The sequence below is a fragment of the Shimia sp. genome, from assembly GCF_039969785.1.
Classification (GTDB): domain Bacteria; phylum Pseudomonadota; class Alphaproteobacteria; order Rhodobacterales; family Rhodobacteraceae; genus Shimia.
On record NZ_JBDVNC010000005.1, the window covers coordinates 1 to 57,671 of the forward strand.

The 57,671-nt window shown below is 54.4% G+C and carries 47 protein-coding genes and 10 pseudogenes; 18 read left to right on the forward strand and 39 right to left on the reverse strand.

The genetic code is table 11. The features are described from left to right. Window positions 1-121 (forward strand): annotated as a pseudogene (locus ABJI08_RS02180) (IS3 family transposase); the annotation flags it as partial. 88 nt (window positions 122-209) lie between these two features. On the opposite strand, the pseudogene ABJI08_RS02185 reads toward ABJI08_RS02180, so the two are convergent. The 3 genes and pseudogenes from ABJI08_RS02185 to ABJI08_RS02195 all read right to left on the reverse strand — a co-directional run. Beyond that, a pseudogene (locus tag ABJI08_RS02185) lies at window positions 210-728 on the reverse strand (IS5 family transposase); the annotation flags it as partial. A 281-nt stretch (window positions 729-1,009) separates the two neighbouring features. After that, entirely contained in the window at window positions 1,010-3,529 is a 2,520-nt protein-coding gene (locus ABJI08_RS02190) for an ATP-binding protein (RefSeq protein WP_348400194.1), read from the reverse strand. Between the two features lie 41 nt (window positions 3,530-3,570). Continuing rightward, window positions 3,571-4,062 (reverse strand): oxidoreductase, encoded by a 492-nt coding sequence (locus ABJI08_RS02195; RefSeq protein ID WP_348400195.1) that lies wholly within the window; start codon window positions 4,060-4,062, stop codon window positions 3,571-3,573. Window positions 4,063-4,337: 275 nt separating this feature from the next. Between ABJI08_RS02195 and ABJI08_RS02200 the strand changes: the two genes are divergently transcribed. Then, a complete protein-coding gene (locus ABJI08_RS02200; RefSeq protein ID WP_348400196.1) occupies window positions 4,338-4,937 on the forward strand; it encodes a response regulator transcription factor in 600 nt (199 codons plus the stop codon). A 69-nt stretch (window positions 4,938-5,006) separates the two neighbouring features. Here the strand turns inward: ABJI08_RS02200 and ABJI08_RS02205 are convergent, their stop codons facing one another. The 17 genes from ABJI08_RS02205 to ABJI08_RS02285 all read right to left on the reverse strand — a co-directional run bounded on the left by ABJI08_RS02205 (window position 5,007) and on the right by ABJI08_RS02285 (window position 26,341). Beyond that, entirely contained in the window at window positions 5,007-5,651 is a 645-nt protein-coding gene (locus ABJI08_RS02205; RefSeq protein ID WP_348400197.1) for a sugar transferase, read from the reverse strand. A 25-nt stretch (window positions 5,652-5,676) separates the two neighbouring features. Next, complete coding sequence (locus ABJI08_RS02210; RefSeq protein WP_348400198.1) at window positions 5,677-7,734, reverse strand: hypothetical protein; 2,058 nt, start codon at window positions 7,732-7,734, stop codon at window positions 5,677-5,679. 4 nt (window positions 7,735-7,738) lie between these two features. Continuing rightward, window positions 7,739-8,575 carry a glycosyltransferase family 2 protein gene (locus tag ABJI08_RS02215; RefSeq protein ID WP_348400199.1) on the reverse strand — a complete coding sequence of 279 codons (837 nt, stop codon included), beginning with the start codon at window positions 8,573-8,575 and terminating at the stop codon, window positions 7,739-7,741. After that, window positions 8,575-9,114 (reverse strand): glycosyltransferase, encoded by a 540-nt coding sequence (locus ABJI08_RS02220; RefSeq protein WP_348400200.1) that lies wholly within the window; start codon window positions 9,112-9,114, stop codon window positions 8,575-8,577. Before ABJI08_RS02220 ends, ABJI08_RS02215 begins: the two co-directional genes overlap by 1 nt. A 32-nt stretch (window positions 9,115-9,146) precedes the next feature. Then, complete coding sequence (locus tag ABJI08_RS02225; RefSeq protein ID WP_348400201.1) at window positions 9,147-9,614, reverse strand: UDP-N-acetylglucosamine--LPS N-acetylglucosamine transferase; 468 nt, start codon at window positions 9,612-9,614, stop codon at window positions 9,147-9,149. Window positions 9,615-9,729: 115 nt separating this feature from the next. Then, window positions 9,730-10,956, reverse strand: coding sequence for a glycosyltransferase family 4 protein (locus tag ABJI08_RS02230; RefSeq protein WP_348400202.1), 1,227 nt, complete (start codon window positions 10,954-10,956; stop codon window positions 9,730-9,732). Window positions 10,957-10,958: 2 nt separating this feature from the next. Continuing rightward, a complete protein-coding gene (locus tag ABJI08_RS02235) occupies window positions 10,959-11,888 on the reverse strand; it encodes a glycosyltransferase family 2 protein (RefSeq protein ID WP_348400203.1) in 930 nt (309 codons plus the stop codon). Window positions 11,889-11,911: 23 nt separating this feature from the next. Beyond that, window positions 11,912-13,174 carry a hypothetical protein gene (locus ABJI08_RS02240; RefSeq protein WP_348400204.1) on the reverse strand — a complete coding sequence of 421 codons (1,263 nt, stop codon included), beginning with the start codon at window positions 13,172-13,174 and terminating at the stop codon, window positions 11,912-11,914. Window positions 13,175-13,222: 48 nt separating this feature from the next. After that, entirely contained in the window at window positions 13,223-14,200 is a 978-nt protein-coding gene (locus tag ABJI08_RS02245; RefSeq protein WP_348400205.1) for an acyltransferase, read from the reverse strand. Then, the gene (locus tag ABJI08_RS02250; RefSeq protein WP_348400206.1) at window positions 14,197-15,456 is read right to left on the reverse strand and encodes a Coenzyme F420 hydrogenase/dehydrogenase, beta subunit C-terminal domain; all 1,260 of its coding nucleotides are present in this window, start codon (window positions 15,454-15,456) and stop codon (window positions 14,197-14,199) included. The genes ABJI08_RS02245 and ABJI08_RS02250 overlap by 4 nt, the downstream gene beginning before the upstream one ends. Continuing rightward, on the reverse strand, window positions 15,453-16,685 hold the full coding sequence (locus ABJI08_RS02255; RefSeq protein ID WP_348400207.1) for an oligosaccharide flippase family protein: 1,233 nt from the start codon (window positions 16,683-16,685) through the stop codon (window positions 15,453-15,455). The genes ABJI08_RS02250 and ABJI08_RS02255 overlap by 4 nt, the downstream gene beginning before the upstream one ends. A gap of 4 nt (window positions 16,686-16,689) precedes the next feature. Continuing rightward, entirely contained in the window at window positions 16,690-17,937 is a 1,248-nt protein-coding gene (locus ABJI08_RS02260; protein WP_348400208.1) for a polysaccharide pyruvyl transferase family protein, read from the reverse strand. 194 nt (window positions 17,938-18,131) lie between these two features. Further along, window positions 18,132-21,125, reverse strand: coding sequence for a calcium-binding protein (locus ABJI08_RS02265; RefSeq protein WP_348400209.1), 2,994 nt, complete (start codon window positions 21,123-21,125; stop codon window positions 18,132-18,134). Between the two features lie 905 nt (window positions 21,126-22,030). Then, window positions 22,031-22,582, reverse strand: coding sequence for a DUF3833 domain-containing protein (locus tag ABJI08_RS02270; RefSeq protein ID WP_348400210.1), 552 nt, complete (start codon window positions 22,580-22,582; stop codon window positions 22,031-22,033). Next, window positions 22,579-23,805: an MFS transporter gene (locus ABJI08_RS02275; RefSeq protein WP_348400211.1), complete on the reverse strand. Its 1,227-nt coding sequence runs from the start codon at window positions 23,803-23,805 to the stop codon at window positions 22,579-22,581. The genes ABJI08_RS02270 and ABJI08_RS02275 overlap by 4 nt, the downstream gene beginning before the upstream one ends. Before the next feature lie 96 nt (window positions 23,806-23,901). Beyond that, window positions 23,902-25,059 carry a cyclopropane-fatty-acyl-phospholipid synthase family protein gene (locus tag ABJI08_RS02280; protein ID WP_348400212.1) on the reverse strand — a complete coding sequence of 386 codons (1,158 nt, stop codon included), beginning with the start codon at window positions 25,057-25,059 and terminating at the stop codon, window positions 23,902-23,904. Then, a complete protein-coding gene (locus ABJI08_RS02285) occupies window positions 24,998-26,341 on the reverse strand; it encodes an FAD-dependent oxidoreductase (protein ID WP_348400213.1) in 1,344 nt (447 codons plus the stop codon). Before ABJI08_RS02285 ends, ABJI08_RS02280 begins: the two co-directional genes overlap by 62 nt. A gap of 124 nt (window positions 26,342-26,465) precedes the next feature. Here ABJI08_RS02285 and ABJI08_RS02290 point away from each other — a divergent pair, with 124 nt between their 5' ends. Then, window positions 26,466-27,239, forward strand: coding sequence for a DUF1365 domain-containing protein (locus ABJI08_RS02290; protein ID WP_348400214.1), 774 nt, complete (start codon window positions 26,466-26,468; stop codon window positions 27,237-27,239). Next, on the forward strand, window positions 27,236-27,961 hold the full coding sequence (locus ABJI08_RS02295) for an SDR family NAD(P)-dependent oxidoreductase (protein WP_348400527.1): 726 nt from the start codon (window positions 27,236-27,238) through the stop codon (window positions 27,959-27,961). The genes ABJI08_RS02290 and ABJI08_RS02295 overlap by 4 nt, the downstream gene beginning before the upstream one ends. Before the next feature lie 265 nt (window positions 27,962-28,226). Here the strand turns inward: ABJI08_RS02295 and ABJI08_RS02300 are convergent, their stop codons facing one another. The 13 genes and pseudogenes from ABJI08_RS02300 to ABJI08_RS02360 all read right to left on the reverse strand — a co-directional run bounded on the left by ABJI08_RS02300 (window position 28,227) and on the right by ABJI08_RS02360 (window position 39,129). Continuing rightward, window positions 28,227-28,742: a fasciclin domain-containing protein gene (locus ABJI08_RS02300; RefSeq protein WP_348400215.1), complete on the reverse strand. Its 516-nt coding sequence runs from the start codon at window positions 28,740-28,742 to the stop codon at window positions 28,227-28,229. A gap of 182 nt (window positions 28,743-28,924) precedes the next feature. Then, window positions 28,925-29,560 (reverse strand): ChrR family anti-sigma-E factor, encoded by a 636-nt coding sequence (locus ABJI08_RS02305; protein WP_348400216.1) that lies wholly within the window; start codon window positions 29,558-29,560, stop codon window positions 28,925-28,927. Continuing rightward, entirely contained in the window at window positions 29,557-30,075 is a 519-nt protein-coding gene (locus tag ABJI08_RS02310) for a sigma-70 family RNA polymerase sigma factor (RefSeq protein ID WP_348400528.1), read from the reverse strand. Before ABJI08_RS02310 ends, ABJI08_RS02305 begins: the two co-directional genes overlap by 4 nt. Window positions 30,076-30,748: 673 nt before the next feature. Further along, window positions 30,749-31,085: pseudogene (locus ABJI08_RS02315) on the reverse strand (transposase); the annotation flags it as partial. 71 nt (window positions 31,086-31,156) lie between these two features. Beyond that, window positions 31,157-31,420, reverse strand: a pseudogene (locus tag ABJI08_RS02320) (DDE-type integrase/transposase/recombinase); the annotation flags it as partial. A gap of 122 nt (window positions 31,421-31,542) precedes the next feature. After that, window positions 31,543-31,656, reverse strand: a pseudogene (locus ABJI08_RS02325) (IS6 family transposase); the annotation flags it as partial. A 61-nt stretch (window positions 31,657-31,717) separates the two neighbouring features. Further along, window positions 31,718-31,801, reverse strand: a pseudogene (locus ABJI08_RS02330) (sulfopyruvate decarboxylase subunit alpha); the annotation flags it as partial. A gap of 26 nt (window positions 31,802-31,827) precedes the next feature. Continuing rightward, complete coding sequence (locus tag ABJI08_RS02335) at window positions 31,828-32,238, reverse strand: universal stress protein (protein WP_348400217.1); 411 nt, start codon at window positions 32,236-32,238, stop codon at window positions 31,828-31,830. 27 nt (window positions 32,239-32,265) lie between these two features. Continuing rightward, a pseudogene (locus tag ABJI08_RS02340) lies at window positions 32,266-32,595 on the reverse strand (galactitol-1-phosphate 5-dehydrogenase); the annotation flags it as partial. A gap of 55 nt (window positions 32,596-32,650) precedes the next feature. After that, on the reverse strand, window positions 32,651-33,697 hold the full coding sequence (locus ABJI08_RS02345; protein WP_348400218.1) for a DUF475 domain-containing protein: 1,047 nt from the start codon (window positions 33,695-33,697) through the stop codon (window positions 32,651-32,653). Between the two features lie 3 nt (window positions 33,698-33,700). Continuing rightward, window positions 33,701-36,175, reverse strand: coding sequence for a TRAP transporter large permease subunit (locus ABJI08_RS02350; RefSeq protein ID WP_348400219.1), 2,475 nt, complete (start codon window positions 36,173-36,175; stop codon window positions 33,701-33,703). A gap of 112 nt (window positions 36,176-36,287) precedes the next feature. Then, the gene (locus ABJI08_RS02355; protein ID WP_348400220.1) at window positions 36,288-37,382 is read right to left on the reverse strand and encodes a TRAP transporter substrate-binding protein; all 1,095 of its coding nucleotides are present in this window, start codon (window positions 37,380-37,382) and stop codon (window positions 36,288-36,290) included. Window positions 37,383-37,527: 145 nt separating this feature from the next. Beyond that, window positions 37,528-39,129 carry a choline dehydrogenase gene (locus ABJI08_RS02360; RefSeq protein WP_348400221.1) on the reverse strand — a complete coding sequence of 534 codons (1,602 nt, stop codon included), beginning with the start codon at window positions 39,127-39,129 and terminating at the stop codon, window positions 37,528-37,530. 107 nt (window positions 39,130-39,236) lie between these two features. Here ABJI08_RS02360 and ABJI08_RS02365 point away from each other — a divergent pair. Continuing rightward, a pseudogene (locus tag ABJI08_RS02365) lies at window positions 39,237-39,407 on the forward strand (helix-turn-helix domain-containing protein); the annotation flags it as partial. 165 nt (window positions 39,408-39,572) lie between these two features. Next, window positions 39,573-40,001: an IclR family transcriptional regulator C-terminal domain-containing protein gene (locus ABJI08_RS02370; RefSeq protein ID WP_348400529.1), complete on the forward strand. Its 429-nt coding sequence runs from the start codon at window positions 39,573-39,575 to the stop codon at window positions 39,999-40,001. A gap of 98 nt (window positions 40,002-40,099) precedes the next feature. Here ABJI08_RS02370 and ABJI08_RS02375 read toward each other — a convergent pair. Continuing rightward, window positions 40,100-40,402: pseudogene (locus tag ABJI08_RS02375) on the reverse strand (DDE-type integrase/transposase/recombinase); the annotation flags it as partial. A gap of 102 nt (window positions 40,403-40,504) precedes the next feature. After that, window positions 40,505-42,157 carry a sulfatase-like hydrolase/transferase gene (locus tag ABJI08_RS02380; RefSeq protein WP_348400222.1) on the reverse strand — a complete coding sequence of 551 codons (1,653 nt, stop codon included), beginning with the start codon at window positions 42,155-42,157 and terminating at the stop codon, window positions 40,505-40,507. Between the two features lie 166 nt (window positions 42,158-42,323). Here ABJI08_RS02380 and ABJI08_RS02385 point away from each other — a divergent pair, with 166 nt between their 5' ends. The 6 genes and pseudogenes from ABJI08_RS02385 to ABJI08_RS02410 all read left to right on the forward strand — a co-directional run bounded on the left by ABJI08_RS02385 (window position 42,324) and on the right by ABJI08_RS02410 (window position 47,151). Continuing rightward, window positions 42,324-42,800 (forward strand): MarR family winged helix-turn-helix transcriptional regulator, encoded by a 477-nt coding sequence (locus ABJI08_RS02385; RefSeq protein WP_348400223.1) that lies wholly within the window; start codon window positions 42,324-42,326, stop codon window positions 42,798-42,800. Window positions 42,801-42,876: 76 nt separating this feature from the next. Next, a complete protein-coding gene (locus tag ABJI08_RS02390; protein WP_348400224.1) occupies window positions 42,877-43,824 on the forward strand; it encodes a tripartite tricarboxylate transporter substrate binding protein in 948 nt (315 codons plus the stop codon). Window positions 43,825-43,877: 53 nt separating this feature from the next. Continuing rightward, on the forward strand, window positions 43,878-44,300 hold the full coding sequence (locus ABJI08_RS02395; RefSeq protein WP_348400225.1) for a tripartite tricarboxylate transporter TctB family protein: 423 nt from the start codon (window positions 43,878-43,880) through the stop codon (window positions 44,298-44,300). After that, complete coding sequence (locus ABJI08_RS02400) at window positions 44,300-45,799, forward strand: tripartite tricarboxylate transporter permease (RefSeq protein WP_348400226.1); 1,500 nt, start codon at window positions 44,300-44,302, stop codon at window positions 45,797-45,799. Before ABJI08_RS02395 ends, ABJI08_RS02400 begins: the two co-directional genes overlap by 1 nt. A gap of 249 nt (window positions 45,800-46,048) precedes the next feature. Further along, complete coding sequence (locus ABJI08_RS02405; RefSeq protein ID WP_348400227.1) at window positions 46,049-46,408, forward strand: SDR family oxidoreductase; 360 nt, start codon at window positions 46,049-46,051, stop codon at window positions 46,406-46,408. Between the two features lie 53 nt (window positions 46,409-46,461). Beyond that, window positions 46,462-47,151 (forward strand): annotated as a pseudogene (locus tag ABJI08_RS02410) (IS6 family transposase). Window positions 47,152-47,361: 210 nt separating this feature from the next. On the opposite strand, the gene nagA reads toward ABJI08_RS02410, so the two are convergent. The 4 genes from nagA to ABJI08_RS02430 are packed head-to-tail and all read right to left on the reverse strand — an operon-like array spanning window position 47,362 to window position 51,193. Further along, complete coding sequence (gene nagA / locus ABJI08_RS02415; RefSeq protein WP_348400228.1) at window positions 47,362-48,504, reverse strand: N-acetylglucosamine-6-phosphate deacetylase; 1,143 nt, start codon at window positions 48,502-48,504, stop codon at window positions 47,362-47,364. Continuing rightward, the gene (locus ABJI08_RS02420; protein WP_348400229.1) at window positions 48,501-49,532 is read right to left on the reverse strand and encodes an SIS domain-containing protein; all 1,032 of its coding nucleotides are present in this window, start codon (window positions 49,530-49,532) and stop codon (window positions 48,501-48,503) included. Before ABJI08_RS02420 ends, nagA begins: the two co-directional genes overlap by 4 nt. A gap of 9 nt (window positions 49,533-49,541) precedes the next feature. Continuing rightward, on the reverse strand, window positions 49,542-50,300 hold the full coding sequence (locus tag ABJI08_RS02425) for a GntR family transcriptional regulator (protein ID WP_348400230.1): 759 nt from the start codon (window positions 50,298-50,300) through the stop codon (window positions 49,542-49,544). Further along, a complete protein-coding gene (locus ABJI08_RS02430; RefSeq protein WP_348400231.1) occupies window positions 50,297-51,193 on the reverse strand; it encodes a BadF/BadG/BcrA/BcrD ATPase family protein in 897 nt (298 codons plus the stop codon). Before ABJI08_RS02430 ends, ABJI08_RS02425 begins: the two co-directional genes overlap by 4 nt. A gap of 158 nt (window positions 51,194-51,351) precedes the next feature. Between ABJI08_RS02430 and ABJI08_RS02435 the strand changes: the two genes are divergently transcribed. The 6 genes from ABJI08_RS02435 (at window position 51,352) to ABJI08_RS02460 (ending at window position 57,439) form a co-directional block, all read left to right on the forward strand. Next, window positions 51,352-52,257 (forward strand): N-acetylmuramic acid 6-phosphate etherase, encoded by a 906-nt coding sequence (locus tag ABJI08_RS02435; RefSeq protein ID WP_348400232.1) that lies wholly within the window; start codon window positions 51,352-51,354, stop codon window positions 52,255-52,257. A gap of 10 nt (window positions 52,258-52,267) precedes the next feature. Beyond that, a complete protein-coding gene (locus tag ABJI08_RS02440; RefSeq protein WP_348400233.1) occupies window positions 52,268-53,524 on the forward strand; it encodes an ABC transporter substrate-binding protein in 1,257 nt (418 codons plus the stop codon). A 127-nt stretch (window positions 53,525-53,651) separates the two neighbouring features. Continuing rightward, entirely contained in the window at window positions 53,652-54,569 is a 918-nt protein-coding gene (locus ABJI08_RS02445) for a sugar ABC transporter permease (RefSeq protein ID WP_348400234.1), read from the forward strand. A 10-nt stretch (window positions 54,570-54,579) separates the two neighbouring features. Next, window positions 54,580-55,419: a carbohydrate ABC transporter permease gene (locus ABJI08_RS02450; protein ID WP_348400235.1), complete on the forward strand. Its 840-nt coding sequence runs from the start codon at window positions 54,580-54,582 to the stop codon at window positions 55,417-55,419. After that, on the forward strand, window positions 55,416-56,441 hold the full coding sequence (locus ABJI08_RS02455) for a Gfo/Idh/MocA family oxidoreductase (RefSeq protein WP_348400236.1): 1,026 nt from the start codon (window positions 55,416-55,418) through the stop codon (window positions 56,439-56,441). Before ABJI08_RS02450 ends, ABJI08_RS02455 begins: the two co-directional genes overlap by 4 nt. Continuing rightward, a complete protein-coding gene (locus ABJI08_RS02460) occupies window positions 56,438-57,439 on the forward strand; it encodes an ABC transporter ATP-binding protein (protein WP_348400237.1) in 1,002 nt (333 codons plus the stop codon). The genes ABJI08_RS02455 and ABJI08_RS02460 overlap by 4 nt, the downstream gene beginning before the upstream one ends. The last annotated feature ends 232 nt before the right edge of the window (window positions 57,440-57,671 follow it).

A 57,671-nucleotide genomic window follows, 5' to 3' on the forward strand; every position in this document is an offset into this window, starting at 1 on the left:
CAACCAAACACCCGCTGAAGCGCGTCGAGCGCTCGAGCAATTTGAGGGCTCCGCGCACGACGCGCTTGCCCAAAACGAAACCGACGATTATGAAATCAATACCCGCAAACTCTCGTTATGAATGAGGGTGCCTCGGGGGGCTGCTCACCCGGAGGGGCTTTGTTGCACAAATCTGTTGAAGGTCGATCTTCACCTTTTCCCGGACAGACTTATCCTATGGGCTGTGTGACAGGCATGCCGAGAGTGGTGTAACGATTGAGTACTGCTACGCGGATTTGGATTTCCTCGAACTGCCGATCGAAATCGCGAGCCCTGAGCGACTGTCCGAGCAGTTTCATTCAACACCTCTTGGTCTCGACGCGGCTTCTGCGGTGATACCCACTCCATCGCCGCTACAGGGCGTGGCCCAGGTATCGCGATGCGTTGACTGTTTCGTTCCGGGCGACGGCTCCAGCGCTGGTGGGTTTTCACGGCTTGGCGTTCTTGCGCGGCGGGATGACAGCATAGGCACCACGGGTGGCAATCGCATAGTGGCATTTGCGCGTTTCATAGACACCAACAGTGATCACTGATCCAATATCCTGATCGGGTGGGATTTGGTCGAGCAGTTCCGGCAGCATCGGTGCATCACCAACATTGCTGGTGGTGACCTCGACCGCCCGAACCTCAAGCTTTTCTTCGTCGACCCCGATATATATCTTGCGCCAAATCCGGCGTTTGGACCCACCCATTGCCCGACAGTCGAAACGTAGTTTCGATATGAGGCTCCGGCAACGGCTTCTGGTTTCAACTTTAAGGCTTTGGAAGCCGCTTGGGGAGCATTTGAAAACTCGCTGAATTAATCTCGGCTTAACTTCACCCGTAAGAAAGTAATTTCAGGCAAATTCGAGCTGGTCGCTTCCAAGCTATCAACGCTGCCCCTTGCACTGCGCACAAACAACCGCCTCTGTGAAATCAGCTGTGCGGCGCATTTTGAAACACTCTTTCCGCGACCAGATTTTCTCTTGCATTATCGCCGGAACAGCGGCTTGCTTTCGTCGTCCCAAACGCTGGACAACTCGGCCATGAACTTATCAGAAATACTCTTTTTTGAGCGCACATCATTCTCCAAAACTTGCAGCAAACGATGGAGTTTTTTGCACCCAAGCACCGATGCCGATCCTGCAATTCTGTGTACTTGATCTGCGGATATTTTGGAGGTCTCGTCAGAGTGTGCACGCTGCATACTTTCAACTTCATCCGCGAATTCACCAACCAAAGCGCGAATTTTGGTTTCGCCCACTTTTTGAAAAAGGACACCGAGAACATCATTTGACTCTTCTGGCCCGTCCGACGTCGGCCGACCAGTACGGTTTAAAGCCAAAACTATCGCTGCGTTCAGCGATTTAACACTAAGGGGCTTAACGATCGTTTCTGAAATACCCGCAGCCGCAAACCGCTTGCGATCATCGGGCAATGCATGTGCAGTTAATGCAATTATTGGTACGTCATGATTCGGTCCGTTTCCGTTGCGAATAAGTACCGTCGCTTCGACGCCATCCAGTTCCGGCATACTTATGTCCATAAAGATAAGGTCAAACGCGCTTGCTTCGGCCAAACTAACCCCTTGCGTCCCGTCCTCTGCGACCACGACATCATGCCCCGCATTCGCCAACATATCCGTGGCCACCAACCTGTTTATCTCGTTGTCTTCGACAAGCAGTATTCGAAGAGCCTCTTCGACGTCGGCGGGCCCCGCGTTTTCTTCGATTGTCTCAACGCCTACGACATCAGGCATTCCGACCGGTAACTTGAACAAAAAGATACTGCCGACCTCCAGCTCGCTTTCCAGCTCAAGGCGTCCACCCATCGCTTCAACCAGACGACGTGAAATACCGAGCCCAAGTCCGCTGCCCTCCGCCATACGCCCATAGCTTGTGTCCAAAGTTCGAAAATCCTCAAAGACGACCTCCTGATCTTCCTGCGCAATTCCAATTCCCGTATCCGTAATACGAAACTCGACCGTTTGCCCATCCGAAAGCTGATCGCATTCCACCGAAATATCGCCATTTCGGGTGAACTTGTTCGCGTTCGCCACAAGGTTCAGCACCACTTGCAACAGCTTGACCTTGTCCACCCAAATTTTTTTGGGCGCATGTTTAGCGTTATAGGAAATCCGGTTGCCATTGGCTTCGAACGCCGGATGCTGGCTTTCGACTAACTCTTTCAGAAAGGCACCCGGAGCCAATGGCTCTTTGTTCAGTTCCAGCCGTCCCGCATCTGCCTTGGACATGTTCAAAACGCCATTCACGTGATGCAAAAGCAAGTTGGCCGACGTCTCCATCGCCGACAGGTATTTTTTCTTTTTTGCGTCTAGTTCCGTGCCCTGCAACAACTCCATCGTCCCCAACAGACCGTTTAGCGGCGTACGCATCTCGTGACTCATAACAGCAATCAAATCCGCCTTGGCCTTTTCACCTGCGACCGCCTTATCTCGCGTCTCGATCAACTCTTGTTCAACTTCAACCCGTTCTGAGATATCGCGGATATAGGATACAAACACATCATCTCCGACGGCTCTCGCCGCTGAAATCGTCAATTCCACAGGAAAGACCTGGCCGCACTTTCGCATCGCCTCCAGACGCAAAAGCCCCTTACCGACCACATGATGCTCGCGTGTTTCGCGATAGCGAGCCATTCCATTTTCATGCGCATCGCGCAGATGATCAGGTATGATCAGCTCGCTCATAACAGCGCCGATGGCTTCTTCCCGCGTAAAGCCGAATATACGCTCGGCCGCGCCGTTATAGTCGATGATCCGACCGTCCTGACCGATAGTCAAAATGCCGTCAATCGACGTGGAAATCACCTCTTGCAATCGATTTCGGGATTCTGCAGCACCAGCTTCAGTCACGGCAAAACTGCGTACAAGCGCCAGTAAAAAATAGACAACCACGAAAAATATCAAGACAAGGATCAGCGTCAGAAGGGCTATCTGTGACAACAGCGAACCCACCGAACGTCTGTGCTGATCGGAATTTGCGGCAAACGTACGAACCCCAGCCACAGCAAAGCGGCGTGCCTCAGGTGCAATCCGGACCAACTCTTCGGCCATTTGAGGCAACGCCAGCGAAATCGACGCATCGCTTCCATCTATTACGTGTTCGAAGGCGGCAATAAACTTGGAAAGCGTATTCAACGCCTCTTGAGCCTGCGGGTCTTTACGAACATTAGCAAACTGCCGACCATTCGAAAGTGTGCTTATCCGGCTATAAAGAATGTCATAGCGCCGACGCACGTCGCTGATACTACCGGTGCCTTCGATTGCGGCCGAAACGGAAATCTGAAACACGCGCAGGTCCACTTCGGACTGCGCCAGCGTCCATTGTGTTGAATCGCTTTTTGTCGACGTCTGTTCGTTAATCTGGTCGCGTAAGTTGCCAGACACAACAAAGATCGTCAAAGCGATCACCCCGATTGAAATCGCGGCCGCCAACAGGCCGGCACGGTGCAGAGCGCGTAATGGAAACCTTGGGATTGTGTGTTTCAATAGCCTTATCACGCATGAAGAGTGTCGGGTCATGTGAAGTGCTATTCTTTCACAACGATCCGATCAAGCTGCCAAATGCTGCGAGAGTAAACAATTTCTGTACGATAATCGGCGTCAGAGTCGTATGGATACACAATCCACAAAGGCCCTTTATCGCGCAAGGACATCGGTTTGCCATTGCGCAAAAAAGAGACCACAGGCCCCTCCGCCATGGCTTCATCAACTGGAAAGTTAACCGAATAGTCATTCACGGCCGTCGCTTCCAAGAAACCGTATTCCAGCTGCAACGCGCTTACGAGAGCGGCCAAAGGCACCCCTTCAAATGTCTGAACTCCATCAGTCCACGGTGTCGTGGTCTCGAACGTTACGGTACCCATTGCTTGCAATTCATCCAGCGAAAACTGGATGTTGCCGTCCTCCTGGGCAATCGGAAGATTACCCGACACGGTCAAAACTGCGTTTTCTGTTGCTACCGCTAAACTGCTCACACAAGTGAGCACTGATACCAGAACGGCTCGATTGACGTATCCCATAGCCTAACCTTCTTTCGTGATTGTCGTTTGAGGGATATTGCCACACACCCATTTTGACGTCCTAGTCGCATAGGTGGATTGGCGCTATACTTTCGTATAGCTCGCCAACCTTGTTTTCCTGTCATTCTCCGGAATATCGCAAGAATGCGTAACCGTTTCAAAATATTGTCCGAGCAAAGTTGTTTATATTTGAACGAGGCATAATATGCCTATTGTTGATGTACCGGGTCTGTCGCATGTTGCGCCGCCGCCCCCCCTCCTAAGGTGAGTTAAGTATGCGAGTTTTGATTGCCGACGACCACGATTTAGTGCGCGAGGCCATTGCCGCCCTTCTGGTTCAAGAAGGCATTGAAGACGTCCAGACCGTTTGCGATCTTGATCAGGCTTTGGTCTTGGTCACCGAACAAGGCAGCTTTGATTTGGTCCTCCTAGATTTCAAGATGCCTGGAATGGATGGGCTAAAAGGGTTGAAAAAAATGCAAAATGCCAACGAAGGGCGACCGGTTGCGCTGCTTTCTGGCAATATGTCCCGTGCCGCTGTTCAAGAGGCTATTGATCAGGGTGCTTCTGGGTTTGTTCCAAAAACACTCGCCTCGCACTCTCTGGGGAACGCGGTCAAATTCATGATCGCAGGCGAAACCTTTGCTCCCTACAATTTCATGCAACAAGATGACACCCCGATCGGTAATCTCTCTATGCGTGAAACCGAAGTGCTGCGCGGACTTTGCGATGGCCTTGCCAACAAGGAAATCGCCAATAACCTCGACTTGCAGGAAGCCACAATCAAGCTGCACGTTAAAACTCTCTGTCGCAAGCTTGAAGCCAAAAACCGAACCCATGCGGCAATGATTGCAAGAGACAGAAACCTGCTTTAACTCGAAGTACTTTTCAGGATTATCGGGCGCGCGATCCAAACCCGCGCCCGATTTTTTTTGACATAGAACTCAATACGCGCCCCGGCCACTTACCACGGCACCCAGCGTTCTCAGCAGGATCGACACGTCCGTCGCAACCGAAACCCGACGCACATACTCGACATCCATCGAGATCATTTCGTCAAACCCGACATCCGCACGTCCAGAAACCTGCCATAGCCCGGTGATCCCGGGTAATACTGCATGCCGCTGATGGGCGTGATCCGGGTACTTCGCCACCTCACAAACCAAAGCGGGCCGAGGGCCGACAATCGACATGTCTCCCAACAAAACATTGATCAGCTGTGGCAGCTCGTCCAACGACCAACGTCGCAAAAATCGCCCAACCGGCGTGATCCTCGGATCGTGTTTAACTTTAACGCAAAGTCCCTCACGTTCATTAAGTTGCTCTACCTGTGCCCGCCGCGCTTCGGCGTCTGAGCTCATTGATCTGAGCTTATACATGGAGAAAGTGTGTCCTCCTCGCCCGACGCGCTCTTGCACAAAGAACACAGACCCCTTTGAGGTTAACGCTACCGCCGCAGCAGCGGCCCCCAAGACCGGCAACACAGCGGGCAGCATTACTACACAGATCGCTAAATCCAACACCCGTTTGGGCCGCAAAAGCCGAAACTTAGGCTTTACGACGCATGTGTTAACTGTGGTCATTGCCATTCCAAAATCCTCCCCAAGGCAAAAGTCATGTCCGAACCGCTAACCACGGATCGCCAGGCAGCGCGTTGCGCAGGCTTGCGGTGCTTCCGTTGCGTGGCAGATCATGAAGTGGCTCAACCAACCTCTGAACCGAGGCGCGCGAATCTGTGGGGTCCAACACCAACACACCCACATCCGCATTTGTCAGAATGAACTGGGCCGAAAGGCTGTCTTGCATGTCGCCGATTGAAACAATCACAACGTCGAACATGTGAGCGGCGTGTTGCAGCGCAGCGCGCACCATTGGTGCAGAAACCGTTCGATCCTCAACATGCGCCAAAGCGCCACTATCGACTTCCCACATTTCCGACTGCTCATTAAGCGTGGGCGCCTCCACGCAGGCTCCGGTGAGCATTTCACGCCAGCCAGCTTCCGCCTCCGGGTCAGGCCCTTGCGTAATATCGGCATCAATAAACAATGTTCGCATACGCGCCCGCGCAAAGCTTTCGGCTAGGGTAAGGGCGCTTGCATAGCTGTCTGAAATCCCGGCGTTCGTCACCGCAATTACAGGTGCGTTTCCAACCAAACGCGGTTTTCTAAGGCTTTGCATTTGCAGCTCGTTGCGCAACAGATCAGCCGCGTGGGGATCTGCTTCGTCCAGATCCGTTACTTGTCGCACAGGCAGTTGCGCCTCAAGCGGTGTCAGGCTTTCGGCAAAGCGCACTCGGCGCTCGCGAAATGCCATGCCAAACATCAGCGCCATGGCAGCAACCAGTCCCGCGAGCAAACCCATTGCAGCTCGCATCTTTCGAGTATCTTCGGTCGGCTCGAGAGGAAGTGAAGGGGGCGACATGACCACCGCATACCCCGGCAAAGCCCGCCCGAACTCCAACCGGATTACCTCAAGTGCGCGGCGTGTCTCTTCCAATAAGCGCACAGCAGAAGCGATTTCGGTTTCGACCCCATCCATGTCGATGCGCCGCCTATTCAAATCGCGTGCCTCTTTACGCGCGATGTCCAGTTGCCCGGACACTTTGTCATAAAGAGATTTGATCTCGCGTGCGGTTGTGTCATCGCCACTTTCGGTGACATCCGTGAGCGCACCGGTCTGACCCAAAACACGTATCTGTTCACGCCGGTTCGCCATCGCGGTTTCGATCACCGCGATTTCATTCTGCTTGGCCTTCACTTTCCGATCGTAGCGCGGGTTCATCTGGGTGACGTACCCTGACTGCAACCCCGCAAGTTCGCTCATTAATTTGGCGCGTTCAAAATTGAGGTCAGCCATCGCGCGATCCAACAGCGTTGCGCGCATGATTTCCTGATCGGACGTATCGGCAGAAGAAGAAATGCCGTCTGTTTGCAATGTCGCCAGAGTCGCTGCCACCTCTGATTTACGCGAGGACAGGCTGTCGATCTGAGCAATTTTTTCGATATGTGCCTTGGCCAAAGCATTCAGCCCAAATTCACCACCAACTTCCAGTTGATCCTTGCGCAAAACTTCCAGCCGTTCGGTCAGTTGTTTCTCGCGCGCATAGAGTTCTTCCAGGCGAACAGCGGTACGCACTTCCTCGGCCTCGGATTTCAACTGCAAGTAGGACCCGATCACGGCTTCAAGCTTTTGCGCTGCAAACGCCGCATCCTTACTCATCGTCTTTAAGACGATCAGACTGTCTGAACGACGTATTTCAATCGACTTCGACAGGTCAATTGCCTTCAACCCATCACCCAGATCGGGCCGCAGGTCCGTTAACGTCTCGGCCGAACGTTCCATCACAGGATGCGAGGCAACATAGGTGGTTTCGGCTTTCACAAAGCTATCGAAAATCTTGAGAACCGAAGCTTCTCCAGTCGCATAAAGAATGTTGGATTCCTGCGGATACACGCGCAAAATCGCACGAGATTCAAAGAGTTGAATACCAGAGAAGTACCCGACGGTTGCCAGTACGGGCACCAGAACTGCCCCTGCTGAGACTCCGATTTTCCATCGGCCACGCAAAGCCCGACCTAGGGCTGCAACAGGATTTGGCTGCACTTCTTCCGCTTCAGGAATAGGCTGTGGCTGAAGGTTCTCTTCAACATTTACGGACGCGACAGCAACCATGGCTCTATCCGCCAACCCGAGAGGTCATGTCGCGTTCCCAATGGCCCGCAGCAAATACACTACTGCGCATCGATAGCCGCACCCATGCGTTGACACAGGCATAAACACCAATAGAAAGAGCGTGTTTGGGTTGACGTATGAGCCGTCCGAGAACAGCGACAGAGCTGCCGCGTTCGGGGCTTTGCAGGCCCATTTTTGAGACCTCACGCGCGCCGCGCAGGCTGCGCCGACGGACCTGGATCAGGCTATTCAGGGCTTTTGGCGCGCGGGCGACAAACCGAGAATCGGACACGAAAGCGATCCGGTCCTTGCCGACATGACGCCGAACATATTCGTCATCCGCAGTAATCAGAGGCAAAGGAAACAACTGAATTGCTATCTCTGGTGCCAGAGCAAAAACGCCACCGAATTTGCCGCAGTCAAAATAAGGGTTGGTGCGCCAGCCTTTATAGTAGGCGCGTACAACAGAAGACGCGCCAGCCGCGCAGACATCCATCTGGCCACAAGCCGCCTGTTTTTGACCATCCTCCATGGCCGCGACCAAAGCCACGAGGGACTCGGATGTAATCACCAGATCCGCATCGAGACAAATCACCGGCTTGTTGCGATCTGCCAGCATGAAACCAAGGTTCAGTGCATGACACTTGCCGGCGACTTCGGTTTCAAGAACATGGGCAGTTGGCATGACCGAACGCGCGCGACTTGCGGTAGCATCGGTGCAAGCGTTCGCAATCACAATGACACGAAATTCTCCTGGATTTGCACTGCAAGCCAGATGCATTAATGTTTGGCCAATTACAGCGGCCTCATTGTGGGCAGGGATCAAAATTGTCGCCAACATCACGCCACCGAATTTTTCAGTGACAGAGTAGGCGTCTCTGCGGCCTGTTCGTCCCAGACAAAGTCTCGGATCTCATCAATTAACGGGCCTAACATGTCTGCCCCGACGTCGACATCCATCGCCATAGGTGCGAATTCACAGGCCAGCGCCTGATCCAGCGCGCAGTGCAGATCGGTTTCGTCTTCAACAATTGTTACATTTGACAACCGCGCCATCTCGCGGGCGGTATCTTTTTGATGATCATTGCGATGTTCGTTCAGATCCGCGCGGCGAGGCATCAGCAGGATTGGCTTGCCGATTTCCGCAGCGGATAGAATTGTGCCCATGCCGGCATGCGCAACAATCAGGCTGGCCGCGGCGAACCGTGCTTCGAATTCGACCATGCCCAAATGGGAAACGGTTTCGATTGTTGAAAAATGCTGAGAACTGTCTCCGGTTTGAGCAAGAACCGGTACACCTCTGTGCCCTTTTGCCCAACCATCCAGCGCCAATAGCAGACGATCAAAGGGCAGTTGCGTTCCGACTGTCGCAAAAATCATAACTCTATCCTCGGATTTCTATTGGGGGGATTTCAGATCACTGCGCCGCGGTATTCAGCGCCAGTTTTCGCGGCAACTCGGGGCCATTGCGACAAGACCCTGTCCGCGACCCCCAACGACAATCGCGCCGAAACCGAAAGCCCGCGTGCATTCGCTATTGAGTCAACAAACATTGTGCGGGCACCAACCAAACGCGCTAGCTTGATCGCAAGAAACCCTCCTGCGGCACCGGTCGAGATAACCACGTCCGGACGCACCCTCGCAACGATCCAAGCCATCCGCGCCACGCAGATCAGAAGACGCAATGGCGTATCTTTGTTGGCGTCGGGATAGACATGCAAACACGCATCCCCCACCCGCGCTGAGGTTGTTTTTTCTGTTGTGGCATAATGCACGTCGGCATACCCAAACGCCGGTGCCAAACGCTGCATCTGTACCCAATGCCCACCGCCAGAAGACACCGCCAAGACAACAGGTTTGCTTCTCTTAGGTCCGAACATGACGATGTCTCCGTTTGCTTTTTGATCTTTCAAGCAAATGGATAACTCGAATTAACTTATTGATGTTAATGTATAAAGGTCGCTTACTCAGGCGCGAAGGTACAGCCGGGCTAACCTAAAGTGGTAGTGGTTCGCCCTTCTGGCCAGACAACACAGACTGATAGAGATCAACGAGCCTGTCGGCCTTGCCGCTCCACTGACCTTCGCGCGCCACCTTGTCCCGCGCACCGGCCCCCAATCGACACCGTGTCTCGGGATCAAGCGCCATCTGGGCCAAGCCCTGCGCGATGTCTTTAGCAAAGGTTTCCGGCGTTGTAACTGGCACACGAAAACCGGAATTCGCGTCGATAATCCACGCCGGACCACCCCGTTCGGCGGTAATAACCGGCAGGCCGTTACGCATCGCTTCATATAGCACACCGCCGGCAGCTTCGCGGAACGAAGGAAAGCAAAACAGATCATGGCTGGCATAAAGCTGCTCGACCTCTTCACGGGAAACGCGCCCCATAAATGTCACCCGATCCACTATACCTAGACGCTCAGCCTCAGCGCGGCAGACCTCGATCTCTTCTCCATCACCCGCACTGGTCAACGTCACTTCCGGCAAATCTTTGAGCAGAGCTATGGCGCGGACAGTATCTCGCAATCCTTTTGTACGCACGCCTCGACCGACATGAAGGACACGCATGACTCTCGGCGTTTGCGGGCGGGCGACCTTAGGCGCCACGTCATCAATACCCAGTTCCAACACCGGTTCAAACCGACGCAATGGCACATCGCGTAAAACATCCCGCACATATGGAGCCACCCCCAGAATACAGGCTGCGCCCGAGTAGCTGGCCCGTAACCATGGATCATATCGGAAACGCATTTGATCCAATGCCCTCAATCGCGTGAACAACGGCGCACTCGCGGCCTCATCGCGAAAGGCGTCGGGCGTGTTCAACGCCCCCCCTAGCGGTCCAATGATGTACGGCACGTCAAAATGGCGCAATGGCGAAGCATAGCGGGCGGCTTGTGGCATCAACTGATGCGCAATATCAAACTGCGCGCCGTTACGCAGCGCTTGCCCCATCCATTTGCGCACGTGCTTTGCAAAGATAGGCCAAGCCGGTTTGAGCATGGCGTTCAGGCGCTCGTGTTTTTGCGGCCAGGCAGGTTCAGGCCAAGAAATTACTCGTGCATTGGGCAATTGGAATTCCAACCTTGACCTTCCTGCGCGTTGAAACGCCAAGACCGTCAGCTCGACACGCTCAGACAGGTTTTGAGCCCATTTGAAGGCCACAAACGCCTCGCCCACGTCAGAGGAATCAATGTTGGGGGCGATTAACAGAACTTTCATGATCAGAACACTTTTTGACCTGCTGGCCACGCCTTTGGCAAATCCGCCGACACACGGACGAAATGCTTCGCGCGTTCCCTTGATCCGGGACGTTTGAACAGGCTCAACCCTGCCCAGAAAAGTGCGCGTGACATGTTGTGTGCTGCTAACACAGTAAAACAGGCCATTCCCGCTGGTAATCCACCGTGTTTCAGATGCAGTCGTGTGGTGCCCTGCGTCATGAGCACATCACGGCGATGGTTCAATTTACGTACCGAACCATTGCCAAAATGTGTTACCGCTTGAATCGGCGAGAACACTAGTTCCCAACCTGTCTGTTTAAAGCGGCGGCACCAATCGGTTTCCTCGCCATAAAAGAAAAACGCTTCGTCCAACAACCCGACCTCTTCCATCGCCGTGCGTCGCACGAACATAGCGGCACCAGAAATCACGTCGACGTTACGCTCAGTTTGTCGGTCCCATCCGGTCATGCGATAGCGGTCCCAGTGGGCAAACTTGGTCAAACCAAGCGTTTGCATCGTTAGATTGCCCAAGCTGGGAAAGGCGCTGCACGACGCCTGCACACTACCATCCGTGTTTAGAACTCTTGGGCCCATCACACCAACCCACGGATGTTGATCCAGCCATGCCACCGAGTCCGTCAACACATCGCCGTGCAGAAGCGTATCGGTATTGAGTAGCATCACATGTCGCCCCGTCGCGCGCCGCAACGCCACATTATTGCCGCTCGCAAACCCTAAGTTTTCTCCCGCTTCAATCAACATCACCCAAGGGAATTCCTGCTGGACCATCGCCACCGATCCATCGCACGAGCCATTGTCCACAACCAAAACCTCGGCCCGAAGATCTCCAATTCCGGCCTCTACGGTGCGCAAGCAATCACGCAGTAAATCTTCGGTGTTCCAATTCACGATCACAATCGACAGGTCCATTCCTAGCCCCTAACATTCAACGTTCAAAAAAGCCGCGCAGGTTGCACCAGTAAAGGCGCAACAGCACGTTGCAGCGATGCCCGACGTTTTGCCGGGGCTGCATCCAAAATCCAAGTTCCCGATCCGATCAGGAAAAAGAACAATACAAACAGAGCGTTCCACAGATGTACGGTCGCGGCAGCGACACCTATCCCAAACAAGGTGAACGCCCATGCATGACGCGCGCGGCGCCATTCAACCGGCAAGTTTTTGCGCTGCCCTGTCGCCCAAACCACGCCCAACAAAAGGGCGACCTGCAAAAAGAGCGCCGGCAATCCGTACCGCACAGCCGTCACGAGCCAGAAGTTATCCATGCTGTCAGACATCCAGACCGGACGGATCCAATCACCAAGGCCAATTCCGAACAGGGGATGGCGCGCCACTTCGGCGCTGCCGTATTCAAAAATAATGATCCTGTTATAGGCAGACTGTTTGGAAAAGGTGAAATATTCGACAAATACGTGGAAGGGCGTGCGGTTCGACAGCAGATCGATGCCAAGGTAGACAATCGCGAAGAGGGAAAACAATGCGGCCCACCGGCCCTGAACTTTGCCTAATGCCCGCTCCCATGCGGCGACGAAGCCCTGCATCATCAAAACAACATAGGGCCCTCCCGACGCCGACATGAACGTTGCCAGAACCACACCGCCAACTTTGACCATGCCGCCCAGTTTCATCAAGCGGCGCTCGGCCACAACAAAATAGGCCATAGAAAACGCCGACGCGCTAAACACACCGTATAGGATCGGATGGTCGAATGGTCCAAAGGTGCGCTCGATACCCATGCGCGGTTCGATAAACGCAGCCCTTGGCCCGCCAAACACGGAAGATATCCCATCATGCAAGATGTGGATGCCGCTTAATGCTTCAGGGATCGTGAAGACCAGAGTTGCGAGGACCAATCCGACATAAGCCCGCGCCACCCCCGCAAAATCTTCATAAGAGCGGATATAGAGCCGCCCCATCAAATAGGCACCCGCACATTCGACAATGTAGATACCGCCGGACTCAATACCTTGCGCGAGACCGCCCCATTTGATTAGCGCCATCAAGGCCCAGCCGCAATGCGACAGCAACAGCAAATCAAACACATGCACCCGGCCTCGACGGCCGCTGACCAGCTGAAACAGCATCGGCAGAAACATCAGGATCAACACCACCCGATAGGCTGACAACCGCAAACCGCCAAGGTTCAGCGACACCGCTGTTGGTAACATCATCGCCAGCAGAAAAATCATGATCGGCATCGGAGCGCCAAATATTGTCCGAGAATTTTGTGCCGCGACAGCCATCGTTCAGACCTTCGCCCGACGGCGTGTTAGGCTCGGCCGTTCAACCAGCTGCCAGCTGAGCAAAGCAACGGGATAGGTCCCAATTACGCTCAGCACAGCTAGCGCAATGGGCCCAATCCCCGGCTGCAGCGCCACGATAGATTGCGCCACTGGCCACCCATAAATGTACATTCCAAACGACACGTCCCGTGACAATGCAACCTTTGGGGCCATGAGAGCCAGCATCACCAGACCCAGCGCAACAGGGCCCAACGCAAATGACCATTGCAAAACAACGCCCAACATGGCCGACCCTATACTCACGCTCCAGCACAGCGATATCCAATCACGCCAAATATAGGCCACCATGCCCCACGAAAAGGCTGCAAACAAAGGCGCGAAAGTTGCCAACCGCCCCGGTAGACTGTGATGCACTGCCGCCAGAACCGTGGCACCAAGGGCCAACGCGAGAACCATCCAAGTTTGGCGCGCCCCCCCAAGCATGACAAACGCTGCGCAAGTCACGTATGACACGACCTCGTGAAACAGGCTCCAAAGTGGCCCATTGACCACCTCGGCGACTGGGTTTGCAGCAAAGGCTCCCGCCAAACGATGTTCGATCGAAACCAAGGTTACGGCGCGCAGAAACCAATTCACGTTTTGCTCAATCGATGGTGTCGCCCCGGATGCCACCGCCAAAGCAAGTGTCACCAAAAGTGCCGCGCCCAACCCCGGGAAAATACGGCGCGCTCGTGCCACCCAAAATGCTTTTCCGATGCCGCGTTGCGCGCTGGCTGTGATCAGCAACCCAGATACAAAAAAGAAGCCGCCTACAGCCCATCCACCTAATGAGCGACCGGTCAACTCCTGCAATGGCTCCATGGTTCCGGCACCCAAAGCCAGCGGCCACGCATGACTTACGATCACGCATATCGCCAGTCCCAAACGCAGTGCGTCCAGATTGTGCGTTTGTCGCGTAACGAATGCTTGGCCCAAAGTCATTGTGTGCGACCCGAAATCCGTACAGGTTGCCACAAGCGGTCTCGCAGAATGCGCTTCCAAGTTCCCAAGACGGACAGGGCTTTTTGCTTCATGGGCAAGGCCCACCACTGGGCAAGCAGCTTTTGGCCACGGTCCTGCGGCGCACCAAGACCAAACATGCGCATGGCCATACGGCGCCCCCAGACCGCGCCATTGGTGGCGCTCAGATTGGGTTGCGCCCGTGCGATCACATCTCTTGGACGGGTCTCGACATAAATGGATTGCGACCGTCGTGCGGCTTCGACAAAGGCCTGTCCGCGTGCGGTGCGCGCCACAACCAACGAGCGTCCCGCATCTTCATTGCCGCTCGGCGGCGCATGCCATGGATCCCCGACCGAGATATCCGCAAAGGCGCCAGAGTGATCCGCACAGACCCGGCACCGCCAACGACGATGAGATTGCAAAATTCCACCCCAGCCCGCGCCATAAGGAATGCCATTGCTTTTGGTCTCTTGCCCATCTGACCCGACCCAAGTCGCCTGCATCAATCCCGGCCAGCCATTTCCGCGATACCGCAGATCTCTGATAGTTGCACCCTTTGGCACCCCAAGACTTTTTAGCAACGCGTCGGTGGCCACAAGATTGGGCGCCCCCGCACAGAAAATCGCAATGGTCAGTGATATCTTTTCGGCCAGCTCAGGGTCATGGCGCATTGCCTTGCTGACCGAGGCAACATCACAGGGTTTGCCAACGAAAACGACCTTTTCATCCCCAGCTTTGATCCGCGCCAATGCGTCACAAGGACTGGCTTGTGCATATCGTGACCCCGCCCCGCGCATCAGCCCCGCGCGATCGTGGCTGATCACTGTTTCATTCAAACGCAGGTCGTCTTGGCGCGCGGCCACATGTACCACGCCCCCTGCAAATCCGGTTTCAAGGGCAAAAAGGCCCAACCCAGTCACTGCCCCACCCGACGAGCCACGATAGCGAATCTCAGGATCTTCGGCCCAACCTTCCCAAGCCGCGCGTACTGGCCCCCAGGCCTCATCAATCTCGTCTCCGAGACGCAGTTGTGTCCAATTACTGCCCTGCCCGGCACAGACGGCGGTTGCATCCCGCGATGCCTGACACCCTGCTTCGGATCGAGTTACAAGGGGTCGCCGCCCATGCGTAGCATCCTCAACCATCTTAATAAATTCCGGAAATGCACCGGCACATGCGCCACAGCCCGTACATTGGTTGCGCGCCACTACCGATGTGATTGGATCGCCGTTCATACCATTACTCCTTTAACGAGAGGGCGCGCCAAACCCACCAAATGCACTGCTCTGAATGTGGCACCTGCCTCACCCAAAGCGGCCGCTAATGCGATGCTTTCCAAAGGGAACCCGGCCAACGCAAACCCGCCTGCCAAAGCCACAGCCGCGGCACGCACTATATTCGCCCGCGCCGGATCGCCCGTGCGCCCGGTGGCCACGGCCAATTGTGAATACGGTGTTCGTAGAATGCGGCTTGCGGCCGCCACCGCCAGCGCCACGGTGACCCAAAGCCCCGGACGCAATTCGTTGCCGTAAACCAAGTCAATCAATGTTGGTGCGAGCAGCGTAAACCCTAGGATCATGCCGCCTGCTAAGACAACATGACTCAGTAAGATACGCGGCCAAACAACATCAAAACGCCTGCTCTCAAGTTCTGCGCGCAAAGTCGGCAAGACCACGGACCCGGCTGCGCGACCTACAATCTGTGCTGGCAACATCGCCAATTGCAGCACGACGCCGTACAGCGCCAGTGTCGCCCAGTCATAAGCCTGCGCGACGATCAGCCGATCCGCATAAAACGTTAGGAACAACAGCCCTGCATTCAACATCAAAGGCGCGCCAAATCTCCAGCTGCGCATCATAGTTTTAGTGCAGAACAGCACTTCGTACTGACGCGCCGCCACCAAATGACTAAGCATCATTCGCGTGCCGGCTTGCACAATCAACACCGCTGCCATGGCGCGGTGGTCAGCCCAAACTGCGACCGCGGGTCCCAAAGCGGCGAGCATTGCCACGGTCGCGCCGACCTCTACGACAGCCATCTGGCGATACTGAAATTGCCGCTCAGCGCGGCGATAATCCAAATGTCCAAATCCATTTAAAACAGGAATCACCGCCAATGCGGCAAAGGTCGCTGCAGTGGGTCCATCATCAAACATCCACGCCAACGCTGGGGCCAGCGCAAGCATCACGACCGAGGCAACCCCAGCGCGCAAAATTGCGACACCCTGCAATGCGCCCTGCATAGGTTTGGTGTCGCCATCCGGCGCTTGCACAATTAGACGTTCGACGCCTACATCACTTGCCATTTCAACCAAACGTACCGCCAGAGCCAGCATCATCGCGCGCCCCAGTTCGTCCGCGCCAATGGCCCAAGCGAAGACAACTGATCGACCCAATGCCGCTGCTTCGGCCAACACCGGTACACTCCACGCCAGTATCCGCCCATTTCGAAACGCGATGTGCATCCGTTTAAACCCCTGCCTGGCGGGCAATACAGTCCATCTCACCTGAAGCGCGCGCTCGAATGCTGGTCAGCCGTGTCGCCAGATCGACTTTCATGTCATCGCGCGCCTTGAAAGACTCCACCGCGCGATTGGCCAGCGTCGCGGCATCCAGATCGCGCAGATCAGCCACATCACCGCCGATTCCACATTCGTCAAACACACCTTTCGCCTTGTCTGTATACCCAAGCCCCAGCGTCGGAACGCCTGATGAAAAGGCCCCGATTGTGGCGTGCATACGAGCACCTGCGAACCAATCCAGCCGCGCCAATATCCACTTCAGCTGCATCGCATCCATCTGACCTTCTACGGCCAAAACACGACCCTGCGCCAAGGGGCCCAAACGCCCGATCAACTTGTGCGCCGCGGCCAAATCGCTTTCGACTTCGGTTTTAGGTTTGTGCACGTGTGGCACCAACAACAACCGGAGATTAGGTTCAGATTGCAGCAAAGACCGAGCCATCGCTTCGATCTGGTGATCGTGCGGGTCAGCCAACTGGAAATGCCGTTGCGCCTCTGCCGGCGCGTTGCATAGCAGGCCAGACACGTTCAATCCGGCCACCGGAAAGTCACGCTCTGCGGACAACCAATGCTGTATTTCGCCCGACACGGCGACCGGCGCGCGCTCAGGCAATGCCACAGCTACATCGACGCCCAAACGATGCTTTTCCGGATCAAAGTCCTCGCCCAGCTTTTCTTGAAGAAACGTCAGACTTTGGGCATCGCGCACCCAAACCGCCGCCGCCTGTTTCAGGATATCCACGGCGATGCCAAGGCTTTCGGGGGCGTGAAACGGACCCAGTTTTTGCGGCAACAAGATAAGGGGCACGCCAGCCGCCAAAGCCATGCGTTTGGTCATCACCATCGCTTCGAACCGCTTGGGGCCATAAATATCGGTAAAGCTATCGCCACCTGAAATGTCGAGTACAGACTTCGACCGAGCAATTGCCCGCGCCGAAGCGCTAAAGCCGCCACCGACACGTACCATCGACAGTGCGGTGCGCAAACTGTCTCCGCGCCAGAAGCGGCGGTGATGGGTCAGCCCCACCAGATTGACCGTACAATAGCTCCAGTCGGCCTGCCGTTGACCACGGCCGTGATCGGCGATTGTTACTGCGTCCGCCCCACGTTGCGTCAACCCCGCAACAACCGAGTGGCACAGTGCGCTCACACCTTGGTTTCCAGTGTCGGGGGCCGCATTTATTAAAGTAATCATGATGAAACCTCTTAAGTCTCCTGATTACTAGGGCATTATTGCGCCTCTGCATCGCACGCATCAGCCACACAATGGCCCATTTCGAATAACCCCACCTATACTTTAGGAGAGTTCGTTCAACCTAATAAGGTTCACCACCAATGGCCAAAAGCCGCTCGGTGGTGAAAACAGAATTTCATTGAAGATACTCTACATCAAAGGAAGGTGACGTTAATCGCGTCAATTTCTTCAACCGTCAGCCCATTCATAAAAATGCAGTCTTGCAATCCGTAGCTCAATTCAACGCTTCCACGGATTTCTACCCAAGACAGGTCCTCTTCTGCGACCCCGATCAGATGTAACGTGTCCTCTACCGTATCAAAGTCCAGCAAAAGGTCATGACCATCGCCAACTTTGAATTCAAAAATATCCGCACCGGCATCCCCGGCCAGAAAATCAGAACCGGCGCCACCAGACAGGACATCTGCACCCTCGCCACCGCTCAACGTGTCTGCGCCAGCACCGCCGGAAAGGTGATCATCACCGATCCGCCCCAAAAGCTTGTCTTTACCATGATCACCCGACAGAACATCTGCGCCAGCACCACCATCCACGTGGTCATCCCCACCGCCACTGGTCATAGTATCGTCGCCAACATTGCCAGTGATCCGATTGTTGCCGTCATTGCCGGCACCAGCAAAATCTTGTGTACCAAAGAACACCAAATCTTCAACATGTTCGGACAGTGCGAAATCGGCCTTGGCATGCACGACGTCGTGGCCCTCACCCGCGAATTCAACAATCGTGTCGAATGCGTCACTGACCTTGTAAGTGTCATTCCCTAGGCCGCCATAGGCGATGTCCGCCCCCGCATTGCCCGACAAAAGATCGTTGCCAACGCCACCATACATGACGTCATCGCCTAAACCGGGGCAAAGAATGTCATTTCCATTTCCACCAAAGACAGTGTCGTTTCCGCTGCCTCCATGGAGTTTGTCATTGCCATCGTCGCCATAGAGCAAGTCGGCACCATCTCCACCATGCAACTTGTCATGATTAGCACCGCCATAAATCGTGTCGTCGCCTGCACCGGCAATGATGTTGTCATTGCCAGCCATGCCCGTCAAAAGATTGCCCAACTCATTGCCCACGATCATGTTGCGCAATTCGTTGCCCGCGCCATTAATCGCGGTCGAACCTTTGTCCAGCCAGAGGTTTTCCAACCCAGCTCCAAGAACGAAGTCCACTTTCGATTTCACCGTGTCGGTCCCATCTCCGCCTTCTTCGGACACCACGTCTTCAGCGTTATCAACAAAGTACGTGTCGTTGCCTGCGCCCCCGAACAAATGATCCGCACCACGTCCTCCGTCAAGAATGTCGTTTCCATCATCACCGTGAACAAGGTCGTCGCCGTCCTGCGCACGAATAAAATCACGGCCGGCCCCGCCGAAAATATCGTCATCTCCTGCACCAGCGTAAATCTTGTCATTGCCACCATAGCCAAGGATAACTTCGTTCGCCCCATCGGTCCCATCGACCTGCGTTCCATCCGCGTCCGTGAAACCAACAATGTGATCATTCCCGGCTGTTCCCTGAACCGGTGATGTCTCGATGGTCAGAGTACCGGTGTCTGAAGTGCCGCTTTCGTTCACGATAGAATAGGTCAATTCTGCCGTAACATCGCGCGTCGGGCTGCCTGGCAGGATATGAACCTGCCCATTGCCCAAATAGGTTACAACTTCCCCATTGCTCAGGGCAAATTCTTGTCCAACCGACACCGCGATGCCGTTTATATGTGACAGGCTCAGGCTGTCTCCTGCGCCCACATCATCATTGGCCAACAGATCGAGCGTCACGCCTGCGCCCTTGGCTGCGAGTTTCACCAAATCGTCCTCGGCAAGCGCCACCGACAGGACTGGCGCACGTAGCAGCACGCTGGACGAAGTATCGATGCCGAGGAACGGGTCGACGCCACGGGTGTCCAGTGCACCGTCATTGCTTGAAACGCGTGGCGCATCCGCGAGCAATTCCAACGCCAAAGACCCATTTTCAACTTCAGTTATCTTATAGAACCCACCCGTTTTCAGCGTGGTCACATCCAAGTCATGATCAGCGTTGTTCGCGCCGATATAGACGTTGCCATCCGCATCTACCATTGTGGCACCAAAGGCGCTTACTGGAATGCCTGATTGCATGTCCCCTTCTACCAAAGTGCCTGTCACAGCCCGGGTGGTCACGATGGGGTCTCCGCCAAGCGCGACTTCACTGATGTCGATCGACACAAAGGTGCCATCTTGCCCTGCAACGCCGCTGTGCGCCAAACCGAAAAAGGTCTGAGATGGCCCATGATACGCCAGATCAGCAAGCCCGCTTGTCGAAAAATCAAGCGACGGCAGCGACAAGACCGAATAGGTCAATGCACCATTGGCATCAACTTCAGACAGGTCATATACCACCGCCTGCCCCAAATTACCGCTAAATGTCCAGAGATTGCCCTGATCATCCACGTCCCCGATATACGAGCCCATAATACCTGAAGACACTGCATAAGTCGCCCCACGCGCATCCATCGCAATCACGTCATTCTTTAAGATCTCGCTTCCGTTTGCGTCAAAGCCATTCGAGCGTGCGATGCCGTAAATCAGGTCATCTTCTTGAGAATATCCAATCGCGTTCACATTAACCGCTCTAGGAACTTCGGCCTCTGTGTAGCTATTGGTTTCCAGATCAAAAACCACAAGCTGCCCGTTCAAAACCTGATAAACATGACTTTGACCGGGGGCAAAGGCATCGACGGTCACCTCATTCCCGCCAAATGTCATCGCTTTTTCATAAGAAGGCACCACACCCGACGTATCAATGGAACCCTGATCTCCGCCCAAAACACTGGTTATCCTAAACTCAAGGTTTTGGGCCTCGCCTGCGCCAGCCAGCTCGAACGTGTAAGTCTCAAACACCCCACCCACATGAGTAAAACTGCCCACGCTTTCGCCGCCAAAGATCACTTCAACTCTTACGCTTTCCACATCCGCCGCAAGGTTTGACGCAAGATTAAATTCAAGTTCATAGGGCACTCCGAGGACAGTTTCGACAGTCGTGCTCAACACTGGCACGCCATCATCGTCCACACCTCCGACCCAGTTTTCGGAAACGGCATATTGCTCGAACGTCAAACGATCATCGACGTCTTCAAGTAGATTTTCTGGCATTCTATGAGCCCCCAAAAATGTGATGCAGAGCATCAGGTCAAATACAGGACTTCGTTCCAACCCGTTGCTACGACTCGTTCCTGACGCACCTGCTCAATGTCCGAATTTCATCTTTTTGACGAAGCATTTCACGCGCTCAAAAGACTACTCTCAACCTCATTGGGCTATCACTCACATCAATTCGAATAGTGCTTCGCCGGAAATTTAGAGAAATTGAGTGAATTTACCGGCATGCAAATCATCTGCTCTAACAAGCGATGTTACGGGACAATCCGCCCTAGCCATTCAGGGTTTGTCTGCCGTTCGATATGAAAAACATAGCGACCTGTGTTGTCAGACCAGTTTAAACTAGTCTCAACAAGGCCGGTGATCTGCGCGCTAGGCGCCACAAACCGGCCAGCACCTCACTTCAGTGATCTGGAGCGCGAGGAAGAATTGTGCTGTTCACCTTTGGTCGTCTCGAATATCTGGTCGCGGCGTGACCGCCAATTCGAACAATGTCGCGTCCGATCAATTTTGTTTTTGCGGATTCATTTTACAAACGGGCGGCCAATTCTGTTCAACAGAAACGGATGCCTTCATGGCTTACATCAATGCGTCGTTTATGCAGCAACATCGCCTTAAACCCGACGTAAAAGAAAGCTATGACTTACAATATCAATGCCCGTCGAAAAGTTTTGGAGCTCGCTTTGAAATAGAGAAAAGGGCGAAGCTTTGCCATAGCAGCCCCACTAAACCGCCCTGCCCAGTTTCAAGCCGGAACCCGCTGAAAATGTCTTTGCATTGCTATTTTGACAACGCGCGAAAGTATCATGCAACCGCAACCCATGACAGCACCAAGCCTTGTGCACAGTCCTGTTTTGTCCAGACAAGTCATCGTGGAGGAACGCGATATGTAACGAGAATCACTGAGAAATCGGTCGCATGGTCGCGATCAACTCTGCGACCTTAATACCAAACTTGCGCATTTCAGAACGGTTCATGATCACGCCATTACTGGTGAGATAAAGCCAGTCTGTTACCGTCAATGTGTGCCCTCCGGATTCTTCGGGCAGCTTGATTTTGTACTCCATTTTGATTGTCGAGCCCGAAACCGATCCGCGGGCTAAGCCAATGATGTCATCGGCGGTCGCGGTAAATGTATTGGCCTCGCCAAGCGTCAAATACCATTTTCGGCTTTGTTGCTTGCCATTCGAATACGTGAACTCCTCGCTAAGCGTCCCGGTGTTACCATCCCAGCGACCGAACATCTTCGCTACGAAACTGTTGGTCATTTTGCCGTTTGGTCCAAAAATCAATCCCTCGGACAGAATTTCGCCAGACAAATGGGTTTTGAGCGAAAACGCTGGACCGCTGTTGATATAGTCAGACGGCGTCTGTGCGCGAAAGCTGAACAAGATTGTTTTGGCAAGCAGAAGCAAAAGAATAAGCAACGGCAGAACGAATAGAAGTTTCATAAGGCCTGGTCCTCTGTGGGGAGTCTAAAGACAAGTGCCAGCGCGACAAGTTTCAGTGCGCAGGGAATGATCGCGTAAGTGATATTCAACATGCGCAGCGCCGCGTCACTGTTGGGAACACCTGGTCTGAAACCGCTGTATTCAAGCAGCGGCAGAACAATGAAAGCTGCCATTGCAAGCCCCAACTTTCCGGAGAACGACCATATGCCGAAGGCAACGGAGCTTTTAAGTCCGGCTAGGGTCAGGGACACAGAGAACATTGCCGGAAGGATGACCATATCAGCGCCCAATGCCGCGCCAGAGGCAAGGCAAATAATGGAGAAACCGACTATGTCGCCTTGCGTCAAAAACGCGGCGCCGATGAAACCCAGAACAGCCAACGGCATCGCGATCATCAAAGTGGCTCTTGGCCCAGCTCCCCGGGCCACTTTCGTCCACAAAGGCACACTCAGGCCGGCGCTGAGAAAAAAGAAAACCAATAGAGGTCCTGCTTTTCCAGCCAATTGAAGACGGTCTTCGACAAAAAACAGAAAGAGTGTGGACGTAATTGCGACTGGCAGACTGTTAACCAAGCCCAAGATCAAGAGCCGTAACGAACCTGCTTGGCTGAGGCCCGCAAATGAAAATCGCGCACCCAATATGGGTTCGCGCCGCCAGATGGGCAGAGCTACCACAGCGGTCAGCACGGCAATGGCACTCAGAAACAATCCAAACACAGGGTATCCATACGCCGCAGCTCCCAAACTGACAAAAATCGCTGGTGCTATGGCAGCAATTATTACGCCCGCCAACATGCCAGCTTCGCGAAACGCGGCCAGAGTCATCAACGCTTGAGGGGCCGGACTTTTGGCAAGAGTTGCACTCCGGCCATAAAGCAGGATCATTCCGAGGCTATAGGCAGAAAACAGCAATACCAAAACCATCACTAGGTTTGTCAATAAGTTGGGCCCTGGACGTATGTGAAACAGCAGGGGAAACCCGATAGACAACCCAAGCGCCGCCGCCGTAGCAAAGAACACCTGAGCTCTTGGCCAGCGATCGATCGCCCAACCAATAAGAGGGTCCTGCACCAGATCGACCAGGCGGATCAAAAACAGGATCGTGCCTAATGTGCCCAAACCAACCCCAAGGCTCACCGAGGCAAATCGCGGCAAATGGATGTAAAGCGGAATACCAGCAGCGGACAACATCAAGGCATAGAGGCTGATACGTGGGTAAAGCATCACACGCCTAATTGACCAGCATCAAGCCACGCCACGTTGACGCCGGTATCCAGTAGATATTGGGGAATTAACGCTGTGTATGGACACGACAAAACGCTACGCATGCGCTAACTCGACTTGAACAACGTTGGTGTGTCCGATTGCAAACGAAGCTGTACAAATCCCAAGATAGTATTCCCAATTGCGGAAAAAACTCTCGTTGTAACCCATCTGGCTGATCCGCGGCTTTTGCGCCCCAAGGCGATCCGCCCAAATTCGGCAGGTCTTCGCATAATCTTGTCCAAACGCAAAATTGTCGAGCACCTGAAGGCCTGCGTCTTTTGCTTGCTTATTAATGACATTGTCTGACAGCAGCATCCCCCCGGGGAATACATACTGTCGGATGTAATCAGACGAGTTTCGGTACGTTTCAAAAAAGCTGTCTTTGACGGTGATAGCCTGCAAGAGAACACGCCCCCCTTCAGCCAAGTTCCGTTTAAGCGTTGCAAAATAATCGGGCCAGTACCGTGTACCGACGGCTTCAATCATCTCAATCGAAACGATATTGTCATATTCCCCGTTGAGGTGGCGATAGTCCCGCAACTGTATGTCCGCGCGACCATCAAGACGGCATTCCGCATAGCTTTGCTGATTTCTTGAAATGGTAACACCGGTCACGTGGTGCCCGTCTTCGCTTGCTTGTTCAGCAAAGCCTCCCCACCCACAGCCGATTTCCAAAGTGCGATCCCCATCGCTCAACCGGGACAGAACGCGCGCGTTTTTTCGAGATTGAGCACGCATCAGATCATCATCGGACCCCTCAAACAATCCCGATGAATATGTCATTCCCTCATCCAACCACAGCGCATAAAACTCGTTGCCCACATCATAATGCGAGCGAATGTTCCGGCGCGAACCACGCAGCGAGTTGGCCCGCATCACTGTGTCGACCAAGCGGAATTTAGCCCGTCTCCAAGGATTGGCTTGATCATACGCCCCCAAATATTTTCGATTTTTCATTGCCACGGACATCAACCCTTCAATTGACGGCGTGTCCCACAAACCCTGAACATAAGTTTCCCCAAGCCCAACTTGCCCATGCGCAGCCATCGCCGACACTGCCGCCCAATCGCGGATAACCATTTCAGCTTCGGGACCTGAATGGCCGAATTGATAACGTTGGCCCTCAGGCGTGCGCAGTGTCAGTTGCCCTTCACGCAGACGTTCGCAAGTTGACAGGAAATTCATCTTCAGGGCTTTGTTTGTAAGGCGCATTTTCCATACCTTTAAATTTATGGCGATCATTAAGTGCACGTACGATGCGCATAGCGCTTGCGATGCCATCTTCATGGAAACCATGCCGGTTCCAAGCGCCCGCAAACCATGTGAGATTTTGCCCCTGCATCTGGCGAATATCCTGCTGAGCTTTCAGCGCCGCCTTGTCAAAAACGGGATGCGAGTACGAGACTTCGTCATAAATCGCGTCTTTTGGAATTTCCGTTGAAGGGTTCAGTGTTACAAAAAGAGGGTCGTTTTCCGGAATGCTCTGAAGCTTGTTCATCCAGTATGTCACGCCGATGTCGCCGTCTTGCGATCGATAGGCCCAACTCGACCAACAAGCACGGCGCTTGGGCATCTGCCCCGCATCGCAATGCAAAACGGCTCTATTGGGCTGGTATCGAATACTGCCGAGCGCGTCTCTCTCGCCTTTTGTCGCGCCATTTCCCAAAATGCGCAAAGCTTGATCGGAATGGCAGGCCAAAACAATTTCGTCAAAAACCATAGGGTCAGCTTGAGCGGTATTGACGCGCACCCCGAATGAGTCGCGATGAACACTCTGCACAGGCGTGCTAATGTGAAGTGTGCAATCACGTGCAAGCAGAGCTTGTTCCAGCCTGCGAATGTATTCGATGCTGCCACCTTTGACCGTCCACCACTGGTGTTCACCAGTCCCGGCCAAAAGCGCGTGATTGCGGAAGAATTGTACAAGAGACTTTGCAGGAAACTGATCGACGTCTGCCACACGGGTCGACCAGATCGCGCCGCACATCGGCATCAAGTAATTGTCTCGAAACCATTTTCCAAGGCCCAACTCATCCACTAACTCACTAATGGTCTTGTTGTCGTCCTTCGCAGCCGCCTCCGCCCGTTTCCCAAATCGGATAATGTCCCAGATCATTTTGAAAAACTGTGGTCGCATAAGGTTGGTCTTTTGAGCAGCAATCGCGCTCAGATTGGAAAGGCCGTATTCTAGCTTTCCCCCGTCGATGCTGGCCCCAAAACTCATCTCACTCTTTATAACAGGCACGTCGAGATCGCTGAAAAGTCGTGTGAGATACGGATAGGTGACATAATTGAAAACGATAAACCCCGTATCAACGGGTTGATTGCCATTTTTACCAGCCAAAACCGTCCGCGCATGCCCACCCAACCGCGGGTTTGCTTCAAACAGAGTAACATCGTGATGAGCCGCCAAATAGTACGCTGCAGACAGCCCCGAAATGCCACCCCCGACAATGGCGACCTTCCTGCGCGGGCCATGAGTTTGATCGAACATGCTGTCCTCATCTTGCAAACGTTTCGAAATTGTTACGCGGCCATTGTCTCAACGGATCAAAATTGCCGCGGAAATCTTTTTGGCGGAATTTGATCCAGAAACCTCGCGCGCGCGTAATTAATGTATGAAGCTAGAGCATATTCAGGCCCGGACACTTCACGTCCGTCGCGGCGCGTTGAAAAATGCGTTCAGCTATAGCGTGGATTATGTTTTGACCGATTTTGGGGTTGAGACTCCCCTGCTATTATCGCGCAACCATTTCAACCTTTGGTCATTGCGGGACAATCGCCATGGTGGCGTACGTGGGTCCGGTCGCGGCCTGAGATGGTTCAAGGAAATTCTGGCAGATTGTGGTTTTGAAGTCGATACTGCTCAGTTGTATTTGCTAACCCAACCCAGCTTTTTGTGGTTCCACTTTAACCCTGTCAGCTTTTGGATCGCCGTGGTGGATGGCACACCGCGCGCATTTGTTGCGGAGGTCGACAGCACCTTTGGTCAACGCCATTGCTATTTTTGTGCGCATGATGATTTTGGCCCGATCCGAAAGAGCGACACAATGGTCGCTAAAAAATTGATGCATGTATCGCCATTTCAAAAAGTGGCGGGACACTATCGGTTCAATTTCGACTTCAACGAGACAGCAATCGACATTCGTATTTCCTATGAAAATAAGAGTAGTGGCGTATTAGCCACCTTGTCAGGAACACGTCTTACGGCGACAAATACATCTTTGCTGTGGGCGGCCTTCAGGCGTCCGTTGGGAGCTGTAAGAGTGCTTGCCCTGATCCATTGGCAAGCAGCGAAGCTTTACTTAAAGCGGGCGCCCTTTCTAAAAGCACAGCCTGCACCGGAGCAATTTGTAACCACATCGCACAGCGATCAAGACCTCGCGAAATGACAAAATTCTCGGGCAAAACCTACTGGCTTATTGGCGCTAGCGAAGGACTAGGACGGGCCTTGGCAAAACGTTTAAGCGATGAAGGTGCCCAACTGATCATTTCGGCACGCAATGTAGAAAGACTTGAAAGTCTGCGCAAAGAAATTACCGATGCTCGTGTTCTCCCTTTGGATGTCACAGATACTGAAGCCGTTCGACAGGCCGCAAGCAAGATCCACCGATTACATGGTGTGATCTATAACGTTGGCACCTACGAACCCTTGACCACAACAGACTGGGACAGCGACACGGCGCTCACGATGTGTGACGTGAATTTCGCAGGAGCGTTACGGGTCCTTGGCGAAGTTGTTCCCAAATTTATCAAAGCAGGCGAAGGGGACATTACTTTGGTCGGATCATTGGCTGGATACCGCGGACTGCCTAACGCAATTGGATATGGCGCGAGTAAAGCCGCACTGCGAAGCCTTGCCGAAACCATGCGGTTTGATCTAAAGCGAACCGGAGTTGTGGTCCGTTTGGTCAATCCCGGCTTTATTCAGACGAGATTGACGGAAAAAAACAGCTTTCATATGCCGATGCTCATGACGCCAGAGGCTGCCGCAGAAAAGCTGCTGAAAGCCATGAAGAAGCGATCGTTTCGAACAGATTTCCCTGCACCGTTTTCATGGGTCATTCGCAGTTTGGTCTATCTGCCCGATTTTTTCCTATACCGGGGTCGTTGACGCCTGTGACTTTCTCGGTTGAAAGTGTCGCCAGGTCAGTTCAGCAATAAACTTAGGGCTGCCTTGGTTTTCAAAACACGTGACCGGGACAGCGTTTGGCGCACACTTGAACCTTTTTTATCCGAGACCACCGATATGTCGGACACCTTTCATTTGGAAAAGGTCTACAAAGAAAACCGACACGCAAACAAAGAGGCCAATGTATTCCACAAAGAAACACACCGGCCAGATTTTTTCTACCAACAATATTGAAGGCTACTTGCCATTAATGACACGCCGGGCGCGTGCCAGGCAAAAGTACTTTGTCGACAACATGGATCACACCGTTATCGGCTTGAATGTCCGCGATGATCACATTGGCTATTTCACCAGTGCCGTCCGCAATTTTGACGCCCTCGGCGTTCGCCGTGATGCAAAGACGTTCGCTCGCCAAGACGGGTTTGAAGGAGTTTGACCCCGCTGGAATCATGTCTGCTGTCAATTTGCGGTCGTCCACGTGGTACAGCAGAACGTCGGTAAGCTGCGCCTTGTTTTCTGGCTTAAGCAACGTCTCAACGGTTCCCACAGGCAACGCGGCGAAGGCATCATTTACCGGAGCATAAACCGTAAAAGGTCCGGGCCCGGCAAGCGTTTCTGCCAGACCCGCAGCGGTAACAGCCGCCACAAGAGTCGAGAACCGATCGTCACTAATGGCGATATCTACGATATTGTTAGCATGAGCAGTTGCTGCCGACACGCTCAGTGCCGCAGCGAAGAATGCAGTTTTAAAGTTCGGCTTCATGGTGGTTCTCCTTGAAAGTGGACGTCGTAAGCCCGGTCTGATTTTCAATTCGTAAAAGGGGTACGCCAGCAGGACGGCAAAGGATCAATTCATCACACATTCGTGACTCAACCCATTGAAACAAAAAAGAAACGGCCGATTAATCGACAGTTTCTTGCGTTTTCTTTAAGCTTTAAGCGACGCTAAATTCGAAACATTGGCTGCAACAGCCTTGGAATAAATGCGCTAAATCGCAACCGCGCATCAGTAGCCGCCAAACAGATGCAAGCTTCACCGAAATCCGCCACTGGAGTATGCTCCACCTCCTCATCCGCAATTTCTAGGTCGCCAACCCCAAACCGGCCAGTCTCGTCACTAAAGCTGCCTTGCAAGACCAAAGTCAGCTCCAAACCGTTGTGACTGTGATCAGGCACGGCCTGTCCCGCCGGAATGTATAGCAGGCGAACCGATCCATTGGCGTCGGCTGACAGGATGTCTTGACGAACTCCCATTCCCAGTTTTTTCCAGCGGGGTTCACGCCCCTTCATCACTTCCAAAACTGGTCCCGGGTAAATTCCGCGACGCTCATACACAGGCTCCGGCGAGAATGATGCATCGAGCTGCGCAAAGATGTCGCCTTTAAGGTTTGACGAGACCGCGACAGAGTAGCTTTCGTCCAAAACAGCGCCGCCAACCGCTTGATGAGCTTCAAGTGCGACGCGGCATTTTGAGCAAAGCGAAATATGACTTGCCACAGCGACAGCGAAAGCATGTGGAAGGTTGCCCGCGGCATAGGCGGCCAACATGGCGTCGGGTATATGATGTGTAACGGAACTCATTGTTGGAGATCCTTCAATTCGTGTCTTAATCGTTCCAGACCTAGCCGTATCCGCGATTTAATAGTTCCAAGTGGAAGGCCGGTTTGCACGCTTATTTCCCGATGGGTCAACTCTCCCAAATAGGCCTTTTCGATCATCTCGCGCTGATCAGGTTTGAGGGCAGCCAGTGCTTCTCGCAATTGTCCGGCCTCTTGTTGAACACCAAGGATTTGACTGGCATCAGGTTCTGCTCCGGGCTCTTCCTTCAACTCTTCCGGCATTGGTCGGTTTTCTTTTCGAATGATGTCTATCTGACGGTTGCGCGCGATTTGATAAATCCAAGCCGATACCTGAGCACGATGTGGATCGAACAACGCCGCTTTACGCCAAATTGTCAGCATCACGTCCTGAACGATTTCTTCGGCTTGAGGCGCAGATGTTCCAGATCGCATAATGAAGCCTTTAAGCCTCGGTGCAAAGTGATCGAAAAGAGCCGCAAACGCAGTTCGATCACGATTGTCTCTTACAGCGATCATCCACTGCGTCGGTTGCGATAATTCAGTATTGCGTTGAAGCACAGAATTTCCTTCATGACCAACCGCCAAGGAGGCATGTCGGGAGTGGCGCGGGATATGGAGTTTCTGTGTCAACATAACCTGAATACGGAGTTCTGTGAAACGTGGATCATTTTTCCCGAGTTTTGCCCCTGAAAAAGGCCAAAGGTATGGGGCGCTGATCCAAGAATTTGTAATTCATCGCTTCGTCAATCCGCTTGACTATTTATACAAAGCCCCATGCCGACTTCGACATTAGTCACATATTTGGGTTAGGCTCTTTGTGACAGTAATTACTGCGTTTGATCTAGGTCGCACGCTACAAGATAGCTTTGCCCGTTTCACGCCAGACTTTTCGACAATGCCTAGCCGCTTTGCTGGCCCACGGGCAAGGAGGTGGCATCACCTCAGATTGCCCAGCAAAACAGGGGACAAACCAAATCCCAAAGCGCAGAACCAAACGGCCTTTGCGCAAAATGGGCGGACTGCAGACCATCTCTGCGGATTCGAAGTTGGAGAGTATCAACGGTGGGTGCCGACATTGATTAAGCCAAGAACCTCGACCTCTTTCCGCGCCGCCGCAAGGCCGCAGGGAGCCCGTTGAGGTTATTCATGCACGCCGCAGCGAGTGTAAAACGCGGACGGGATGCTGCTCACGATGCGCGTGGATGAACGCGTACCTCACTTTGCATCCCTGGCGAAGTCCCTTCTCGCGCATTGCTACGCAATACCCTGCCGGGCAGCGCGACAGTGGCCTCGTTTAGGATGTCGCGCTCCTCTGTGACCCGGGCCAGTTCTTTCTTGAGCCGTCTGACCCCAGCCTCTTGGTCGGTCTCCCTTTGCGGCTTCGAGAACTTGGCCATCCAAGTGTACAGAGATTTGGTGCTGATCCCGAGCCGTTCGGCCACCTCCTTGACTGGGTAACCGCGCTCAGTGACCTGCGCCACAGCGTCGATCTTGAAATCATCTGAATAGCGAATTTGCCCCGGCATTTACGTCGTCCTTTGCTTCCAAAATTACCAAGCAATGCGTCTGCAAGTCTTGGGGAACCTCAAACATAGCTTTCCAGTACCTCGCCTTCGTGATCAACAGCGCGCCAAAGGTAATGTCGCTCACCGTTGATCTTCACGAGAACCTCATCGAAGTGCCATCGCCAGTTCGAGTAACACCGCATCCGACTGACCCGTTTTCTTCGGATGTCTGCCGCAAACATTGGGCCAAATCTTTTCCACCAAAACCGGATAGTCTCGTGGCTTACGTCGATGCAGCGTTCATGCAGCAGGTCTTCAACATTCCGAAGGGATAGCCGAAACCGAACATACATCATCACTGCGAAGCGGATGATTTGCGGGCTGGTTTTGAATTATCGGAAAGGGGAGCGTTTTGTCATGATCAAACGCTACAAAACCACCCTACCCGCCTCAAGCCGGTTTCTTCTGACAAGACCTGCAGAAGATCTTCTACGTTTCGTAGCGAGAGTCGAAATCGGACGTAAAGCATCACCGCTAGGCGAATGACTTCGGGACTGGTTTTGAAATAGCGAAAAGGGGAGCGTTTTGTCATAAAGTGAAGCTACAAAGCCGCCCTGCCCTTCACATCCGAGTTTCCTCTGACACCGCCATTCGGCCAGCTGCTTGCAGGGCGCGGTTGTTACAAAAGAGACATCATTGGCAACAAGATCATCAGCGATCTTCTTGTCGATGTTCATGGTAGGGTGTTCCTTTGTTAAGGCTATTATGTGTCACGGTGTACGTGCACGGCACAAGGAGCGTGACGCACCACGCGTGCAGCGGTCGACCCGATCAGGTAGTCTGTGAGACCGGGTTTGTGTGATCCGATCACGATACAGTCGAAATCATGGGTGACTGCGTATTCGATGATTGCCCGGTGGGCCTGCCCACGCGTGATCTGCGCGTTGACGTCATCAAGCCCCGCCACCTTTTCCTTAAGGATCTCGCTGGCGCGCTCATAGCCCCGGCGCACGGTGTCTTCACCGATATAGGTGCTGACCGATCCCATAGGCACTTCGTAAACATGCAAAGCGGTGATCTGACCACCGCGCGCGCGCAATGCCCGTGCGATTTCCAGCGTGTGCTGGGAAATCCCATGATCAAGGGCCATGGGAACGAGTATCTTGTCATACATAGTTGAATTCCTTTTTGGGTTGTTCGGTTAAGACCACGGGTCGAGTATGATTTTCGGTGCAGCGACCGTGCCGTTGTGCAGATCGCGGAATGCCTGCACTCCATCTGACAATGCGCGCTCTTCGATCCAGTCGAGAGGACCTGGGCGGCTTTCAAACAGGGCATTTGCCGTGTTTCGACAGTCTTGCGCAGTGAAGGTATGGGCCCCGATGAAGGTGATCTCCTGAAGCGTCATGCGGCGGACATCAAGGCCATCAGCGTCGTCCCCCAATCCTACATGCGCGATCACCCTGCCCGGCGTGGCGGCTGCTGGCGCCAAGGCGCGCGTCGACGCATAACCAACGGCATCTACGACAATGGTGGCAAGGTTATTCACGAGTTATATCTGGATGGCCCTGTTAGCTTGCTAGGAACTATGCTTCACGCTTGTTGTGAGAAATGGAAGCGTAGAAAGCCAAGGCAATCAGTGCCATGCCAATTCCGCCTGTTATCAGCTCGTGCACGTGCACAAGGGATTGCAGGAACATCACGATGGACAGAGCAAAAATCGAATAGAATGCGCCGTGTTCCAAATAGCAAAACTCTGCCAAAGTCCCGCGTTCGACCAGCATTATCGTCATCGAGCGCACATACATCGCGCCAATGCCCAAACCGATGGCGATGAGCAGGATATTGGTCGTCAGTGCAAATGCACCGATCACCCCATCAAACGAAAAGCTGGCATCAAGCACTTCGAGATACAAAAACGCCCCCAACCCGCCCTTGGCACCGATTGCGGCGGTCGAGCCAGCCATGTTGTCCAGATAGGTCCCAAGACCATCAATCATTGTAAACACGAGGAGTCCCATGACGGCCGCGGTCAAGAACGGCGCTACTTCGTGTCTAGGCAATGACCGTGAGATCAGCAACACTATCACAAGCACCAGCGCAATCTCGAAGCCGCGGATTGACCCCCAAAGGCGCAACCGTTTCTCGAGCACTTCAATCCAGTCAACCGATTTGTCTTCGTCGATGAAGAACTTCAGAGCAACCATCATGAGGAAAGTTCCGCCGAAGGCCGAGATCGGACCATGAGCGTGACCGATAATTCGCGAATACTCGTCTGGATCTGAAAGGGCCAAGTGCATTGCCGCGAACGGGTTGATCCACGCAAAAACGGCAACAATGGCAAGCGGGAAGATGATCCTCATCCCGAAAACCGCGATGAGAATCCCCCAAGTTAGGAAGCGTTTCCGCCAGACCGGGGTCATCTCTTCCAGCTTGTTGGCATTGACGATCGCGTTGTCGAAGGACAGCGCAATTTCAAGCGCGGCCAGCACTGTTCCGACCATGAGGAAAGACAAAACGCCTGCCAAATCGCCCTTGGTTGCCCAGCCCAGCCAGCCAGTCAGGCCGAGTCCAAGGGCCGTCGTTATCAAAGGCCATTTCAGGTAGGAAAGAGAACTACGTTGTGTGCTCATGGTCTAGTTTCCTGACATTACGGCCGGTAGCCAAAGCACCAGCTGAGGGAAGAGGAACAGAAGGATCAGGCCCAGCAGTTGGACCAGCATGAACTGCATCATGCCAAGGTAGATATCTTTGAGATCCCAGTTGGGCACGACGCCTTTGAGAAAGTAGGCCGACAGTGCGACGGGTGGCGACAACCATGCAGTTTGTAGGTTCACCGCGACCAGGATGCCGAACCAGACCATGAGGTCGTAGCGCTCCAGCCCATACACATCCAAGGCTTCCACGGTTGGAAGAAGGATTGGAACAACAATCAGCACGATCGGAACCCATTCCAGCGGCCATCCAAGCAGGAAGATTAGCGCCATCACGATAATCAAAATCAAGTATGGCGACATATCTAGTCCCAAAAGCAGCTCGGTCATCATCTTGGGCGTTCCAAGTGCACTGAATTCCGCACCAAAAAAGTTCGACGCAGCCACGAGAAACATGATCAGAACTGTGATTTCCAAGGCCTTGATCAGGCTGTCAAAAAAGCTTGGGATGGTGAACTTGCGATATCCGATTGAGAGCAGGATCGCACCAAACGCCCCCATTGCTGCGGCTTCTGCAGGCGTTGCAAGGCCGAGCAGGATTGACCCCAAGGCAAAGGAAATCAGGATCGTGGGAGGCATCAGCCCGGCGAAGAACTCGTCCCACAGGTCCGAGAAATAAAAGCCACCTTCGGCTTCTGAGTGGTAAATCGGACGCGCCAAGAAAGCCAAGAGTGCGATGAATGCTGCCATTACAGTCGACCAGATTGGCAACCCGCTACCGCCTCCAGTATTTGCGAAAATCATGTAAACATGGAACAGCACCGCTACGGGCAGGGCGATACGAAGAACATTAAGTTTCCGATAAGCCAGATAAGCTACAGCTAATGTAATGGCCAAGACGATCAGGCCACCAAATGGAATCACGCTGCCAAAGGCCCCGCCCATACTCAGGCCAAACACGCGGCAAACCGTCAGGACACCCAGGCAGACCAAGGCGACTTCAGCCCCGTAGAAATTCGATGTATCTGGCTGGTCCTCTTCTGCTAGGATCGGCCCCAAATCTGGGTTTAGCCAGCACCGCCCAAGGGTGTAGAGCAAATAGAGTGTCGCGAGGAGCGCACCGGGAATGAAAGCCCCCCGAAATAGGTCCAGCGTGGAAACTTCCAGGACGGGCCCCATTACGATCAACATGATCGAAGGCGGGATCAGAATGCCCAATGTGCCGCCTGCGGTGATCGTTCCCGCCGCCAACTGCACGTTGTAGCCAGACCGACTCATAGTTGCGCCAGCCATAATACCAAGAAGGGTCACGGATGCGCCCACAATCCCAGTTGCCGCGGCAAAGATCGTCGAAACGATCAACACCGCAATAAACAGTGCTCCACGAACGCGCGCCATGATCATCTGAATAGAAGCGAACAAGCGCTCCATCAAACCTGCGGCTTCCATCACGATCCCCATCAGGACGAACAGCGGAACTGCCATCAACTGGTCGTTCAGCATTGTGGAGTTCGTGTTCAGGGTCATCAACAGGGTGGTCAGTTTGAAATTGGCCCCCCAGATGCCGAAAACGAAGGCCAAAAAGATCAGGGTGAACGAGATTGGGAACCCTATGAAGATCACGAAAAGCATCGCGCCAAGCATGATCAAGCCAATCGTAGGTTTGGACAGGCTAGGCCGGGCCTTCATCAAATCAGTGAACCATTCGCCGCCTAACACAAGGTCAGGCGTGAAGATCGCAAGAACAAGCCAAATCAGCGCGGTCACGTAGATCGGTAAAGCCCTCACAAACCAACGCTCGCGCTCTTTTCCCATTTTGTGAAAAGCCCGGAAAATCTCGGGAATGCCTTGCAGCAACAACAAAAAGCCACCCACAGGCATCGCCAAACGCGCAGGCCACAAAACCGGCCCCCAGGCGCTGTCGATAGCCATGGTTTCGCCTCTCGAAAACGCAAGCCACCAGAACTGGGTGGCAACCACGGTGAAGAAAATCATCGATGGTATGAAGAACAAGAGGTAGAGCGTCGCATCCACCGTTGCTTGCGTCTTGTCTGTCCAGTTGCGGTAGAGGAAATCTGCGCGGATATGTACACCGCGCATCAGGCCATAGCCCGCAGCCGCCATGAACAACACGCCAGCAATCATACGGCTGGTGTCATAGACCCACAACGTGGGGCCGAGGCCAAGAGAACGCGCGAGGTCTTCGAACCCCGCATTGGACAAGATCGAAAATGAATTTCGCGAGAGGACCTCAAACACTACCACCGCAATCAACGGCACCATCAAAAGCGCGATGATTTGGCCTGCGCGGTAGTTCAGCACATCAATCGCTGCTGTGATCGGGCGCTGCCACGCAGTCATATCTTCGGGCGTTTCACCGGGTTTCTCGGCACGTCGTTCCGCGATCAGCTCATCAGCGATCTCGAGCTCATCTGGGTTCACCTCATCAGCGACCATCCCCGTTCTCCCTATTGTCAGCACCCTTTGTGGGCCTTCATTTTTGGAAAAGGCCGATGCCCTTGCCGAAAATGAAGCGCGGGGCCGCTTGGGCCCCGCACAATGGCTGGATTTACTTCAGCGTGTCAGCGTGGGCTTTGCCCAAACTTGCGTTCGAGGCCTGTGCGCCAGCCCAGAACGGAACAGCGATGTCCGCAAAGTCCTTCTGGGATTGCCACACTTCTGCGAAGAACTCGTTCTCATCCGCAGCTGCCTGCAGCGCATTCTTTGCAGCCGCCATATACTCGGTGAAGTAGTCAGCGGGCGTGTCTTCAAGGATAACACCGTGATTGTCGGTCAGATCCTTCAACGCCTTACCGTTTTCGTAGATGCGGTAGGACATCGACTTGGACAGTGACGCGTTCGCCGCAACTTCCAGAGCTTTCTTCTCAAGATCCGTCAGGTCGTTATAGAAATCGAGGTTTACATACATGTCGGCGTTCACGACGACTTGGTGCAAACCTTGCAGGTAGTAGTGCTTGAGTACTTTCTGGAAGCCAAAGACAGAGTCAGGCTTCGGGCAGCACCATTCAGCCGCGTCGATCGTGCCCTTTTCCAGTGCCGGCAGGATGTCGCCGCCGCCCATCGCAACGGCTGGAACGCCGATGTCAGCATAAGCTGCGCCAACCATGCCGGGAGGTGCGCGGAAACGCATCTGGCGGAAGTCATCCATGGACTCGATGGGCTTAGGGAACCAGCCGAGGGCCTCGGGGCCCACGGGCTGAAGCATGAAGCCTTTTACGTTCACACCCATTTCCACCCACAGACGGTCATAAAGCTCCTTACCACCACCGTACTGGAACCAGCTCAGGAACGCGATGTTGTCCATGCCGACACCAGCGCCCGCAACAGGTGCGCCAAAGAGGTTGGCTGCAACGTGCTTACCACCCCAGTAGTGAGTCCAGGCAAAACCGCCTTCGACAAGACCTGCATCAACCGCATCCATGATGTCGCGCGGCCCAACGACGGCACCAGCAGGCAGAACTTCGATGGTAAGCGATCCGTTGGTCAGCGCGGCTACGTCTTTGCCAAACTCGTTCAGCATAAAGACCTCGTCAGCTGTGCTTGGCAGAACTGACTGAATGCGCAGAACTTTCTCTGCCATCGCGGTCGATACCGTAAGCACCAGTGCTGCAGCGCCGGCCGCTACATATTTTAGTTTGAACATTATCGTTCCTCCCTAGTTTTATTGCCCTCACGGTTCGTTTTCTTTGCTGCCAAAGGCGAAGGCATAAACCTGGCAGTGATCGATTGTTGGCCAATCGGACAATTGAATCCGGTCGGCATGAAATTGGGTACTTTCTTCGAAAAGCTCATTGACGTGCGTCTTCGAGAACGAGGGCGCTTGCTTTTTCTCCAATCATGATGGCTGGCGCGTTGGTGTTACCGCTGACGATCCGCGGCATGATCGATGCATCGGCAACGCGAAGTCCCTGAACCCCTTTGACCCGCAATGCAGGATCCAGAACCGCCATCGGGTCGGTCCCCATTTTGCAGGTACCGGTCGGATGATAGATCGTGACTGACGTGCGACGTGCCCAATCGAGAGTCGCGTATTCATCGTCAATCGCCACTCCGGCACCCGGAGCGTACTCTTCGGTGATGTGCGATTTCAGTGGCTCAGTTTGCGCAATTTTGCGGGCGATCTGAATGCCCTTCACAATCGTTCTGCAATCAGTTTCGGTCGCTAGATAGTTCGGGTGGATTTCGGGGTGGTCATCCATGTTTGCCGAAGTCAGAGACAAGCGCCCCGTACTTTCGGGACGAAGCTGCAATACCGAGGCAGTAAAGGCCGAGAACTTGTGCGGCCCGTCTGCCGGTTTGTCCGCGCTCCATGGTTGAATGTGAAACTGGATATCCGGTGTGGCAAGGTGATCTCTAGTTTTAAGAAATCCGGTGCCGAGACTCGCCGCCATGGTCATAGGACCGCGTTGGGTAAGTAAGTATTGAACGCCGATCATTGCCTGCTTGAAGATGTTGCTTGTCTCGGTGTTGATCGTACTGAGATCCGTTTTGAACACTGGCCTTGCCTGCAAATGGTCCTGAAGGTTTTTTCCCACACCCTTCAGATCAACCTTCACGTCAATTCCATGCGTTTTAAGCTCATCAGCATCGCCAATGCCGGAAAGCATTAGAAGCTGCGGTGATCCAATTGCGCCCGCACATAGGATCACCTCATTTCGCGCTTTAAGCTCTTTCATCTGACCTTTGTGACTGGCCCGCACGCCCACGGCGCGGCCGTCTTCGATAACAACCTTTTTTGTCTGGATGTCTGTGATGACGTGCAGGTTCTTTCGCCCCCGACAAGGAGCCAGATAGGCCGCCGCCGAGGAACACCGTCGTCCACCCTTCATTGTCAGTTGAAAATGCCCGACGCCTTCCTGCTCCGCGCCGTTATAGTCTGAATTGCGGCGGTAGCCGGCCTCGATAGCGGCATCGATCCACGTATCAACGACGTTTCGCTTTAAACGAGAATGCTGGACGGTAAGAGGCCCGCTTTTGCCTCGCAGGCCTGAGGCGTCATCACCTTCCCAGCTTTCTGAGCGTTTAAAGTAGGGCAGGACTTCGTCCCACCCCCAACCTGTACAGCCCATTTGCGCCCAGCCGTCATAATCCTCAGGCTGCCCTCGCACATATAGAAGTCCGTTTATCGAGCTTGATCCGCCCAACACTCTGCCACGCGGCCAAGGGATTGAGCGACCTGCAATTCCTGGATCGGCCTGTGTTTTGTAACGCCAGTCACTACGCGGATTGTCCATCGTGCGAAAATAACCAACCGGGATATGGATCCAAGGACTGCTGTCTTTCGGCCCGGCCTCAAGCAGTGCGACCGAATACTTTCCGCTTTCGGACAGACGGTTGGCAAGCGCACATCCAGCAGAGCCTGCCCCAACAACGATGAAGTCAAACTTCATTTTACCCTCAAATATCAAAAATTGAGACTATAGGTCTCGTTTTTCACAAAAAATGACGCTACTATGATTCGCGGCAAATACATCAATAATTTTTCAGGGGCTTTGTTATGGCGTCGTCCGATCGAATTCCGACAAACCTTAGAACGCTACTCATTCTTGAGGTTCTGGGTAGAAGCGATCAACCACTGACGGCCACAGAAATAAACGAAGTGCTAGGCCTTCCCAAGCAAACGGTCCATCGCCTTTGCGTCACTCTTGAAGACAGCGGATTTATCTCACGGACCGGGAGTTCGAAACGATACCAAGTTACCAGGAGGCTACGCGAACTCGGGTCAGGCCTCCTGCACAACTCACGTGACCACATAGGCAGACGCCAAATACTGAAAGATCTCGCAAGTCGAGTAGGCGAAACCGTCAACTTTGTGATTCCGGAAGATGATGGCATGCGATATCTTGATAGGGTTGAGACAGATTGGGCCTTTCGCATTCAATTACCTATCGGAACCAACGTCCCATTTCATTGCACAGCCAGCGGCAAGTGTTTTATTGCCAGCTTGCCACCGATACAGAGGCAAAATCTGGTTCAGAGCTTAAGCTTCGAACGAATGACCGACCAAACGCACCTCTCAGCAGAAACGTTGCTAAATGAATTGGCGGAAGTTCGAAAACTTAAGTTCTCATTGGACCGAGAAGAGTTCCTCGACGGTATGATTGCCTTGGCCGTACCGGTCACAGATGCAAATGGACGGTTTGTAGCTGCGATTGCAATGCACGGCCCAACCCAAAGATTGTCCATAGATCTTTTGGTCTCTCAAGTTGACTTGTTACAAACAGCCGCGAAAAAGCTCAGCAAAGCGCTTTTTTCCGGCTAATGCAGCCAATGTGGCGAATAGCCCGCGATGGCACAGAGCCCGGGTACATAAATTCGTGTTTTGCAAAGCTCGTCCTAAATGTCATTTGAACAATCCCCTACAGCTCGCCAAAGGTAATGCTGTTCATCGTTGATCTTCACGAAAATCTCGTCGAGGTGCCACCGCCATTTCGAGTAACACCGCATCCGAGTAACACGCTTCCTGCGAATTTCTGCGGCAAACATTGGGCCAAATCTGTTCCACCAAAACCGCACAGTTTCGTGACTTACATCAATGCCCCGCTTATGCAGAAGATCTTCTACATTTCGTAGCGAGAGTGGAAATCGGACGTAAAGCATCACCGCCAAACGGATGACTTCCGGACTGGTTTTGAAATAGCGAAAAGGAGAGAGTTTTGTCATCAAGCGAAGCTACGAAACCACCCTACCCTTCACAACCAGGTTTCCTCTGACATTGCCCTTTCTTGGCCTGGATAGACCTGCAGGTTCACCAAACAGGCGCCCTTAGGGGTTTGGTCGTCCAACTGGGGTGAGGCTTTCGAACGGAATGCCGGTGTCGGCTTCATACTCAACCGCATCCCAATACCCGATCAGGATGCCCGAGACAGACGCCTTGTTCATGCGGTCCAAGACCTGCGGTGTTGCAGTCACGCGCGTGTGGTGCTGCGTGGCCCACCTGAGGAGCGCTTCTTCCATTCGGGTGCGAACGGCGGTGGGTTCAGGGGCGCTGGAACCGCCGAGATCGTGAAGTTCGTCGGCATCGCATTCGAGGTCAAAAAGGATAGGTTGGAAGCCTTCGCACCGGATGTATTTCCAACGGCCGTCATAGATCATGATGGTGCGGGCATCTTCTTGATCCACGCTCAGGGTCTCGGCCATTTCAAGGCTAGAATAGTCGTGCTCACTGATCACATAGTGGCGTGAGAACCCTTTCGTTCCATGCAAGATCGGTGTCAGATCGCGCCCTTCGACGACATGGGGTCTAGGGGGGCAACCAAGGGCCGTCATGAACGTTGGCGCAAGGTCGATCATTTCGACCAGCGCATCTGAGACGGTCCCATGGGTCGCATGTGCCGCGTCGCACGGGTCCGCGATAATCAGGGGCACTTTGACGGCGGGTTCGTGATAGAAGTCTTTGTCGCCCATCCAGTGATCGCCCATGTAGTCCCCGTGATCGGAACAAAAGGCGATGACTGTGTTTTCGCTTAGCCCCTTTTCATCCATCCAGGCGAACAAACGGCCCAGATTGTCATCAAGCTGTTTGATCAACCCCATATAGGCGGGGATGACGTGGTCTCGGACCTCATCGCGGGCAAAACATTTGCTGACGCGCGATTTCTGATAGGCGGCCAACAACGGGTGCGCGTTGTCCTGTTCACGAGCGGATCGGATCGGATCCACGATGTGCTCCGCTCCATACATGTCGTGATAAGGTGCCGGGACAATGTAAGGCCAATGCGGCTTGATGTAGCTGAGGTGGCATAGCCAAGGCTGACCCTCCGCCATGGCGTCTTCCATAAAGGCCATTGCGCGGTCGGTCATATACGCGGTTTCTGAATGCTCTTCCGGCACGTTCGCCGCCAGCCGCGAATTCTTGAGCAGCCACGCAGACATCAAATCGCCGTTCTCATCCACGCCGGAATTGGCGAAGTCTGCCCACGGGTTATCGGATGAAAAGCCGAGTTCGACGAGGTAGTCATCGTAAGCCGACCACCGTTGCCGCACACTGTCCGGGTGAAGCCCATCGTCGCGCTCATAGGGATCGAACCCGCATTCCGACACCCGCACGCCGATCGCGCTTTTCGGGTCAACGCCAAGCCATGCCATGCCTTCAATATCGGCGGTCATATGGGTTTTGCCGACGAGTGCGGCACGCACGCCGACCTCGCGCAAGTGATCCCCCAGCGTGGGTTCACCGACGCGCAGGGGCATTCCGTTCCACGTTGATCCATGGCTGCGCACATAGCGGCCCGTATAGGCAGACATACGCGACGGACCACAAACAGGCGACTGAACATAGGCGTTGGTAAAGCGCACGCCGCGCTTGGCCAGCGCATCAATATGCGGCGTTTGTAGGTGCGGGTGGCCGTAACAGCTCAGGTAATCGAACCGGAGCTGATCTGCCATAATCCAAAGAACGTTTGGCGTGTCAGTCATAAATCCACCCACCTTGTTTGATGTGAAAAGCATGCCTCAAGGCGTATCTTTGCCGTGCCGAAAAGAAAACCACGGCTTCCCCATTTGAAACCATTTTATATGATTTGTCATGAAAATTGTTGCGCACTCCCCCCAAATGTACTTAACTTTAGGTCAGGGGGACGGAATGTCGGCTTCAACGCGCTTGTTACAAAACATGGATTTGGCAGCGACGCCGGAAGGCGTCAGCGTCCTGGCGGTCGCATTATTTCGCGTCGCACGCAGCTTGAAAGCCAAAATCAGCCACACTGTGAATAACCAGCCGGACGCGTTGGGACTGGTTGCCTGGCGAATTCTAATGGGGCTGACCCTCGTGAAATCGGCCAATCAACGTGAGATTGTAAATTTCGTTAGCACGGAACAAGCTCAGGTCAGTCGCGTCCTCAAGGATTTGGATGCACGTGGATTTATCGCATCGCACCCAAGTCCGACGGACGGGCGCGCGCGCGCGTTTTCGATCACGGATCAAGGGCGAGCCTGTCGCGCGCGGCATTTGCCCGCAATGTCGGCTTTGGCCAAGCAGATCGACAATGCTTTATCGGAAGCCGAACGGGTGCAGTTTCTTGACATGTGCGCCCGCATCGAAGCGGCACAGGAAGGGTAATTCCAACCATAAGAAGTCAAAACAGTTTCAGACTTTCGAAACTGACAAAATCATATGTTTATCGGGAGGTAAAAACATGAAACTAAAAACAAAAATCGCTGGGGCCCTATCGGGTCTTGTCATAGCACTGTCGGGTGCCGCACAGGCGCAAGACTGGGAACCAAGTGGCACCCTAACGCTTGAAATCGGCTTTGGTGCGGGCGGTTCGACGGATGCCATGGGCCGCGTAATTGCCGACGTGATGAAAGATCAGACCGGCTGGAACATCATTGCCGAGAACCGCACAGGTGGCGGCGGTGTGGCGATGTTCACAGGTATTTCGCAGCGCCCTGCGAACGGCAACATCATTGGGATGGGTGTGAACATGCCCATTCTGATCAACTTGAACCGCCGCGGCGATGAACTGCCGTTTGATCTGGATAGTTTCGACTACATCGGAACAGTGGCCCGCGCCCAGCTCGCCCTGATCGCTCGCGCAGATGCGCCCTTTGATACCATCGAAGAAATGGTTGCCTATTCGTTGGAAAATGACGGGTTGGCCATCGGCTTTGGTGCGCCGCCGCAAAAACTGCTTATGGAAGTTGTGAACCGCGACGCGGGGGCTGCTTTCCGGTTCGTCACAACCGAAGGCGAAGCTGAAACTCACCGGTTGTTGCTGGGCGGGCAGATCCTCGCCGGCTTCTCGGCGGGAACGCACGTGCAATACCTTGAAAGCGGCGAATTCAAGATGATCGCAAGCGCAAACGACGCGCGCCATACCTATGCGCCCGATACGCCAACGTTCCGCGAAAGCGGGTTTGACGCCTACGTTGATCCGATCTTCTATTTCGCAACAACCGCTGGCACGGACCCTGTCGCACTGGAGGCACTCCGCACTGCTTTGGCAAACGCAATCGAGTCCGAGGAAGTGATGGAAATCGTGCGCAACGCTGCCACGACGGAAACCATGAACCTTGGCGGTGACGGCACCAAACAGATGATGGTCGACGGACTTGCCAACGTCGGTGTCCTTTTCTCCAAATAAACCAAGAGGCCTGCCGGTGATCACATCGCCAGGCCTTCCATAAGGGGGACAACATGCAAAACGCCGACCGCATCACTGGCGGATTCTTCTTGGTATTCGGGATCGTCCTGTATCTCGCAGTTATCCCCAACAACGTTAGCGATATGGAAGGCGGGTGGATTTTGCCAACCACCATTCCAAACGCGTCTGCACTTATTATGGCTTTGTGTGGTGGCGTATTGGTCGTGAAGCCCACAGTTCAAGACATCCATTCCCCAACGGAATTCATGCGGGCGGGGTTCTTCTTCGCCCTACTCTGCCTTGGTCTGTGGGCGATGTCATATGTTGGATTTGTCTACGCTGGACCCGCAATAGCACTTGTGTTGATGGGCCTCATCGGAGAGCGCCGCCCAGTCTGGATCGTGACAAGCGTCGTCCTTCTGCCTGCCGCGATCTGGTTTCTTGTCGCCGTCATTCTTGAGAGGTCGCTTCCCTGATGGTCGAATTCTCAACCATACTCGCGGGTTTCGGTGACGTTTTCACTTTGTGGAACCTGGCATTTGTCTTGTTCGGTGTCGTCGTCGGGCAATTCGTCGGTGCGGTCCCCGGTATTGGGCCCGTCATGGCGATGGCAATTGCAATTCCGTTTACGTTCGGGCTCGATACATTGCCTGCTATTGCGTTCCTTGTGGGGGTTAGCAAAGGCGGGCTTGTGGGCGGGGCGGTGCCTGCCGTTCTAATGAACACGCCCGGCACACCTGATGCCGCAGCGACGGCTATGGACGGCTATCCTTTGGCGCGGCAAGGCAAGCCGCTGAAAGCCACCAAAATGGCGCTCTTTTCTTCAGTCACGGGCGATACATTCAGCGATATCGTTTTGATCACCGTCTCCGCGCCCCTGGCCATTCTGGCGCTACGCATGGGGCCGGTCGAAGTCTTTGGGTTGATGATTTTCGCCTTTGCGATCCTGTCCGGCTTGATCGGAAATTCGCTGATGAAGGGCGTCATCGCGGCGGCCTTCGGTTTGCTGTGTTCCATGGTTGGTGCCGATCCGGAGAACAACACACCGCGCTTGTTGTTCGGGTATTGGCAGAACTACGACGGGTTGCCCTTGGCATCTGTCGCCATTGGAATGCTTGCGATTTCCGAAATCCTGCGCCGTCTGTCGCAAATCACGGGCAAAATGCAAAGCGCTGTGGAAGTGATCGACACAGGAAACCCCGATGACAGACGTGTCACTTGGGCGGAATATTGGAGCTGTCGTTATACCATGGCGCGAGGCGCGGTGATCGGAACGATCCTTGGTGCGCTGCCGGGTATCGGATCAACGGCAGCGGCGTTCATGTCTTACGCATCGGCAAAGGGCGCCTCTAAGGAACCCGAAACCTTTGGCAAAGGCAATCTGCACGGCATCGCAGCGGCGGAATCCGCGAACTCGGCTGTTGTGGGGGCCAACCTGATCCCGCTGCTAACGCTTGGTATTCCAGGAAGCGTTGGGGCGGCGCTGATCATCAGCGCTTTGATGATCCACGGCGTGCAACCGGGGCCGTTGTTGTTCGAAAACCAAGGACGGCTGATTTATGGGCTGTTTGGCGCGATGATCATGGCCAACTTGATGAACCTTTGGATCGGTCAACTTGGCTTGCGCTTTTGGATCAAGGTCGTGTCAGCACCGGAATCGATCATCTTTTCGTCCGCCTTACTGCTTTGCATCGTTGGCGTGTCCATGGCCACAGGTGGCATCTTCGGGGTCGCAATCATGTTGATTTTCGCGGGCCTCGGATACCTGATGACAAGCTTTGGTTACTCCGTCGTTATCTTCATCATCGCGTTCTTCCTTGGGCCACGGTTCGAGATGTCGCTGTCACAAAGTCTCGCCCTGATGAATGGTGACTGGACCCGCATCACGAACTACCCCGTTGCCCTTGTCCTGATGGCGCTGGCAGGTTGTTCTGTGTTTTGGTTTTCAACAAGCGCGCGTAGGAGCCAAACCTAAGCGAAAGGCATCGCCTATGAGCTGCCTCCCGAGGCTCCCTCATTCATAACGAGAGTTTGCGGGTTTTGATTTCATAATCGTCGGTTTCGTTTTGGGCAAGCGCGTCGTGCGCGGAGCCCTCAAATTGCTCGAGCGCTCGACGCGCTTCAGCGGGTGTTTGGTTATAGTCGACTATGGCTGCGTACACCTCCATGTCTCGCGCTGCGACTGCGCGTTCTTCTGGAGGCAGCTCAGACCAGGCGTCGAATGATGGCAGACGCGGGAACGGAACCACGTCAGCAGGCAGAATGCCCAATTCCTGTAGATTCGAGAGGCGCTGGTCACGCAGGCTGTCCCAACCTTGCGACGGTGCAGAGAATTACGCCGTTTCAGGGTTATGCGCAAACCGGTGTGATCCTAAACACGCTCGCCCCAGGCTTAATCGATACAGACCGTATCGCAGGTCGCAAATCTTTGGACGCGCATGCCTGGGCAAGCTATGTGGCCAGGGCAAACTGGATGGGCCACGCTGGTCACGTCGACGAAATGGTTGGAGCAGCCTTATTTTTATCTGCGCAAGTGAGCAGCTTTATGACAGGCGAAGTTCTAACGCTTTCGGGTGGTTATTAGGGCATTGACACATTGACTCGACGACCGGCTTTGCGACCGATAGTTGTGGTTGAATGAGCAAGATATCCTACGCCCGCCACCGCTTTCCACCTACAATAATCCAACGGGCGGTCTGGCAGTATTTTCGGTTTCCGCTGAGTTTTCGAGACATTGAGGAAATGCTGGCCGAACGTGGGATTGAAGTCAGTTATGAGACGATCCGTCGATGGGTTTTGAAATTCGGCCCGGTTATTGCTGCCAACGTCAGATCCCGCTGCGTTCAACCTTCAGGAACCTGACATCTTGATAAGGTTTTTGTTCGCATCGGTGGCAAACGGATAAATTTGTGGCGAGCCGTTGACGACGAAGGTGAAGTTCTTGAAGTCTTGGCCCAACCTCGTCGAAACAAGTGTGCAGCCCTTAAACTTATGCGGAAACTCCTGAAAAAGCGGGGGTACATTCCGGAAAAGATTGTCACAGACAAGTTGGGTTCATATTCTGCGGCGCTTCCGGAGCTTGGCCTGGAACATCTTCATGTTACAGGCGATCGACTGAACAATCGGGCAGAAGTTTCACATCAACCGACTCGGCAACGCAGAATGGGTCGGTCCAAATCACCGGGGTCGATGCAACGGATTTTTTTGTATATCCATGATGCCGTCTACAACCATTCCAATTTGCAACGTCATCTGATCTCCCGCCCAACTCTCCCTCACTTACGCGCCAAGGCGCTTGCTGAGTGGTGTGAGATTGTTGCCGCTTGAATCTGGGTTGTTTCAACCCCCATAAACTGAAAGAGTTACTGTGACAAAGCCAGTAGAAATACGTGATCGCAGGGAATTCAGGCTAAGTTACCTCAGCGATCGAAAGTTTAAAGCACATGCGGTGTGTTCTGTTTCCCAAGAGGATGCAGCTACGAGCAAATCGGCCCTAGGACGCAACGATTCAGTTTCTATTTTTGTACTAAGCCCGGATTACTTGCACAACCGTGTGACTGTGGACAGATCGCCAGGCAGGTGATTTACCGAGAGTGCCGGATCAAGAAGTGGGTTCTCATTGTCATAGCCCCTCAGAAGCGACAGGGGCGTCGCTGTGGCGCGACGGATGGCTTGCGCTGTGTCTTCCCCAACAGCATCCACCATAGTTGATATTGCTTGCGTCATCGCAAGGTCAGCACCGGCCAATGTGCCGTTCTCCAAGGTCAGGCGCTGGTCTTTCCTGATCACCTGTCGCCCGTTAAGAACGAACCCGTCGATTTGTGACCCAGCCGTCGCCATCGCGTCCGTGACAAGCATGATCCTGTTGTTGTTTTGCGCTGCAGCCAGAGCGAGCCGGATTGTCGCGGGATGCACATGCACACCATCGGCAATCAACCCCGCGTACACGTCATCTCGTGCTAGGGTTGCGCCCACCAGTCCCGGTTCACGGTTGCCCAGTTGGCTCATCGCATTAAAGAGATGCGTCACACAACGTGCCCCCGCTTCAAAGGCCGCCATACACGTTTCAAAATCCGCATCGGTATGCCCTAGCGAGACAATAACGCCCGCGTCAGACAACGCGCGGATCTGCGCGAGCGTCGTGTTTTCCGGTGCGACGGTCATCATGACGTTTGGCAGTCGCTCGGCAGCGCTCAGGACCGCTGCCAGATCATCATCGCTCATCTGTCGGATCAGTCTGGGGTCATGGGCGCCCTTGCGTGCAACTGACAGATGCGGCCCTTCAAGATGGATGCCAGCGACACCCGGAACCTTTTCAGCAATGGCCTCTTCAACGGCGTTGATCGCCGCTTTAGTGCGTTCCGGTGTATCGGTGATCAGGGTGGGAAGAACCACCGCGGATCCAATGGAGGCATGCGCCGCCGCAATGGTACGCAGTGCGTCGACGGATTGATCGTCATTGAACATTACGCCGCCGCCGCCGTTGATCTGTAAATCGACGTAGCCCGGCGCGATAATTCCACCCGTCAAGGTCTTTACAGGGCAATCAACGGGCAGGTTTCGACGCGCGATGATGCTGCGCGCCCCATCGGCATGCAGCACCAAAGCATCGTCATCCCCATGAAAACCGACGCCATCGTATATGCGTGCACCGATGTAGGCCTCCGCAATGGTGCTCATACCGTTTCAGTCACTTTTTTCAGATGTCGCGGGGCGTCTGGATTGATCCCGCGGGATTCCGCGACCCGTTCGACCATTGAATAGAAACTGGCGATTAAACTGATTGGGTCGGTCAGCGCGTGACCGGTTCGAACAACCTCCAACTGACTTGCGGTGCTCAGCTCGCGGCTGGTGGCAAACACCGCTGCACCCTTTGCGGCGATTTCATCAGCGACGCTGGCCAATGCGGTTTCGGCTTCGTCTTGTGCAGCTAGGCCGATCACCGGAAAACCGCTGTCAACGATTGAGACCGGTCCATGCAACACCTCGGCAGAAGAATAGGATTCTGCGTGAATTTGACAGGTTTCCTTGAATTTCAGGGCGGCTTCATTCGAAATCGCATAGGCCGGTCCCCGCCCCAAACAAAAGATCGAATTGCGCCCGCCCAGGGCCGCACGTGCCGCCGGCCAGTCAAGCTGAACGGCCTGTTCGAGTTTCGACGGCAAATCCGCAATGGCAGCGCGCAGGGCCTCATCCTCGGCACATTCAGCCAGAAGCCAGATGCCCGCGATGGCCGAGTTCACAAAGGTCTTTGTCGCCGCGACGCTGATTTCCGGCCCGGCATGTAAGTTGAGTGTGTGATCTGCCACCTGTCCCAGTGGGCTGTCGGGGTGGTTTGTCATCGCAATGGACAGTGCGCCACCCGCGCGTGCCATTCGGGCCATTTCCACGATGTCGGGGCTTTTTCCAGATTGCGACACAGACAGGCACACGCTGCCTTCAAGCCTGAGCTTGCGGCCATAGATCGAGGCGATGGAAGGCCCGATTGACGCCATCGGTGTGCCCAACAGAAGCTCTGATACATACTTCAGATAGGTTGCGACATGATCTGACGATCCGCGCGCGACGCTTACCATGAACTGCGGGTCCCGGGCGCGGACTGCGTCGGCGGCGCGACGGATTGCATCGCCGCCGTTTTCAAGCAATCGTTCCGCAGCGACCGGAATTTCCAGCACTTCGGCGCGCATTTGGGTTTGGGCGATGGTCATCATTTCGGCCTACTCTTTGGCGAGGCGGAGCTCGGCTACAAAATTGTAGGCATCCCCGCGGTAGATGGATTGGGTGAATTCGACGACGCGGCCGTCGCCGAGATAGGATGTCCGCTCGATCCGCAAACCGGCCGTGCCCACAGGCACGCCAAGCAGGTCGGCGTCGCGTTCCTCAAGATTGATCGCCGAAATTTTTTGCAACGCGCGTACGGGCCGCAGCCCGACGTGTTCCAATACCGCATAGAGAGACGCTTCAACTTCTAGCGGGTTGGGCAACATCTCGGTTGATAGCGATGCGCGCTCGATCGCCATTGGTTTGTTGTCAGCGGTTCTGAGCCGTGCGATCCGCGAGACGGATGCATCAGGTGTCAGTGCAAGCGCCAGGACTTCGTCAGGGGACGGCATAAAGACCCCACGCTCGAGCCAAACACTTGTCGAGGTCATTCCGCGACGTGCCATGTCCTCGCTAAAGGAGGTCAGTCGCGAAAGGGATTGTTCAAGCTTGGGGGTGTCTGACGCAATAAAGGATCCCGACCCTTGTTTTTGCACGATGATGCCGTCTTCTGCGAGCACTCGAAACGCCTTGCGGACGGTGACACGTGACATGTTTGTAATCGCGGCGATTTCCCGTTCGGGCGGCAACGGGTCGCCAGAATTCAATAGGCCCTGATCAACGCCATCAGTAAATCGCTTGCGCATCTGCATGTAACGCGGCCCGCCGTCTGGTTGGAGCCACTTTTCTGGTGCCAGAAAATCTGCGATATTCATGTACGGACCTCTGTGCTTTTTCCAAGTTGGGTTAAGGCGAAGTTGAAAGCGCCATCCAAGGCATCGCCCCTACGTTCGCACAAACCTGATGTCGTTTCGGGGGGGAGAAAACAAGCGTAATGGGGGCCAACGCCACCGGTCAAACACAGCGCGTCTCCTGCCTTGAAACGCAAAGCGGTCAGGCATTGCTGCAAGTGATCGGCGCCTGCCCGAATGATTTTTTGGCCCACAGGGTCATTCGCGCGTGCGCTTTCAACAACGTCCGGCGCGAACGCGCCGTAGTCTCCTGGCTTAGCTGACATGCTGAACGCCACGATCTCATTGGGATCGTCGTTGAACTTTGCAAGCAACGCGCGCGTGAGGTAGCTGTGTGCGAAAAAACCGTCGTGGCAAAGCAAAACGTTCCGCAAACCTTCCCGTCCGATCCACGAACCAGATGCCTGATCGCCGACGTGAAAGCCCCAGCCACCGACGCTCCGGAAAACGCCATCCGTGCGCGCCGCGGCAATTGTTCCTGTGCCAACAGAAAGCAAGAAACCGTCTTTCCCGCCAAGCGCGCCGTTCAGGGCCGTCGGGCGGTCATCGGTCACAGCTGTATGTCGATACGGAAACGCGGCAGCAATTCTGCTGGCATCCCGTTCATTCATCACCCCAGCCAGCCCCAGATGCGCGGCGGCGTTGGTCAATCGCCCCAAAGAGAAGCCGCCGCCAAGGGCGGCATCTTCCACAGTAGCGATCACATTCTTGATCGCGCGCTCTGGATCGGTGGCCATGTTCGCACGACCGCCTTCTGCGCGGGCAAGCACCCCGCTTACCATTGTGCCGATGGCTGCGCGGCACCCGGTGCCGCCCCCATCAACAGCGATAATCAAGGTGTGTGATGAATCAATCATGTAGCACCTATATAATACCTCTAATGAAATTACCATACCTTTTTGCGGTATTTTTGACTGATTGGCCTTTCTGATCGACATTTTTCGCGCGGAATTTTAAAATTGTAGACAAAAGGTATTGAATAGGTATTATCTGTTCATCGGGGAGGGGGATTCGCATGCCGTTGCCAACAACAGAAACAGTACCAGCCGGAGATTACATCGATGCGCGCACAGCGCTCCATGCGGCGACGTTCCTGCTGGACGGCCAACTGGCCGCGATCGACGCGGTCAAACATGCCGCACCGGCGCTTTCGAAGGGCGCCCAAAGGATGGCTTCTGCGATCCGTGCGGGTCGCAGCCTTCATTATGCTGCCGCGGGAAGCTCCGGCCTGATGGCGCTTGCGGACGCAAGTGAGTTGCATGGCACTTTCGGCATTCCTAGTGACCAGATCAATATTCACATGGCGGGCGGCGTGCCTGTCGATGGCTATATGCCGGGCGATACCGAAGATGACGAAACCGCCGTCGCTCAGATTGCAGAGAAAATGCGCGCAGGCGATATTGTCATTGTCCTGACCGCCAGTGGCACCACGCCATATGCACTCGAAGTTTCCAGGATCGCCCAGCGCAAGGGTGCGACTGTCATCGGAATCGCAAATAATTCAGGGACGCCGCTGCTCGATTTGGCGGACGAGCCGGTCTGTATCCAAACTGCGCCTGAGGTAATTGCAGGTTCAACCCGATTGGGCGCAGGAACGGCGCAAAAAGCGGCGCTCAACCTGATGTCTTCCTTAATGGGGATAGAGCTGGGTCATGTCTATCGCGGCGAAATGGTCAATGTCATTGCTGACAATGCCAAACTTGTGCGGCGCTCCCTTGGCATGGTCGCGCGCATCGCGGGCGTGTCCGAGGACGCAGCGGAGGCCGCCATCGCGCAAGCCGATGGTCGCGTCAAACCGGCGATTCTTGTCGCGACCGGGTGCCAGCTCGAACAGGCACTATCCTTACTCGAACAGCACAGCGGCCAGCTCGGCCCCTGTCTCGCTTCACTTACATCAAACCAGACCAATGGGTCTAACTAGGGAGAAGACCATGAAAAAATCCACTTTGATCGGAGCCATGATGGCGTCGTCAGTCCTTACTGGAGCAGCCACGGCTCAAGAGGTGACGCTGACTATCGAAAGCTGGCGCAATGATGACCTTGCCATCTGGCAAAACGACATCATCCCTGCGTTCGAAGCCGCGCACCCCGGCATCAAGCTGAACTTCACGCCCTCTGCACCGGCTGAATACAATGCGGTGCTGAACTCCAAACTGGACGCGGGCTCTGCTGGCGACATCATAACATGCCGCCCGTTCGATGCCTCTTTGGCGTTGTTCGAGGCCGGGCATCTGGCCGACATTAGCAATCTTGACGGCATGGCGAATTTCTCACCCGTGGCAAAGTCGGGCTGGAGCACCGATGATGCTTCCGTCCAGTTCTGTGTGCCAATGGCTTCGGTGATCCACGGCTTCATCTACAACAAAGACGCCTTTGAAGAACTGGGCATCGAAGTGCCAACAACCGAAGCCGAATTCTTTGCCGCCCTCGACACCATCAAGGAAGATGGCGGCTACATCCCAATGGCGATGGGCACCAACGATCAATGGGAAGCCGCAACCATGGGCTACAACAACATTGGCCCAAACTACTGGAAAGGGGAAGAAGGTCGTTTGGCACTACTAGCCGGAGAGCAGTCGCTCACCGATGAAGCATGGGTTGCACCCTATCGTCTGCTTGCGCGCTGGAGCGAATATCTAGGCGACGGCTATGAGGCGCAAACCTATCCTGACAGCCAGAACATTTTTACCCTGGGCCGCGCCGCGATTTATCCGACCGGGTCCTGGGAAATTTCGGGCTTTAACAATCTGGTTGATTTCGAAATGGGTGCCTTTTACCCTCCGGTCCAGAATGCGGGCGACACCTGCTATATTTCGGATCACACCGATATCGGCATCGGCATGAACGCGGCGACCGAAAACCCGGAAGCGGCGGCAACTTTCCTCAACTGGGTCGGCTCATCCGAATTCGCCACAATCTTTGCCAATGCGCTGCCTGGGTTCTTCCCGCTGTCGGACGCACCGGTCACGCTTGCAGATCCGCTGGCACAAGAAATCATTTCCTGGCGGGGTGAGTGCGAAAGCACGATCCGGTCTACCTATCAGGTCCTGTCCCGCGGTACACCGAACCTTGAAAACGACACATGGAACGCTTCCGTGGCTGTGATCAAAGGCGAGGAAAGCCCGGAAGATGCGGGCGCGCGCCTGCAATCTGGTCTGGCAAGCTGGTACGAACCCCAGCAGAAGTAAGACACCTCCCTGGTCCTGTGCGGCACCTATCGCTGCGCGGGGCCAAATTCCCCCTCCAACCGGTCCATTTGCAAGGCGCCCTCAGGCGTTTTCCAAATGGCTCGTATCAAATCGAAGGATTGAGAAAATGGCTGAAAAACCGCGATTTCGTTGGCACATCGTTGTGTTCCTGGCCCCGGCGGTCCTGGTCTACACGGCCGTGATGATCTATCCGCTTTTTAACACGCTGCGCTTGTCGCTATTCACCGAAGTCGATCAAACGCGCGTCTATGTCGGATTGCAGAATTTCCGCACGCTGTTCGGCGATACTATCTGGTCCAACCAATTCTGGAATGCGCTTGGCAACAACTTCTGGTTCTTCGTCATTCACATGCTGGTGCAAAACCCGATCGGGATTGCGCTAGCGGCCATCCTAAGCCATCCGAAACTGCGCTTTGCGAGTTTTTACCGCTCTGCCATCTTTATCCCGACCATCCTGTCCTTCGTAATCGTCGGCTTTGCGTGGAAGCTGATCCTGTCGCCGATCTGGGGGATTGCGCCTGGCATGTTGGACGCGATTGGTTTGAAATCGCTCTACGCACCGTGGCTTGGCAAAGAGGCTTATGCACTTACCACCCTGTCATTGGTTTCGGTCTGGCAGTTTGTCGGCATCCCGATGATGCTGATCTATGCTGCGCTTTTGTCGATCCCCGACGAGATCCTTGAAGCCGCAGAGGTCGAAGGCATCACAGGGTTCTCAGCGTTCTGGAAAATCAAGCTGCCGCTAATTCTACCCTCAATTGGTATCATATCGATCCTGACATTCGTGGCGAACTTCAACGCTTTTGACCTGATCTATGCTGCTCAGGGCGCGCTGGCGGGTCCAGATTTCTCGACCGACATTCTGGGGACGTTTATGTATCGCACGTTCTTTGGCTTCCAATTGCAACTGGGCGACCCGCATATGGGATCGGCCATTGCTTCGGCCATGTTCGCAATCATCCTCATCGGTGTGTGTCTGTACCTCTTTGGTATTCAGTCGCGCATGCGCCGCTACCAGTTCTGAGGAGAATGACATGAACGTTGCACGTCAAAACCGCCTGAACACAATTGCCGCCCACAGCGCGCTGATCCTCTACACGCTCATCGCCTTGTTCCCGGTTTTTGTAATTGTAATCAACAGCTTCAAGACCCGCAGGTCGATCTTTCGCGAACCCCTTGCGCTGCCAAATTCTGAAAGCTTTTCGCTGATCGGCTACGAGACTGTTCTGAAGCAAGGGGATTTTTTCCTCTACTTTCAGAACTCGATGATTGTCACAGTGGGATCGCTGTTCTTCATTCTGCTCTTTGGCGCGATGGCTGCGTTTGCGCTCGCTGAATATCGGTTCAAAGGCAACACGCTTATGGGTCTTTACCTTGCTCTTGGCATCATGATTCCCATCCGGATCGGCACCGTCGCGATCTTGGAAATGATGGTTCAGACCGGCCTTGTGAACACGCTTTGGGCCCTGATCCTTGTCTATACCGCCCAAGGCCTGCCGTTGGCCGTATTCATCCTTTCGGAGTTCATGCGCCAGGTAAGCGACGATCTGAAGAACGCAGGCCGCATTGATGGGCTGTCCGAGTATCGGATCTTCTTCCGCCTTGTCTTACCGCTGGTGCGTCCGGCCATGGCAACGGTTGCGGTGTTCAACATGATTCCGATCTGGAATGATTTGTGGTTCCCGCTGATCCTCGCACCCGCCGAAGAGGTAAAAACCCTCACACTCGGCAGCCAGGTCTTTATCGGCCAGTTCGTCACAGACTGGAACGCCGTTTTATCGGCGCTGTCCTTGGCGATCCTGCCCGTAATGGCGCTTTATGTCATCTTCTCGCGTCAGCTGATCCGCGGCATCACATCAGGAGCAGTCAAATGAGGGTTGTCGTTGCGGGTCTGGGAAACATGGGGCGCAGCCACGCGCTGGCCTATCATGCCCATCCCAAGGCCGAAATCGTCGGGCTGGTAAACCGCTCTCAGGTCGATCTGCAAGAGCCGTTACAGGGGTACGCACGGCCAGCCACATTCGCCGAAGGGCTCGCCCTCAAGCCTGATCTGGTCTGCGTCGCGACCTATTCAGACAGCCACGCAGAGTTTGCGATCGCCGCGATGGAGGCCGGCGCCGATGTGTTCGTTGAAAAACCTCTGGCCACAAACGTGGCAGACGCGCGCAAGGTGATCGCAACAGCCGCGCGTCTGGGTCGCAAACTGGTCGTAGGTTATATTCTGCGCCATCACCCCAGCTGGCAGCGCCTGATCGCCGAGGCACGCGATCTTGGCGGGCCGTATGTGTTCCGCATGAACCTCAACCAGCAATCTGATGGCGAGACTTGGAAGACGCATAAGTCCCTGATGGAAAACACGTCTCCCATTGTCGATTGTGGTGTGCATTATGTCGACGTGATGTGCCAGATAACCGACGCCAAACCTTCGCGTGTCAACGGCATGGGACTACGCCTTTCGGACGAAATTGCGCCTGACATGTACAATTACGGACAGCTTCAGGTCTGGTTCGAGGATGGATCGGTCGGCTGGTACGAAGCAGGCTGGGGCCCGATGATGTCCGAAACGGCGTTTTTCGTGAAAGATGTGGTGTCCCCCAATGGGGCCGTGTCCATCACCGAAGACAAAAAGGGCGCATCGGATGATGTCGATGGTCACACCAAAGTTGGCGGTATCCTCGTCCACCGACCCTCTGGCGACCAATTGATAGAAATGAAGGGCGAACCCGGACATCAGGACCTTTGTGATGCCGAAGCTGCCTTCATGATCGATGCGATAACAACCGATGTTGATCTGAGCCGACACATGGACGACGCCGTCCAATCTCTCGCAATATGCCTGGCAGCCGATGAAAGTATCCGCTCGGGCTGCACGATTACTCTAGGAGACACCCAATGACCGCTCTGACCCTCACAGATGTGTGCAAATCCTTTGGCAAAACCGAAGTTCTGAAGGATATCAATCTGACGGTTGAGGACGGAGAGTTTGTTGTCTTCGTCGGGCCGTCGGGCTGTGGCAAATCCACCCTGCTGCGTGTGATTGCCGGGCTTGAGGATGCCTCTGGTGGCACGGTGAATATCGGTGGCGATGCCGTCAATAATACACCTCCCGCCAAGCGGGGCATTGCCATGGTGTTCCAATCCTATGCGCTCTACCCGCACCTCAGCGTACGTGACAACATGGCCCTCGGCCTCAAGCAGGAAAAACAGCCAAAGTCTGTGATCGATGAGCGTGTAGGCAAAGCTGTCCAGATGCTTGATCTTGACGCCTATGTGGATCGGCGCCCGTCTGAATTGTCAGGCGGTCAACGCCAAAGGGTGGCCATCGGCCGCGCCATTGTGCGCGAACCCAAGCTCTTCCTGTTTGATGAGCCGCTGTCCAACCTCGATGCCGCCCTGCGCATGAACACGCGCATCGAAATCGCTGAGTTGCACCGGACGCTGAGCGCGTCGATGATCTACGTGACCCACGACCAGACAGAAGCCATGACCCTTGCCGACAAAATCGTTGTGCTGCGTGATGGGCGTGTGGAACAAGTCGGCAGCCCAATGGAGCTCTACAACGACCCCGCCAATAAGTTCGTCGCTGGCTTCCTTGGCTCACCTGCCATGAATTTTCTGCAAAAGGCGCCAGTTGATATGCCACAGGGCGGCACACTTGGTATTCGCCCGGAACATCTGCGACTGGAAAAAGGGGGGCGTCTCAAAGGCACTGTGACACATGTTGAGCGCTTGGGTGGCGACACCAACCTCCTTGTGTCCACTGACCAAAAAGAGGCGATGACAGTCCGGCTGTTTGGTCAGGACAGCACCGCCGTCGGCGAAACGATTGAGATCGACTTTGATAGCCAGGCGGCATTTGGCTTTGATGCGAATGATCGGCGTATCGTTCTCTAGGGTCAGGACTTCGGTAACGGGACCATCTTAGTCAAGGGATTTTACACAAACAAATTGATCCGCCCGAGCGGAGCTTTTTGTTTGCCTTGTCCGTTCTGCTATCTTTCGTGACTTTCGGTTGAGGCCCTTCGGGTGGTGCTGTCAGACAAATTCGAATTCGTCTCTACTAGGCCAGTGAGGCTGCCCTTTTATGCCGCACATAGACCGCGCCACTCAGTGAGAGCTGCGGTGC

What these genes read in the sequence shown, in the direction of transcription:
- ABJI08_RS02265 (WP_348400209.1), bottom strand. Translation starts at nt 21,125, where the DNA reads ATGCCAGAAAATCTACTTGAAGACGTCGATGATCGTTTGACGTTCGAG.
- ABJI08_RS02270 (WP_348400210.1), bottom strand. Translation starts at nt 22,582, where the DNA reads ATGAAACTTCTATTCGTTCTGCCGTTGCTTATTCTTTTGCTTCTGCTT.
- nagA (WP_348400228.1), bottom strand. Translation starts at nt 48,504, where the DNA reads ATGAGCACCATTGCGGAGGCCTACATCGGTGCACGCATATACGATGGC.
- ABJI08_RS02440 (WP_348400233.1), top strand. Translation starts at nt 52,268, where the DNA reads ATGAAAAAATCCACTTTGATCGGAGCCATGATGGCGTCGTCAGTCCTT.
- ABJI08_RS02400 (WP_348400226.1), top strand. Translation starts at nt 44,300, where the DNA reads ATGGTCGAATTCTCAACCATACTCGCGGGTTTCGGTGACGTTTTCACT.
- ABJI08_RS02370 (WP_348400529.1), top strand. Translation starts at nt 39,573, where the DNA reads ATGCGATATCTTGATAGGGTTGAGACAGATTGGGCCTTTCGCATTCAA.
- ABJI08_RS02280 (WP_348400212.1), bottom strand. Translation starts at nt 25,059, where the DNA reads ATGCGCCTTACAAACAAAGCCCTGAAGATGAATTTCCTGTCAACTTGC.
- ABJI08_RS02210 (WP_348400198.1), bottom strand. Translation starts at nt 7,734, where the DNA reads ATGGTTGCTGTCGCGTCCGTAAATGTTGAAGAGAACCTTCAGCCACAG.
- ABJI08_RS02355 (WP_348400220.1), bottom strand. Translation starts at nt 37,382, where the DNA reads ATGTTCAAACTAAAATATGTAGCGGCCGGCGCTGCAGCACTGGTGCTT.
- ABJI08_RS02435 (WP_348400232.1), top strand. Translation starts at nt 51,352, where the DNA reads ATGCCGTTGCCAACAACAGAAACAGTACCAGCCGGAGATTACATCGAT.
- ABJI08_RS02205 (WP_348400197.1), bottom strand. Translation starts at nt 5,651, where the DNA reads ATGGCAATGACCACAGTTAACACATGCGTCGTAAAGCCTAAGTTTCGG.
- ABJI08_RS02250 (WP_348400206.1), bottom strand. Translation starts at nt 15,456, where the DNA reads ATGAACGGCGATCCAATCACATCGGTAGTGGCGCGCAACCAATGTACG.
- ABJI08_RS02290 (WP_348400214.1), top strand. Translation starts at nt 26,466, where the DNA reads ATGAAGCTAGAGCATATTCAGGCCCGGACACTTCACGTCCGTCGCGGC.
- ABJI08_RS02310 (WP_348400528.1), bottom strand. Translation starts at nt 30,075, where the DNA reads ATGATCGCTGTAAGAGACAATCGTGATCGAACTGCGTTTGCGGCTCTT.
- ABJI08_RS02450 (WP_348400235.1), top strand. Translation starts at nt 54,580, where the DNA reads ATGAACGTTGCACGTCAAAACCGCCTGAACACAATTGCCGCCCACAGC.
- ABJI08_RS02230 (WP_348400202.1), bottom strand. Translation starts at nt 10,956, where the DNA reads ATGAAAGTTCTGTTAATCGCCCCCAACATTGATTCCTCTGACGTGGGC.
- ABJI08_RS02395 (WP_348400225.1), top strand. Translation starts at nt 43,878, where the DNA reads ATGCAAAACGCCGACCGCATCACTGGCGGATTCTTCTTGGTATTCGGG.
- ABJI08_RS02390 (WP_348400224.1), top strand. Translation starts at nt 42,877, where the DNA reads ATGAAACTAAAAACAAAAATCGCTGGGGCCCTATCGGGTCTTGTCATA.
- ABJI08_RS02240 (WP_348400204.1), bottom strand. Translation starts at nt 13,174, where the DNA reads ATGCCGATCATGATTTTTCTGCTGGCGATGATGTTACCAACAGCGGTG.
- ABJI08_RS02425 (WP_348400230.1), bottom strand. Translation starts at nt 50,300, where the DNA reads ATGAATATCGCAGATTTTCTGGCACCAGAAAAGTGGCTCCAACCAGAC.
- ABJI08_RS02285 (WP_348400213.1), bottom strand. Translation starts at nt 26,341, where the DNA reads ATGTTCGATCAAACTCATGGCCCGCGCAGGAAGGTCGCCATTGTCGGG.
- ABJI08_RS02360 (WP_348400221.1), bottom strand. Translation starts at nt 39,129, where the DNA reads ATGAAGTTTGACTTCATCGTTGTTGGGGCAGGCTCTGCTGGATGTGCG.
- ABJI08_RS02235 (WP_348400203.1), bottom strand. Translation starts at nt 11,888, where the DNA reads ATGGACCTGTCGATTGTGATCGTGAATTGGAACACCGAAGATTTACTG.
- ABJI08_RS02405 (WP_348400227.1), top strand. Translation starts at nt 46,049, where the DNA reads ATGGCAGACGCGGGAACGGAACCACGTCAGCAGGCAGAATGCCCAATT.
- ABJI08_RS02195 (WP_348400195.1), bottom strand. Translation starts at nt 4,062, where the DNA reads ATGGGATACGTCAATCGAGCCGTTCTGGTATCAGTGCTCACTTGTGTG.
- ABJI08_RS02350 (WP_348400219.1), bottom strand. Translation starts at nt 36,175, where the DNA reads ATGGTCGCTGATGAGGTGAACCCAGATGAGCTCGAGATCGCTGATGAG.
- ABJI08_RS02225 (WP_348400201.1), bottom strand. Translation starts at nt 9,614, where the DNA reads ATGTTCGGACCTAAGAGAAGCAAACCTGTTGTCTTGGCGGTGTCTTCT.
- ABJI08_RS02245 (WP_348400205.1), bottom strand. Translation starts at nt 14,200, where the DNA reads ATGACTTTGGGCCAAGCATTCGTTACGCGACAAACGCACAATCTGGAC.
- ABJI08_RS02380 (WP_348400222.1), bottom strand. Translation starts at nt 42,157, where the DNA reads ATGACTGACACGCCAAACGTTCTTTGGATTATGGCAGATCAGCTCCGG.
- ABJI08_RS02420 (WP_348400229.1), bottom strand. Translation starts at nt 49,532, where the DNA reads ATGACCATCGCCCAAACCCAAATGCGCGCCGAAGTGCTGGAAATTCCG.
- ABJI08_RS02430 (WP_348400231.1), bottom strand. Translation starts at nt 51,193, where the DNA reads ATGATTGATTCATCACACACCTTGATTATCGCTGTTGATGGGGGCGGC.
- ABJI08_RS02445 (WP_348400234.1), top strand. Translation starts at nt 53,652, where the DNA reads ATGGCTGAAAAACCGCGATTTCGTTGGCACATCGTTGTGTTCCTGGCC.
- ABJI08_RS02200 (WP_348400196.1), top strand. Translation starts at nt 4,338, where the DNA reads ATGCGAGTTTTGATTGCCGACGACCACGATTTAGTGCGCGAGGCCATT.
- ABJI08_RS02335 (WP_348400217.1), bottom strand. Translation starts at nt 32,238, where the DNA reads ATGTATGACAAGATACTCGTTCCCATGGCCCTTGATCATGGGATTTCC.
- ABJI08_RS02260 (WP_348400208.1), bottom strand. Translation starts at nt 17,937, where the DNA reads ATGATTACTTTAATAAATGCGGCCCCCGACACTGGAAACCAAGGTGTG.
- ABJI08_RS02215 (WP_348400199.1), bottom strand. Translation starts at nt 8,575, where the DNA reads ATGTTGGCGACAATTTTGATCCCTGCCCACAATGAGGCCGCTGTAATT.
- ABJI08_RS02295 (WP_348400527.1), top strand. Translation starts at nt 27,236, where the DNA reads ATGACAAAATTCTCGGGCAAAACCTACTGGCTTATTGGCGCTAGCGAA.
- ABJI08_RS02220 (WP_348400200.1), bottom strand. Translation starts at nt 9,114, where the DNA reads ATGATTTTTGCGACAGTCGGAACGCAACTGCCCTTTGATCGTCTGCTA.
- ABJI08_RS02300 (WP_348400215.1), bottom strand. Translation starts at nt 28,742, where the DNA reads ATGAAGCCGAACTTTAAAACTGCATTCTTCGCTGCGGCACTGAGCGTG.
- ABJI08_RS02255 (WP_348400207.1), bottom strand. Translation starts at nt 16,685, where the DNA reads ATGCACATCGCGTTTCGAAATGGGCGGATACTGGCGTGGAGTGTACCG.
- ABJI08_RS02455 (WP_348400236.1), top strand. Translation starts at nt 55,416, where the DNA reads ATGAGGGTTGTCGTTGCGGGTCTGGGAAACATGGGGCGCAGCCACGCG.
- ABJI08_RS02385 (WP_348400223.1), top strand. Translation starts at nt 42,324, where the DNA reads ATGTCGGCTTCAACGCGCTTGTTACAAAACATGGATTTGGCAGCGACG.
- ABJI08_RS02460 (WP_348400237.1), top strand. Translation starts at nt 56,438, where the DNA reads ATGACCGCTCTGACCCTCACAGATGTGTGCAAATCCTTTGGCAAAACC.
- ABJI08_RS02305 (WP_348400216.1), bottom strand. Translation starts at nt 29,560, where the DNA reads ATGAGTTCCGTTACACATCATATACCCGACGCCATGTTGGCCGCCTAT.
- ABJI08_RS02275 (WP_348400211.1), bottom strand. Translation starts at nt 23,805, where the DNA reads ATGCTTTACCCACGTATCAGCCTCTATGCCTTGATGTTGTCCGCTGCT.
- ABJI08_RS02345 (WP_348400218.1), bottom strand. Translation starts at nt 33,697, where the DNA reads ATGAGCACACAACGTAGTTCTCTTTCCTACCTGAAATGGCCTTTGATA.